Genomic DNA, 57,671 nt, shown 5'->3' with positions numbered 1-57,671 from the left:
TAAAAGATTACAAAGATGACGGTATTTTTGATGCAGAAGATAGAGGTGGCGCAGTTAAAGTTAAAAGCGATGGCACCTATATAATAGATGTGTGGCTTCCAACCCATGAGCAAGTCAAGGAATTTGGAAGAAAAAAGACTACAGTTTATTTAATAAAATAATAGTAGCTTGAAGTTTTTCTAATATTCAATTAAAATTATGTTAGTATGAGGAAATAAAGCAAGAAAAAAATAGAATATATATATTGTAAAAATAGTCCTTTATCATAATTCTAAAAAATATTACAAGAATTTTAGTTATAATTGTGAATTGCAATATATATTACATATATTTTGTTAAGAAGAGTCTTTTTTAGACTAAGGGGGACAATAGGCTTATGGGTCAATCAAAAGAAAATGATCAAATATTTTGGGACAGTAGAGAAAACATTATATCACCAGAATTAGTTGAAGAAAGAATAGAAGAGATGAATGAAACGTTACTTGTTTATAGATCAGCAATAAAGGAAGTTAAGACTAAATTAGATATTTTAGATGATGAACTTAAGATAAAGAGGAAGAGGAATCCGATTGAATACATGAAATCTAGAGTGAAGACTCCAAGCAGTATTATGGATAAACTTAAACGTAAAGGGTTCGAAATGAGTATTGAATCTGCTAAAAAGAATTTAAATGATATTGCGGGAATTAGAGTTATCTGTTCTTTTGTAGGGGATATATATGATATCGCCAATATGCTAATAAGACAGGATGATATAACACTAATTGAAGAAAAAGATTATATAAACAGTCCTAAGCCAAATGGCTATAGAAGTCTTCATTTAGTTATAGAGGTTCCAATATTTTTTTCAGATCATGTGGAGCCAGTCAGAGTTGAAGTTCAAATTAGAACGATAGCTATGGACTTTTGGGCTAGCCTTGAGCATAAATTATATTATAAGACATCTGGAGATGGACCGCTGCATATTACGCAAGACTTAAAGGAATGTGCGGAGCTTATAGCATCTACAGATATGAGGATGCAGGATATACAAAGAAAGGTAGAAAAACTAAGATAGGTGGTTTGTTAAAATGATAAAAGAGCTTGTATTGAAAAATAGGTCATATAGGAGGTTTTATCAGGATAAGAGCATTGATATGAATACTTTAAGAGACTTGGTGGATTTAGCGAGGCTATCACCATCAGGAGCTAATAAACAAGTATTAAGGTATATTTTATCAAATGAAAAAGAACAAAATGAAAAAATAAGTAAATGCATATTTTGGGCAGGTTACTATAAGGATTGGGATGGTCCTAAAGAAGGCGAAAAACCAAGTGCTTATATAGTAGTACTAAAGGATACGAGTCTTGGCCAAGGTGCGCCGCAAGATGATGGCATAGCAGTACAAAGTATGTTACTTGGAGCTGTTGAAAATAATTTGGGCGGATGCATTATAGGAAATATAGATAGAAAGAATCTAAGAGAAGAACTAAATTTAGATGAAAAATTTGAAATTTCCTTGGTAGTAGCTCTTGGTTATCCTAAAGAAGAAGTAGTTATAGAAAATATAAATGAATCTGGAGATGTAAAGTATTGGAGAGATGACAAACAAGTACATCATGTTCCAAAAAGAACATTGGATGATTTGATTTTATAAGTAGTGAACTCGAATCTGTTATTTGATGTGAATCAGTTAAGCAGACATTTCAAAAGTGATGATCAAAATCTTGTATTTGGCTATAAGTGAAGGGTTCTTAATTGCAGAATAGCTGTTTAATTTATAGGTGCAGAACTTTCTCTGTAAGCATCTATGATTTGATTATGGTTACTTACTCTTTGAGTATCCAGCGAACAAATATGAGTGGATTTTCTTTAAAAAATATTGATATAATAGTGTGATTTTGAACATACTATACTTGTTACTTTGTAGAAAAAGGAGAATAGTATATATGGAAAGAATACATTATAATGTTGATGGATTAGCAAATGAAAATATGAAAACACAAGTTAAAAATGCACTGGAAAAAATCCAAGGTGTAGATAAGGTTTGTGTAGATCTTGCACGTGGAAGTGTTGAAGTAGTATATAATGCTCCTGCAACAGTAGAAGAAATTAAAAGCTGTATAGAGAATACAGGACATGATGCTAGATAAAAGAAAATATTTTTTTAGATTTGTTGCTAAAGAGGAATGTATTTAGGTTTACATTCCTCTTTAATTTTTATGTAAATATAAAATTTAACCAGGATTAGCCTTCTATTATTTTTACATAAAACATTCTATCCCTAGGACCATCAAACTCGCAAAAATATACGTTTTGCCATCGTCCTAAAATTAGATTGCCATTATTTAAAATAAGAGTTTGTGAAGCACCTACTGTTGAAGATTTTAGATGAGAATGTGAATTTCCTTCAAAATGCTTATAATTCGGATCTGTGGTTGGGTAAATTTTTTCAAAACCATATATTAAATCGCTAACTACATCTGGATCTGCATTTTCATTTATAGTTATTCCAGCTGTAGTATGAGGGCAATAAACTACTATGATTCCATTTCTAATATTACTGTTTTTAATATCTTCTCTTATATAAGAAGTTATATCAACCATAGATTGTCTAGGTTTAATTTCGAGGGAGTGTTTAAATAAATTTGACATAATAAAGCCTCCTTAACATTGTTTTTACATAATATTATAATATACCAGTTATGTAAATATATAAACAATTTTATAAATCTATATTGCAATAATAGACTTAGATTTTAGATTCTAATGAACCAGATAATTAATTAGGAGTAGAGTGTGGAAACTTAATTTCATCATATATACAGCAGAGTAATTGAATTTTTTTATTTCAAAATTTTAAGTCTATTTTATAAATTATGTTAATAAAAATAATAGTAGATATAGATTTTTGATTTGGAGAGGATAAGAAAATGATAAAAACTATTAGTTTTAAATATATATTAATGTTAAGCACTTTATTAAGTATTGTATTTGCATTTCAATTAATTTATGATGTAAAGGCAAATGGGGAATGGGTATATGTAAACAATAGCTGGAGATATTATAGTGGTCCTGAACAGAATACTGGTTGGTATAAATACAAAGATAATTGGTATTATTTAGATGAAAACGGTATGGCAAAAACCGGATGGCTTAAAAGTGAAGGCAAGTGGTATTATCTAGACACATTTACAGGAAAAATGCTGAGTGGATGGATTCAAAATAGAGGGAATTGGTATTATTTAAATAGTTCTGGAGAAATGGTGACAGGATGGCTTAGATATAATGGAAATTTATATTATTTAAATCCCTCTGGAGTAATGGTTAAGGACATATATATTGGAACTTATTATTTAGGACCAGATGGGGCATGGGAGGAAGGATAGATAGTTGAAATAAAGTATCTTAGAGATATAAAGTGAAATTACCAATCTGTAAAAATTTGAAAAAATAAAAAATACTATTTCAAAATGTATTAGTAAAAAACATTGAGAGATAGTATTTTTTATATAATAATTCTATATCTAAAGCTTGTCCTAGAAAATGCCAAATTGGAGCTTTATTGACCTATCAACTTATCGTTTTCAAAGATGTGTTCAATTAACCAATCATTTAAAAGCTGTAATAGAGTAGAAATCGATTCATTCTGATTTTCATCAATACTCCTAAAATCTACTTCATTAATTCTTTTTATAAAAGCGTCATGTTCTATCTTTTGAGTGAACATTCTTTTATAGTTAATTTTCTTCATATATTCTTCTTCTGCTTTAAAATGGAATGATGTATAGTCGCGTAGCTCATCTACTAACTCTAATATGTTATCATATTTATCAGTTGTAAAATCATTTTTTAGTAGATTGTAAGCTTTGTCTGCTATTTCGAAGAGAACTTTGTGCTGTTCGTCAATAAAATCAATTCCAGTCTTAAATTCTTCTTTAAATTCATACATTAAATGTTACCTTCTTTCTTATAATTGTATAATTACATATAAAACAATTATATATCACTTTTGTAAAATTTTCTAGATTAGGGATAAAGATAATTCTTATCAATAAGAGTAAATAGCATTGGTATATATAAGAAACTATATAAATCATGCTAAATTAATGATACAGTAGTATTAGAAAAATTTACAGCAATTATCAATATAAACTATATATTGCACTTGAGTTTTTACATTTTAAGATTAATTGGTCTCTTTTTGATTAATATCTTAAACGTAAACTTGCTATTGCAATACAAAAACTATAGAAAAATAAATGAGAAAAGGAATTGGAATTTATGGAAGTGATTCAGAACATAGATAATAATATTTTAGAATTTATACAAATCCATATGAGGACTCCCGTTTTAGATAAGATCATGCCACTAATAACTATTCTTGGAAGTAAAATTACTATATGGACGTTTATTGCTTTAATACTTATAATAGGAAAAGAATATAGGAAGTATGGTATTATGATAATATGTTCTTTGATATTATGTTTTATTGTAGGAAATTTAGGTTTAAAACCTTTAGTAGCCAGAACTCGTCCTTTTAATGCTGAACCAATATTAAATATGATTCATATGAAGCTGCCAACAGATTTTTCTTTTCCGTCAGGCCATACTATGTGTTCATTTGCACCAGCAACTGTAATTAATTATATGAATAAGAGAGCTGGGATACTTGCATTAACTCTAAGCACATTAATAGGCTTTTCAAGGTTATACTTATATGTACATTATCCATCAGATGTTTTTGCAGGGATGGTTATTGGGCTTTTAATAGGTAATTTAGTTATTGCAGCATTTAATAAAAGAGCATTAAGTTCTATTTTGAGTTAAACCAAGTTACTATTGATTCCGAAACCCATATTTAATAACTTTGAAAATAATTTCTTATTATTAGTAAATTATTATTTTGAAAATTAGAGATATACATTATAATAATTATGAGGAAGATTATTATAAAAGCAAATTAGCGAAAATGATACTTGAGCTTATTACAAAGGGGGAAGAATGTGAGTTGGGATTGTGCGGTATGGCACTGCAATGTTGTAAAAAATAAAGAGGATGCAGAAATTCTATATAAACGACTATGCGAAGGAGATACTTCGTTAATTGGTCCTACACAAAAAATACAAGATTTTTATGAAGAATTAACAGCTAAGCATCCTGAAATTGATGATATAAGTGAAGAGGAAATTGGGGATTTAGATTTATGCCCATGGAGTGTAACTTTTGATAAATCAGAAGGACACATTATTATGTCTTGTGTATTTAGCAAGGCTGATCATGTAAGCGATTTGATAAAGGAATTAGCTCAAAAACATGAACTATCTTTCTATGAACCTCAAAATAAAAATTTTATTTATAATTAAAAGTACATAGATAATAATCTTTGCTGTTTGTGGTTAAATGTGGTAATATAGAAAGGTGGTTTTTTATTATAATTTAAATTCTTTACTTTAAATTATAATGGGATATGAGAAAAATAAATTGGGGAGGGATATTAAATATTATATGGTCAAGGTAAAATATTCTGCTATATATACTGATAATTTTGGCTGTGAGCAGGCAGAACTATACTTTCTAAAAGGGGGACTTCAATTTAATATAAGAGATTGCGTCTTTTATGATGATCATTTTGATTTCGATTTTTATACTAAGAGACCTAATGAGCATAAACAACTTTTCTATTTAAAGGATGATGAATTAATAGAATATGTTATGGATGTGAGAATTCCATTAATAATGACATATGATGGTGAGGAATGTGTGAAAGAATCTATATTATTCATTAAGAGACAGAGAAATTCTTATAATAATATGCTTTCGCTCGATCTAGATGGAAAATCTTATACTGTTGAAGGATATAATTTGCAAGAATTATTATATAAAATTAAGAAAAAATTGCCTAAAGAATATACTATGGAATCTGATTTTTCATGTATGCTTGGTGTATATTCTATTGAAGCAAATAAAGAAAATGATTTTTATTGTTTTAGAAATTTCGAAGAAGATGATGATGAAAGTGTTTCTAGCGAATCTTTTTGTTTGGAATCCTCTGATTTTAGAAGTAGAGATGCTTTTAATGGACTTAAAAAGTATCCAATTACTTATATATTCAATGAATATTGTTTAAGTAAGATTTAATCAGTCATATTTATGTATAATAATATAAAAAAGAGATGGCGCATATAAGATGTGCTATCTCTTTTTGGTTAATACCACGATTCATAAAATCATGTTCATATAATAGTATAATCCAAATTTTTTAAAATTATACCAAGAGTTAAAAATTATATTGCTTGATTTATTTTTTCCTTTGATTCTAGTGTTAGTGAAGAATTCAATTGTGTCATTAAATTTGGATCTAAAATTTGTTCTAATTCCTCAGAAGTTAATATACCTTTTGCTAGAACAAGTTCCTTTACGGAAATTCCTGATTTTAATGATTCTTTTGCAATGTCAGCGGAATTTTGGTATCCAATGTATGGGCAAAGTGCTGTTACAATTCCAACACTATTGTCTAAGAGTTCTTTACATCTTACTTCATTAGCAGTAATACCTAGAATACAATTATCAACTAAAGTTGTAGTGGCATTTTGAAGCGTTTCTATTGACTCAAACAATTTATAGAATAGAACAGGTTCAAAAGCATTAAGCTCTAATTGACCTGCTTCTGCTGCCATAGTTATTGTTAAATCATTACCTATAATGTTAAATGTGACTTGTGAGACTACTTCTAAAATAACAGGATTAACTTTACCAGGCATAATAGAAGAACCATTTTGCATTGAAGGCAGGTTGATTTCAGCAAAACCTGTTTTGGGTCCGCTAGATAGCAGTCTTAAATCATTTGCCATTTTAGATAGATTAACTGCACATGTTTTTAGAAGTCCTGATACACTTACAAAACAGTCAAGATTTTGAGTCGCATCAATTAAATCATTTGATTGAGTTAAATTAAGACCGCAAGTTTTTCTTAAATTAGGAGTTATATTATGAAAATATTCAGGGCTCACATTTATTGCTGTACCAATAGCTGTGCCCCCTATATTTAGAACAAGCATATCTTTTTCAGCCTTTTTTAAGCGTTCTATATCACGTTTTATCATCGATGCAAAAGCATTGAATGATTGTCCAAGTCTAATTGGAACCGCATCTTGAAGTTGAGTACGTCCCATTTTAATTATATTATTAAATTCTAGCGATTTTAATTTAAGAGTATTATATAAACGTTGAAGCTCTGCAATAGTTTTTGGAAGCATTTTTAGAACTGTAAGTTTTCCGGCTGTAGGGAATACATCATTAGTAGATTGGGCCATATTTACGTGATCGTTTGGGTGTACAACATTATAACTCCCTTTAATTTCTCCAAGGAGTTCAATTGCACGATTAGCTATAACTTCATTAGCATTCATGTTAGCAGAAGTTCCTGCGCCTCCTTGAATTGAATCTACTATAAATTCTTCATGTAATTTTCCGCAAATAATCTCATCGCAAGCATTTATTATAGCATTGGCAATCGTTGAAGTTAAGAAATTTGCATCTCTATTTGTAATAGCAGCAGCTTTTTTTATTTCAGCAAGACTAATTATAAATTCCTTATTTAATTTTCTTTCAGTAATAGGAAAATTGTTTTTTGCTCTTAATGATTGAATGCCATAATATGCACTAGCTGGTACCTCCATAGTTCCTATTGAGTCTGATTCCATACGTGTTTTCATTTAAAAATTCCTCGCTTTCATAACTTAAATCATTTCGAAAATTTAAAATAATAGATTACTTAAAATAATTTCTAACAACAAAAGATAAATTTATAATCAAGATATATCTACCGTTATTTTTTTTATTAATCTCTATGACTGAAGATTATCACGCTTTAAAATCAATGTAAATATTAGAAACAAAATTGTGAATAAAAGCTAAAAATTAGCATAATACACTTAAATAAAATTATAGTAGATATAAAAATGCTTAATTTTATTAAGTCTTAAATTTTAAATAAAATGCGAACATAAGTATTAAATTATATTTATAAATTCGTGATATTGCTAAAATTATAGATAATGTTTTACTTAATAATAAGAAAAAATTCATAAAGACAATAAAATAGTATAAAAATTGAGAATTAATAAGGAAAAAAATGGAATATACGAGCGGTATAATAGTTTATGCTAAAATATAAAGTTAATTTTTTAAATCAAAACCTCAAAAAGTACTTGTAAATTTCTAATAATCACCTTAAAATATAAATATAACAGATAGGCAATTTGAATAAGTATAAAGGAAGAATAGATTGCTGAAAATTTAATAATAAAGCGCAAAGGGGCGTATCAATAATCAGAAGCTATTAGGATTATTTGATATGTTTTTTTATTCTTTAATTTTGCTATTATAATTAATTCATAAGGAGACAGAGGTATAGTATATGGACAAGATTGATTTTAAGATTATTGAACTTCTACAAGAAAATGCTCGTTATCCACTAAAGCATTTAGCAGAGGAAGTGTTTTTATCAACTCCCGCAGTATCAGCACGTATTGAAAAATTGGAACAAGCAGGTGTTATCACAGGATATTCTGCACACGTTGATCCACTAAAGTTAGGCTATAATATTAAGGCGTTTATTAATTTGGAAATGACGCCTAAGCAGAAACCTGAGTTTTATCCTTTTATATCAAATTGCCCAAATGTACTTGAGTGCAATTGCGTAACAGGCAAGTATTCCATGTTAATAAAGGTTGCTTATCACACAACTTTAGAATTAGATGCCTTTATTGGAGAATTACAAAAGTTTGGAAATACGGAAACTCAAATAGTGTTCTCTACAGCAGTTGAACATAGAGGAATAGATGTGACATCAGAAATTGGTGATAAATAGATTTAAGAAATAAGGCTGTTCTAGATATAAACATGGTTTATATCTAGAACAGTTTTTATTATTACAACATAAAATATAGAATAATTTGGAGGTCTATATCATAGAATTGTAATAGTATAAATATATGTCAAGGAAAGTTTCTATAAGAAAATAATTTGGGAATTATATATATGTCGAGTTGGAGGGAGGAAATATTGTGAGTGAATATGAAGAAAAATTAAACGAAAATAAGAACATAATATTGAGAAACATTGAGCAAGGTAAAAAATCGGGGGTCAATAAAGTTTCAGCCGTTTTTGCCATAAGTAAAAGAGATGAGCTTCGAAAAAACATGGTTACAGATTTGGCTACATGGTTAATTACTGATGGATATAAAGTTTCTCTTAAAGAAGGAGAACTCGAGATATTAACTATTGAATGGGAATAAAACAGAAATTTGTACAAACCCTCAAAATAAGAGGGTTTACATATATGCTATATAAAATAACATAAATATCAAAGTCTTAAGCATCTAAATTTATAGGTGCTTTTTGTTATGTGTATAAATAATGCTATTTTTTCACAACAAAAAGAATTAAAGCAAAAATATTGTTGTTTTATAGTCAGATTTGTGCGTTTAGAGTAAAAAGCATTTTTAAAGTTTGAATGTTGTGATAACATTTACAGTATAAGAAGTGAAATACTTATAAAATTAACACTTAATTTAAATTTTTTCTTCGGAATTTGCTACACAAATTTTACCAACTTAATTGTATTCTATAGAATATTAGAGGGGATGAGAATGGATGGGGAATATAATTAAAATAAACATATATTATGCAGACTTTACAAGAAAAAATAAAGGCAAATTAAGATTGGAAACAGTAGAAAAATCCATTTTGAGGTATGATAAATGGTTAAAGGATACAAATAGAAAAGATAATATAGAAACTTATGAGGAATTTTTACGGGTTCAGTAATATTGACGGGGGATAGTAAGTGATATTAATATTACTTACTATCCTTTAGAGTTTATAGTATTAGTTTGTTTATTACATTTGGTTGGCATGGTGGAAAACAAAATATATAGACATAAGTATAAGAAATTTTCATAAATATATTAATGTGGATACATATATAGATAAATCAGCTATAATCTAGACTTATGCGTATGTATCGCCGAAATGAATAATATACTTAAATTTAAACACTAGAAGTTGTGTTTAAGTAAAATGAAAAGATAATTTAAAGAGCTAGAACAAGGAAATTTAATATAGCCTTTATAAAATTAATAATCTAAATAAGGGAGAGGTTTTAAATGGTTAAAGATGAATTTAAAGGTTTAGTAAAAGAGTATAATGATGAAAGTTGTTCATGGTGCAAAAGCGAATCGAACTGCTTTTATAAAAGAAAGGCAATGGAGGCTACTAGAGAAGCTATAAAAGAAATCACAATTTGTACATCAGCTTATTGTACTGCAAAGGTTTCTTGCGATTATTATAGAAGGGACAGCGAGAAATACAATCTTTATAATGTTAAAGAAGCTTAGGAATAATTGATAATTTTATGAAAGGTGCTACTTTTTATTGTGGCGCCTTTTTTATTTAAAAAAGTTAAATATTCAATTAAGGCTGGAATATAGAACTTCAATTTGAATGTATATCTTTATTTGAAATTAGCTACAACCTGCTGCTTAGAACCTTCAGCGATATTTTTATAGCTTTTCGGAACAAAATATTTATGATTTTGGCGAGTTATATGCATAAGTTCAGGTCTTAGTCGGGTTATCTATAAGAGTACTAGAAAGAATATAAATGCTTTTGCTAAATAAATTAGCAAAAAATATATGCTAGATACGAATATAATTAAATATTGCTCATATACATCTATATTGTCTGGTAATATTATAGGACTAATATATGGATGCGTTATGGAGGGCAATATGAAATTCGACTATAATTTATTAATTTTACTGCTGATTAATTTCTTTTTGTTATTCATAGTTATAGGTGTAATATTTAATGTAGTTAGAGGTTATAAGGCACATGTAGACAGGAATAAAAAAATTGAACAGAAATTTGATGAGATATTGAATGAGTTTATAATAAAAACATTAAATAATAGTAAATAAAGCGTTAATACAAGAATATTTCTGCTTTAGGCGAATATATCAATGAATAACATGTAAGTAAATTTACTTAGTACTTAGGGACATACAGTAATATTAACTAATACAAGCTATCAATACTATTTTTGTTAATATTTTTATAGATTATATTTTGTGTTATTGGTTAATATATTACTGCCAAACAAAATTAAAATAAAAGGAGGTAGATTCAAATGGCATCAAATAATAGTGGAAACAATAGAACATTAGTACCTGAAGCAAAGCAAGGTTTAAACAGATTAAAAACTGAGGTTGCATCAGAAATTGGATTACAAAACTATGAAAACATCGATAAAGGGAACCTATCTTCAAGGCAAAATGGTAGCGTTGGTGGAGAAATGGTAAAAAGAATGATAGAAAGCTACGAACAAGGGTTATAAAAAATAATTATACAAAAGAGCACTCATAGAATTATGAGTGCTTTTTAATATAAGAATGTATATTAGTTTATATGTTAAAAACAGTTAATAACATATATTGCTACAATGAACATATGTCTAATGTTCTAATAAACTAGGATTAATTAAGGAAAGATGTATAAACTAAATTAGGGCATATCACATTCTTTATAAATTAAACAATATGAACCATGAAATATGATATAATTAATATTAGAAAAAAATATTATAAAAAATATGGAGGGACTATAATGAAAATAAATGATAGAGTTGAATTTTTAGAAAATGATAATAAAGGTAAGACAGGGACTGTAATTAAATTGATGGGAGAACATAGCGCTGTTGTTGTAATAGATGGAGAAGAAGATGATGTTCCAACTTTAGCAAGAGTGACGAATTTAAAGGTGATTTAATCTAATATTTAAATTTACATATATTAATATATACATAATTTTATTATATGTTACGTATAAAATCTAAAAATAATTTCCTCTTTTTTATATAATTGGTTATATATTTCTTTTGATTATATATAATTAATTATATATAAAGGAGGGAGACTTATGTTAGACGGTAAAAAAGAGATATTAACAATGTTTAAAAATAAAAATGATGGGTTGACATTTGAAGAAATACACACCAATGAAAAATTTCAGCCAGAGGTATATTTTAAAAATGGAACCCTAACTAAAATAAATATTTTCTTAGTTGGAGCCTTAAATCAAATGGTGAATAGTGACATACTTGTTTGGAGACAAGGAAAGTATTACTTAAAAGAAAACGATATAGGTTAATTTTCTAATGAAGAATAAGCGAAGAAAATGCCACTATACACAATTTTCTTTGCTTATTTAAGGCTATCTTTGAATATCAAGCTTCTCCTAGAATTTTATATATCTGGAATATTTAATCTATAATGTCCTTTTTCTGGCTCATAGCGTAAGATTATTTCAATATTATTAAAGTTATCAATATTATTCATGCGTTCCATGCGTTTCAATAATGGTACTATCTGGGTTGAACTGTCTGTGTGAGAACATAAATTGGCATGTGTATATAACTTAGGCACATAATTGTTCTTTTCAAAAGCATCTACTACGTTAAATCGATCTTTGTATTTTAGAAAAGGTTTATCATCATTAAAGCAAAGAGTTGCAACAGTTTCAAATGCTTCCTTTTATATTCCAAGTTATAAACAATAATTTTTTCATTAGTTCACCTTCTTAATTAGATTATATGTTAAGGTAACAGAATTTAGCTTTACTACTAAATATATGAAAAGCAACATAGTTTTCTGAACTGCATAATTAAGTTAACTTATTTTTGATTTTTCAGACAAAATAAAGTATAATTAAATGTATATTAAAAAGGAGGGCGAAATTTGTGGAATTGTTTGAGGTAGGTAAACCATTTAAGGATGGTATTACAAGGTATCCAGAAGGAATAAGTTTCGATATAAATAAAAATGGGTGCAATTTATTGATTTATACTACGAAATTTACAGAAAAATCTAGACAAGCTATTATAAAAGGTGATCTGAAATACGGATATTTCAAAGAAGATAATGTTATTATAATGTTATTCAGGTTTGGTAATCACCAATGGATAGAAGTTCCGTACTCTATACATATGTGTAAAAATTCCGTTGAATTAGAAGAAGTTACAGAAACTGAGGGCTTCTCTCTTAATATATATATTATTAATTCGGGGACAGGAGTTTTAGAAGATACTAGACAAGTTGAACTTGATATTAGATTATCTAAAATGTTAAGAGATGATGTCTTAGAACAGAAAAGTATGCCATATAGTGGATTTAATATTAGAGTAAGTGAATTTAATAGAAAATATTCAACTAAAGCATTAGTTAGCATGTCTAGAGCATTAGTTTAAAATCATTTTGGGTATGTATAATTAACTGATACTTAAAATTAAGATATTTTTAGTAAGAAAAATTTTGAGATATGTATATGATGCAATAATAAATTTATATTTAAAATCCTGGTAAGTTACGTGTTAAATTAAAAACTAGAATGTAGAAATTTAATTGCAACATATACATACGTAAATATTAAATTATAGAACGGATAAGTAAGTATAATATTACTTTCATAAGCTAATTGCTATTCATAAGTCTAATCCCTAGATTTTAGATATTGAAATAATAATTCTTAATTTATATAATTTTAGTAACAGAAAGGGGTGGAAGCTATGAAGGTTGAGTTTTGTCTTGTAGAAAGTGATGATATTGTTTTTACAAAAGAATCTAAAGATTTGAAGGATATAATAAATGTCATTACCAAAGTAGGTACAGAGATTAATTTGTTTTTTAGCAAAGATGATTTCATCCATGGGTACGTACAAAATGTAGCATATCAAGTTAATGCGGAAAGTAATGATGAGAGTCTAATAATATATTTTTCAAATGATTATAAAAAATCTAAGAACACAGAGAGAATATCAGCTGAACATTTAAGTACTACGAAATTAAGTGCTAAAAATAATGATAAGGCATAATCGGAAAAATAATAAGTCCATCTGCTAAGACCATTTCCTATTATTCTGCGTCAGCAGATTGTCATAGTAATTTTGCTATTAGATTAATATACCTACGTGTAAAAGAAGAATAGGACTGGTATCTTATACTTGTTATTTTCATTAATATGCCTAAATAAAAATTAAGGTGAGATAGTAAATTTTATAATTGTATTTACTATCTCACCTTAATTTTTTTGTTAAATTAACGCGTTGTGCTAGTTAAAATTTAATAAAGAAAAACTCTAACAAAATTTAATCATCCCAATTATAATTAAATTAACACTAAAAGTATAATAAGGAGATGATTAAAATGTTAGAGTTCACTTATTATAATACTGAAAAAATTGCTAATTTAAAAGATTTTTTTACAGTTTCTTTTGTGTTAATCGATGATGTTTACAATGAAGTAATTCCTGAATCCATCAAAAATAGAAGAAATATTTCTGAATCTAAGCTCTCAGACTCAGAAATAATAACAATTAGTATCGTAGGCGAAGCCCTTACAATTGATTCTGAAAAAGCTTGGTTCTATTTTGTTAAAAAGAATTATTCAGATTTATTTCCTAATATTTGCGATAGAACAAGATTTAACAGAACCAAAAGAAATTTATACAAAGTAATTTTAGAAATCCAAAGATACTTTTCAAGTCTGCCAATATTTAGTGATGATGATACCAGAATTATTGACAGTATGCCTATTCCAGTATGCAAATCCGGAAGAGCCTACTTTAGTAAATTATTCAAGGACATATCAACTTATAGTTATTGCGCTTCAAAAAAGGAAACTTATTTTGGATTGAAACTTCACGCTTTAATTACTACTGATGGTTTCATAACAGATTTTCTTTTAACGACTGCTAATACTGATGATAGAGATGCTGTATTCGAACTCATTCAAACAAACACCAATATAAAGATACTCGCTGATAAAGGATACATCGGTAATGAGCTTAAAGTATCATTAGCTAAAGAAAAAGAAATCTTGTTTTTATCGCTGAAGAGAAAAAATAGTAGAACACCACTAGAAAAACGACTTCGTAACGCTTTATCAAAAGCGCGTCGGAGAGTTGAAACTAGTTTTTCTCAATTAGCTGGCCAATTTAATATTGCAAGAGTTCTAGCTAAGTCAAAGTGGGGGTTAATGCTGAGAATTACTCTAAAAATACTTACTCATAATATATCATTTGTACTAAATGCAATTACAGGAAATACTATTCATATAGCTCAAATTAAACATCTTGCATTTGGTTAAAATTTATTAAATTTTACTCAAGGATATTTTGCGCATTTTTATACTACAATAATTGCAATACAAAAATTAGCACAACGCGTTAAATTATAAAAAAGTAATTAAATATATATGCAACAATTGGATTTTTGTGTTGAGTTCTTAATTGAAGTGATCTGCATGCTAGAGTATTAAGCATAAATTTATTATTGCAATATAATTGAAATAGCCATTATTTATAGGTTTAAGTTATTTGTAAATAATATATTTTAGGATTTAATATATACATATTTTATAAATGTTGCCTTGTGTGCTATAATTTATATGAAATTTTATTTATAAATTGTAATTTTTGTGAAGTATATTGAAAATAGTGAAGGTTACAAGTAAAAGCGGGTGAACTTTGTGATACATATAGGCTAAATATGAAAGAAATTATATATGAATAAAATTAAATTTGTAACTATAAAAAATAAAGTTTAAGATACATTTATGCTTTATATTATAAGGAGATATATTATGAAAGAAAAAAAGAATAGAAAAAGATTTAATAATAGCAGGAGAAGTAATTCTATAAAATTAGTTAAAATAGTATCACTTTTAGTTGTAATTGGAATAATTGCTTTTATTGGGATTAATAAAGGAATAAATTCTTTTGCTAATATGGCTACTAGTCCAAATAGTGATAAAAAAGATGTTATCGAAAACCCATCAGAGGATGAGAAAAAAGAGTTTGGGGAAGTTCCGTTAATAAATGATAATAGAGGCGTGCCGGTAATTTGTTTTCATTCTATAAATGATGATCCTTCAGTAAAAAGCCCTATTATTATTTCAAAGGATAAATTTAGAACACAGCTTCAAGCTATTAAAGATAATGGATATACGACATTAACAATGGCTCAACTTAATGATTACCTTTCTAAGGACAAGGCTATTCCAGAAAAAAGTGTTGTTCTAACCTTTGATGATGGATATAGGGATAATTACACTAATGTATTTCCAATATTAAAAGAGTTTAATATGAATGCAACGATTTTTGTTATACAAAGTTATTTAGATAGAGATGGATATCTAACTACTGACCAAGTTAAAGAGTTGAGTAGTAGTGGAATAATTGATATAGAGTCTCACACAGTGTCTCATATTGATCTTCCGACTATGTCGTATGAAGAACAATTAAAAGAACTAAAAAATTCTAAGGAAAAGTTAGAAAGTTTAATTAATAAGCCTATAATTTCGATTGCTTATCCAGAAGGAAAATATAATGATGATACTAAGAAAGCTTTTAGTGAAGTTGGTTATTCAATGGGATTTACTACTGAAAGAGGATACGCTGACAGAGATGATAATTCTGCAGAGCTAAATAGAATATGTGTAGATTATACATATAAGCCTAAAGACATTCTAAAGGTATTAAAGAACTTAAAGAAGTAATGTGAAATTTTCTTTTAAGTGATATTTAGAAAAATCCGAACGAAAAGAAAAAATATTTACAAAACGTTCTCTTAAAATTGACAAAATATAATATAAATTATAGAATAAAGAGAGCAATAAAGATGCTTATTGTATATTATCCAATTCAATTAGAATTGGATAATATTTTTAATAAGGATCTTAAAAATAACTTATGAATGGAGTAGATAAGCATGAAAGCAATATTAACAGTAATTGGGCAGGACAAAGTTGGTATTATAGCAGGGGTTAGTCAGAAAATGTTAGAATATAGTATCAATATATTAGATGTTAATCAAACTATAATGCAAGGTTTTTTTACCATGATAATGGTATTAGACTGCAAAGATATGAATGCGACTTTTGAAGAAGTTCGTGCAGGACTTACAGCAGAGGGTGAAAGACTTGGGGTAGAAGTAAAGATTCAAAGAGAAGAAATATTTAAGTCAATGCATTCACTATAATAGGAGGGGCTTATGAATACTAATAATATACTTGAAACGATAAAAATGATTGAGGAAGAAAAACTTGATGTTAGAACTATAACAATGGGAATATCCTTGCTTGATTGTATAGATCCAGATGGAGATAAAGCTAGAATTAAGATATATGATAAAATTACAAAATCTGCAGAGCATTTAGTAGAGGTTGGAAGGCAAATAGAAACAGAATTTGGTATTCCAATAGTAAATAAAAGAGTTTCAATAACTCCTATGTCAATAATTGCTGGAGCTACTAATGAAACTAGCTATGTTGAATTTGCAAGAACTTTAGATAGAGCAGCAGAGACTCTTGGAATAGATTTCTTAGGAGGATTTTCAGCATTAGTTCAAAAAGGCTGTACAAAAGGTGATAAGATTTTAATAAGTTCAATTCCAGAAGCTTTAGCAGTAACAAAAAAAGTTTGTGCGTCAGTTAATGTAGGGTGTACAAAATCAGGAATAAACATGAACGCTGTAAGAGATATGGCAGATGTTATAAAGAGAACTGCAGAACTTACAAAAGATCAAAAAGGTTTTGGCTGCGCTAAGTTAGTTGTATTTGCAAATGCAGTAGAAGATAATCCTTTTATGGCAGGAGCTTTCCATGGAGTTGGAGAAGCCGAGAGAATTATAAATGTTGGCGTAAGCGGACCAGGAGTTGTTAAGAGAGCACTTGAGAAAGTAAGAGGAGCATCTTTTGATGTTGTTGCTGAAACAATTAAGCAAACTGCATTTAAAGTTACAAGGATGGGAGAATTAGTTGCTAATGAGGCTTCTAGAAGATTAGATGTACCTTTTGGTATAGTTGACTTATCTTTAGCTCCAACGCCAGCCGTTGGTGACTCGGTTGCAGAAATTCTAGAAGAAATAGGATTAGAACAAGTTGGAACCCATGGTACAATTGCAGCGCTTGCTATGCTTAACGATGCAGTTAAAAAAGGTGGAGTTATGGCATGTAGCCATGTTGGAGGCTTAAGTGGAGCTTTCATTCCAGTATCTGAAGATGCAGGTATGATTGATGCTGTTATAAGTGGATCATTAAATTTAGAGAAATTAGAAGGAATGACATGTGTATGCTCAGTTGGCCTTGATATGATTGCAATTCCTGGAGATACTCCAGCATCTACAATTGCAGGAATGATAGCTGATGAAGCTGCGATTGGAGTAATAAATAATAAGACTACAGCGGTTAGAATTATACCAGCACCAGGTTGTGAAATCGGTGATATGGTGGAGTTCGGTGGATTATTGGGTAGAGCACCTGTAATGAAGGTAAATGGTAAATCGTCAGAATTATTTGCTCAAAGAGGTGGAAGAATTCCTGCACCTATACATTCATTCAAAAATTAATAAACACAAAAATAAGACCTACAAGATATTAATTATCTTTAGGTCTTATTTCATATTCCATATTATTTCTAAAATAAGCAATTATAGAAATCTTTTCTTTTGTAATATCGAGGTGTAAAAATAGCCTTACAGGATAAAATTAGTTAGTTGTTTTATAATAAGAATAATAGTGGCCATAATGCCCAAGCATTATTAAAACCATATCCACCACCATATCCGCCATAACCACCGTATCCACAAAAGTTTCCGTAATTGTATCCACAGCAATTATTGCAACATCTGTTATAACAGCATCTGCTCATAGTTCATTTCTCCTTTGTTAATCTATATCATTTGTTATATTAATAATATATTAAACATAATTAAAAATTGTTACATATTAAACTTAAAAATAAAATTATCTATAAGGATATAACCTGCCATATTTTTATTATACAAATTTATGTAAATATAAGATCTTATAGGTGTACATACTTGGGTAGAATAGTTTAAATAAAGCATTTTAATACTAGAATAATTGAAAATAATGTTTAAAAAGACATGAAATTAATAAATAACATAATACGGATTTAGAATTTGGTGTCTTTATGTTATAATAGGCAAAGAGAAAATAAGGTGTGTATGATTTTTGAAAATTAAACCATAAGAAGAATAAGTAGGTGAAGATATGACAACTGAAAGAAAGTTTTTGCCCATAAGCAAAAAAGATATGAGAGAAAGAGGTTGGGAGCAATTAGATTTTATAATTGTTACAGCTGATGCATACATTGATCATCATAGTTTTGGTACTGCAATTATTTCGAGAGTACTTGAAGCAAATGGATATAAAGTTGGGATAATACCACAACCGGATTGGGATAATATTTATGATTTTCAGAGATTTGGGAAGCCTAAATATGCTTTCCTAGTTAATGGTGGAAACATGGATCCTATGGTCAATCATTATACTGTAAGTAAAAGATTAAGAGAAAAAGATTTTTATTCTCCAGGTGGACAAATGGGACTTAGGCCTGATAGAGCAACAATTGTTTATTGCAATAAGATAAGAGAAGCTTATAAAGATATAGATATTGTAATAGGAGGAATAGAAGCAAGTCTTAGAAGATTTGCTCATTACGATTATTGGAGTGATAAAGTAAGAAAATCAATATTAATTGATAGTACAGCTGACTTGTTGATTTATGGTATGGGTGAAAAACAAATAGTGGCCGTTGCAGAAAGTTTAAAGAATAAAGTTCGAGCAAAGGATATAACTTATATTAGAGGCACTTGTTATGCTACAGAAAGTTTAGAAGATGTGCAGGATTATATTGAAATTCCTTCGTATAAGGAAGTATCTACAAATAGATATAAATATGCGGAAGCAAGCAAAGTAGAATATGAAGAACAGGATTCTGTTCGTGGTAATATTATCGTACAAAAGCATGGAAGTAAATATGTGGTACAAAATATTCCAGAAGCCCCTTTAAATAGAGAGGAATTAGATGAAGTGTATGGACTTCCATATATGAGAGATTACCATCCTGTTTATGAAGGGAAAGGCGGAATAGCTGCAATTGAAGAAGTTAAATTTAGTACAGTAAGTTCAAGAGGCTGTTTTGGAGATTGTAAATTTTGTGCTATAACTTTCCATCAGGGAAGAGTTGTTCAAAGTAGAAGTAAAGAATCAATATTACAAGAAGTAGAAGATATTACAAAACTTCCAGATTTTAAGGGATATATTCATGATGTAGGAGGGCCGACTGCAAACTTTAGAAAACCAGCTTGTTCTAAGCAGTTAGCTTTTGGAGCATGTAAAAATAAAGAGTGTTTATCTCCAGATGTTTGTAGAAATATGGATGTAGATCATACTGAATACCTTGATTTGTTAAGATCTATAAGGAATGTACCAAAAGTTAAAAAGGCATTTGTGCGCTCAGGTCTTAGATATGATTATATTATGGCTGATAAAGATGATACGTTTTTTAAAGAATTGGTAGAACATCATGTAAGTGGAAAATTAAAAGTTGCACCTGAACATATTTCAAAAGATGTACTAAAATATATGGGTAAACCGGCTGGCGAAACTTATGATAAATTTGTAAATAAGTTTGAAAAAATAACAAAGAAACTTGGAAAAAAACAATATATAATTCCATATTTAATGTCATCTCATCCGGGAAGTACTTTAGAATGTGCAATTGAGATTGCTGAGTATCTAAGAGATATTAACTATCAACCAGAGCAGGCACAAGATTTTTATCCAACACCAGGTACATTGGCTACAACAATGTATTATACCGGATTAGACCCAATGACAATGAAAGAAGTTTATGTACCAAAGACTAAGCATGAAAAAGCTATGCAAAGAGCTCTGCTTCAATATAAGAATCCAAAGTACTATACACTGGTCTATGAGGCATTAACACAAGCTGGTAGAACTGATTTGATAGGAAATGGTCCGAAATGTCTTATAAAAGATAAAAATAAAAGTGTCAAAGGTTATAATTCTAGCGTTTCTAGAGGTAATGAAAGCCAAGGAACTAATAGGAAAAAGCCTTCAGACAGATTAAAGGGTGATAGAATTTCTGATAGAAGAGAAAAAGGTAATAAAACAAAAGAAAAAAACTTGCCAAATGGCAAAAAGAAGACTATTAAGAAAAGATAAAATAGTAAATAGCATTGTAAAATTGCTGCAATGAAATAATAAAATGTTTTTGTCAGATCTTATATTTAGTTCATGAATTGTAGCAATTTACTAATTTAATCGATAGTATATATTGAAATTAAGAATAAGTTATTGATTTTTCAGCATGTATTTGCATACATGCTGAAGTTAAATTTCTACATTTTGATCCTAATTTGGTAGTTACGTATTAGAGTGCTGGATGTGGAGTTTTATTATTTCGGTATAATTAAGAGAAAGGGGTAAAAATGGGGGATATTTTAATAAAAGCGTTTAGCTTTATATTGATTATTGCGATAGGATATAGTTTCAAAAGGATAGGGGTTTTTGGGCCTAAAGACTATAAAATTATAACTAAAATTATAATGAATATTACTTTACCGTGTGCACTTATTACTGGATTTGCAAATTTTAAAATGGATACATCAATGCTTTTTATTATTTTGCTTGGATTTTTGGGAAACATTATAATGTCTTTCGTTGGTTTTGTTTTAGCTAGGAATAAGGATAATAAAGAAAAAGCCTTTAATATGCTAAATTTAGCTGGATATAATATAGGATGTTTTACCCTACCATATGTGCAGAGTTTTATGGGAGCATATGCTGTTGGGATAACAAGTCTCTTCGATATAGGTAATTCGATTATGTGTACAGGAGGCACATATGCACTTGCATCAGGTGTTGTTGGGGAAGAAAATGACCAAAGCATTAGAGCATTTCTTAGAAAAATGTTCTCATCTGTACCTTTTGATACTTATATGCTTATGTTTATAGTGACAATTACAGGTATTAAGTTGCCACAGGTGATATATACAGTAACTTCAAATCTAAGTGCAGGAAATGCGTTTTTGTCCATGCTTATGATTGGCATGGTTTTTGAATGCAAATTCCGAAAAGAACAGCTAGTTAAAGTTGCTTCTATTATAAGTATACGTTACTTGTTTGCAGCAATATTTGCAGTTATTATTTATTTTTGTGTACCGTTCTCAATGGAAATTAAGCATGTACTAGTTATTTTGGTATTTGGCCCAGTTCCTGTTCTTGCACCAGTCTTTACGGCTAGATGTAAATGTGATGAAGGCTTAGCGGGGGTAGTAAATTCTTTATGTATACCCATAAGCATAGTTATAATAACTTTATTGTTGTTTATTATTAATTAGTATAATCGAAAAAGTAGTATTTTGATAAATAAATTAAACCACTAGGCATAAAAAGCGTGTTTTTTTTTTGTTGTATTAATAAATTATTTAATAAATAATATGTGTGTTCTAATAATAAATTTATATTTAAAACTCTAAAGGTCAAAGTGTCCAATTAAATCTAATAGAAAGTAGAAAGATAATTGTGATATATATAGATAATATTTCTAAAATATTATATAATAATTATTATTATTTAAGATTTTAAGGAGGAGATGAAATTGAAAAAATTAATCTCATGGAATGTAAATGGGTTAAGAGCCTGCGTAAAAAAAGGCTTTTTAGAATATTTTAAGGAAATAGATGCTGATATATTTTGCATACAGGAAAGTAAGCTTCAAGAAGGTCAAATAGATTTGGAACTAGATGGATATACAAGTTACTGGAATTATGCTGAAAAGAAAGGTTATTCAGGCACTGCTGTATTTACAAAAGAGGAGCCTTTAACTGTAAAAAGAGGTATTGGGATAGAAGAACATGATAACGAAGGAAGGGTACTTACTTTAGAATATAATAATTTTTACTTAGTAAATGTTTATACTCCTAATTCTAAGCAAGGATTAGAAAGACTTGATTATAGAATGGTATGGGAAGATGTGTTTAGAAAATATTTAAAAGAACTTGAGAAAAACAAACCTGTAATAATTTGTGGGGATTTAAATGTTGCACATAAAGAAATAGATTTAAAAAATCCTACATCTAATAGAAAGAATGCAGGATTTACAGATGAGGAAAGATCTAAGATAACTGAACTATTAGAAGCAGGATTTATAGATACATATAGATATTTCTATCCTGATAAAGAAGGCATGTACTCATGGTGGTCATATAGATTTAATGCCAGAGCTAATAATGCTGGATGGAGAATAGATTATTTCTTGGTTTCAGAAAGTCTTAAGGATAAATTAGAAGATGCAAAAATTCATATGGAAGTAACAGGATCAGATCATTGTCCAGTTGAGTTGACAATTAATCTATAATAGATAAAAAACAAAGCATAACAGCTATTATTTGAGTAGTTGGTTATGCTTTGTTTTTTTATTCATTGTACAATAAATCTTTTTATGCCTATCCAAGCGGTAAAGCTGGAAATGAAAGATAGTATACCAAATGTTAGTATCAAGAAAAGCGGAAGTGATATAGGAAAAAAGAAAATATGAATTCCTAATATTAGTGCACAGGCTAATTCGCCTAACAATGTATTTCTTATACACACAATACAAAGTAATATAGAATTTTTAAAAACATCTTTTAGAGGAAGAGAAACAGTAGTAAGCAACGGATAAATATACATGGATGCAAGTGCAAGTAAAACTGTGATAAAAAGACATAAATAGAAAACAAAATAGAAAATAGATTTCTCTTGAGCTAATCTTAAATAAAAGGATAGTGAAACACCTAAAAATGAAAATGCAATTAATATTATTAATCCACTAAATAATGATTGTTTCCAGTTGTTTTTAAAGGCTTCATGGAAATCTGAAAAAATATAAGTATGCTTTCTTTGGAGCATAGACATTAAAATTGAAGTCATAGCACCGAAAGCTGGACCGATTGTAATAATAGGGAGGGAATATAAAACAAAGACAAAATTCAATTTAATTATATCCCAAAATCTCATGGTAAATAATTCGAAAAATAAATGTATACCTTCCTTTGGAGGCTCGTCCTTTTCTATACCAGGACCTTCACGTTCGAAATTTGGGGCTAATAGTTTCATATTAATCAATCTCCTCAAATAAAATTTATCTCATATTATTGATATGTTTATTTTAGATAAGTTTAAAGATAGTATATCATTGGGAAATTTAAAGTTCAAGATTATAAAAACATTTACATGCCATTAAGAAGTTCATTATAATATAAAACATCTTAAGTTTTGTATAAAAAGGTCAAAATATGATTTAAATAAATCTAAAATAATTTAAACAAATATAACTTGAAAGTATTGACTTTAATAGATATAAGTATATAATAAATTTATGATAATAAGTTGCAACTTAAAAATAATGCATATGAAAAGGATTACTGGTGGCAAAATATCGATAAATTAACAAAAGGATTAAATAAACTAAAAAAATATATACATAAAATAATTTAAAAGGAATACAAGTTTATTGATATACTTTAAAATTAATTAAAATAAAGCACGTATTTGTACAAGCTTTGTTTATAAAAGTTATTTTGATCACTGTTTTTAAAGGCATGTATTTAATTAACAAAAATGAAATGGTGCTCACTAAATATATTAACTTCAAATAAATAATGGGAGGTAAAAATATGAAAAGTGTAAAAATATTAAAAAAACTTGCTGCTATTGCTGCTGTAACATCCATTGCTGCAACAATGTTAATCGGATGTGGTGGAAGTAGTTCGAGTACTAGCTCGAGTGGAGGAAATGATTCAGCATCATCTTCTTCAGGAGATCAGTTAGAAATGTGGACATTTATTGAGATGCATAAAACGTTTTATGAAAAGATGTTAGAAAAATGGAATAAGAAAAATCCTGACAAGAAGTTAAATATTAATTTTACAGTTCTTCCTTATGATGATATGCATAATAAATTGCAATCTGCACTCTTGTCCGGACAAGGAGCCCCTGATGCATGTGATATAGAAGTTGGCAAATTCCCTAATTTTCTTAAAGGAGACCCACAATTAGAGAATCTTGATGATGTTATTTCACCTTATAAAGATAAGTTGGTTAAATCTCGTATAGATCTTTACAGTAAAGATGGACATAATTATGGACTACCAACACACGTTGGAGCATGTGTAGCATACTACAATACTGAAATCTTAGAAAAGGCTGGAATTGATTATAAATCTATAGCTACCTGGGATGATTTTAAAGCAGCAGGTGCTAAATATTATGCTGCAACTGGTAAAAACTTTGGGACAGCAGATACAAGTGCTCAATGGCAAGAAAGTCTTATGCTAGCAGAACAAAAATCAGATTTTACTGATGCGGATGGTAAGCCACAATTAAATAGTCCGCAAATGGTTAAAGCACTTACTACGTTAAGAGATTTACAAGATGCCCATGCAATAGCTACTATTCCAGGTGGACAACCTGACCAAACAGATGCTGAAGGTGCGATAAATAATGGGGACTATGCAGTTGCAATTATGCCTCTTTGGTATATGTCAAGATTTTTACAATACATGCCTGATCAAGCAGGTAAATGGGCAATTGCTCCAGCTCCAGTATTTGAAAAAGGTCAACCACGTTCTGTAGGTTTAGGTGGTACAGGTACAGCTGTAACTAAAACAGCTAAGAATAAAGAAAATCTTAAAGAATTCTTAGCATATGCAAAACTTTCAGATGAAGGTGAACAGGCAATATGGGAAGATTTAGGCTTCGATCCATGCAATACGGATTTATGGACTAAAAATGATATTACTCATAATCCAGAAAATAAGTTTGTAAAATACTTTAAGACTAATCCTTTTGATACATTAAATGAAATTAAAAATGAAATACAATTAATTAAATCAAATGACGCTATTCCAAGTATAAACAACGTTTTAAATACAGTTACATTAAATAGCATATTTGAAGATAAGAAAGATATAAAACAAGCATTAGATGAAGCACAGCAACAAGTAGAAAATGAATTGAAATAATTAAAAACATCCACACAGAGAAGCTTTTTACAAGCATATTGAGTTACAAAGATGGCTTCTCTGTATTATTTAAGCGTGGGAGGAGGAAGTTAAGAAATGGTAAAGAGATTTATATATAATAAAAAAGCAGCACCATATGTATTTATATTACCATTTATTCTTGTATTTTTACTTTTTTTCATATCTCCAATGGTAAATACGGTAATAATGAGCTTTGAGAATGTATTACCAGGATCGAGAAAATTTGTTGGGCTTGAAAATTATACAAAACTATTAGGGGATAAGGTTTTCTTAGTTGCGTTATGGAACAGTTTTAAATATATGATATGGACATTGATATTGCTTATTCCAATTCCAATGATACTTGCATGTATAATAGACAGCAAACTAATGGTTGGAAAAGAATTCTTTAAATCTGCATTATATTTACCGGCTTTAACATCTGTTGCTGTGGCAGGTATAATATTTAGATTTGCCTTTGGAGAACAATCTACTTCATTAATGAATCAGGTTGTTGCGCTATTTGGAATGGATCCATTTAAATGGCTAAAAAATGGAACTACAGGATTTATAGTATTGCTAGTATTGGCATGTTGGAGATGGACTGGTGTTAATATGTTATATTTCTTATCAGGACTTAAAAACATTCCTGCAGAATTATATGAATCAGCTGATATAGATGGAGCAAATACATTGCAAAAGTTTAGATATATAACAATACCTCAACTTAAACCGACAACAATTTATGTGCTTACTATATCTATTTACGCAGGTCTTGCAATGTTTATAGAAAGTTATATGGTGTTTAATGGTAATAACTCGCCTAATAATATAGGTCTTACAATTGTAGGATATTTATATAGACAAGGTATTGAAAAAAATGCCATGGGCTATGCATCTGCGGTAGGATTAGTATTGTTTATTATAGGAATGGCTATTAATTTAGTGCAATTAAAACTAAATGGAACATTTAAGAAAGGAGATTAGTATGCAAAGCAATATTAGTTTGAATAATAAAAAAAATACACAAAAAAATACAGTAAGTCATGTAAAAAATTTGCCAAAAAGAATATTAATTTTTATGCTTTTTGCAGTTATAGCTGTAATACTACTAATTCCCTTTTATACATTATTTGTTTCTACGTTCAAGGATGGTGCATTAGTAATAGCAAATGGTATGGATGTATCAATAGATACTGCTAAAATGTCGTTTAAAAATTATATAATTCTATTCACAGAAAAAAATAGCTTATTTACATGGTTTTTTAATAGTTTATTTTTAACTATAGTGCAAGTAGTTTGCCAATTATTTATCAGCGCATTTGTTGCATATGGTTTCGCAATGTACGATTTTAAAGGAAAGAATTTTCTATTTATATGTGTTTTATTCGTTATGATGGTACCTTTTGAGATTTTAATGTTACCTTTGTATAACCAAATAAGTGATATGCATTTAACAAATACCTATATTGGAATAATTTTGCCGACTATAGCAAGTGCATCAACTATATTTTTCTTTAGGCAATACCTCTCCGGAATACCAAGAGACCTTGTTGAAGCAGGTAGGATAGATGGGGCATCGGAATATGGTATTTTCTTCAGATTAATTTTACCGATTATGAAGCCATCTTTTGCGGCAATGGCTATATTAAATGCAATGTTTAGTTGGAATAACTTATTATGGCCAATGTTAGTGTTGAAAGATGGTGCAAAATTTACTTTACCAATAGGATTAAATACATTATTAACCCCTTATGGAAACAACTATAATTTATTATTTGTAGGTTCTTTCATTTCAGTAATACCAGTATTTATTTTATTTGCATGCTTCCAAAAATATTTTGTAGAAGGTATGACAGCTGGAGCCGTAAAGGGGTAATATGATTTGATTTTCACTAAGGACTAGAAAGTCCAAACTAAATACTTAAGGAGATGAATTATAATGGCAAAAAAAGCAAAAATGGTGGTAGACAAAGACTTTAAAATATCCGAAATAGATAAAAGAATTTATGGTTCTTTCATTGAACATTTAGGAAGGGCAGTATATGGAGGGATTTATCAGCCAGGCCATATGTCAGCTGATGAAAATGGCTTCCGCACCGATGTAATGGAATTAGTAAAAGAATTAGATGTTCCAATTATAAGATACCCAGGTGGTAATTTTGTATCAAATTTCTTTTGGGAAGATAGTGTTGGAGAAGTAGCAGAAAGGCCAAAGAGACTAGAATTAGCTTGGAGAAGCTTAGAAACTAATGAAATTGGATTAAACGAATTCTCAAAATGGACTAATGCTGTAGGATCTGAAATAATGATGGCAATAAATCTTGGAACAAGAGGAATTGCAGATGCCTGCAATCTTTTAGAATATTGTAATCATAAAGGTGGTACGAAATATAGTGATTTAAGAATAAAACATGGTGTTAAAGAACCACATAAAATAAAAACATGGTGTTTAGGAAATGAAATGGATGGACCATGGCAGATAGGACATAAAACTTCTAAAGAGTATGGAAGATTAGCTCTAGAAACAGGTAAAGCTATGAAATTAATAGATCCAGATATTGAATTAGTTTCATGCGGAAGTTCAAATACAGCAATGCCTACTTTCCCTGAATGGGAAGCATCAACTCTTGATCATACTTACGATGTTGTAGATTTTGTATCTCTTCATCAATATTATGGTAATAGATTAAATGATACTGCGAACTTCTTAGCACAAAGTGATGATATGGAGCACTTTATTAAAACGGTTACTTCAACTTGTGATTATATAAAAGCAAAAAAACGTAGTAAAAAGACTATGCACTTAAGCTTCGATGAGTGGAATGTATGGTTCCATTCTAATAATGAAGATGATGATATAATGAAGAATCATCCATGGCAAAAGGCACCTGCACTTTTAGAAGATATGTATAATTTTGAAGATGCACTTTTAGTTGGATTAATGTTAATTGTTTTAATGAAACATTCTGATAGAGTTAAAATGGCATGCTTAGCGCAATTGGTTAATGTTATCGCACCAATTATGACAGAAGAAAATGGACCAGCTTGGAAGCAGACTATATATTATCCATATTTGCATGCATCTAAATACGGTAGAGGAATTGCACTTCAACCAGTGGTTTCTTCGCCAAAACATGATACTATAGATTTTACTGACGTAAAAGACGTTGAATCGATAGCAGTATATAATGAAGAAAAGGAAGAAGTTACAATATTTGCAGTTAATCGTAATTTAGAGGAAGATATTGAATTAACTTGTGATGTAAGAAGTTTTGAAGGATTTAAAATCATTGAACATATTGTGTTAGAGCATGATAATATGAAAATAGTGAATTCTCCAACAGGTGAAGCTGTTACTCCAAAATCTGTAGATAGAAGTAATCTGGTTGACGGAATTATAACTTCATCTTTGGGAAAAGCGTCTTGGAATGTAATTCGTTTAGGAAAGAATAAATAAAAAGCAATATAGATTAAATAGGATTTAACAACTAAAATTAATAGTGTTAAATCCTATTTTATTGGCAAAGAATCACATCTATCAAAATTACCAATGAAACATTCCATATTATTACAACTGCGATTACAAAAGTATATTACTTATTTCTGGTTAGGAAACATTTGAAATGGTATATAAATAAAATAAGAAGTAATATTTACGCCTTATAAATATTACTTCTTATTTATTATAAAAACAGATATAATTCAATATATTTTAATATATATAATTAGATACAATGATCAACATCAAGATTCTTGAGTTAATGTATTGTAAACAAGTCTTACGCTTATGCCTTGATTGTAATTGCCAAAGTTTTTTCCGAAAATAGTTAATCCACCAACATGTTTTGTTTCTTCTGGAACAGCTAACTTTAGAAGGATATCACTTTTATAATTTAATTCTAAATCTTCTAGAGTGACATCTGAAATCTTTATTCCATCAATAAAAGTTCCGAAAGAATTTATGGTTAAAAGTTTTAATAATCCGTATTGATTCCAATGAGGATTCCACCAAGATGGAGTTAAAATACCTTTACTATCACCAAAATCTCCAGGACTGGTCCATCTACCAACATTGACATTATTTAAATAGAAATGTATATCAGATGGCCATATGCTGCATACTCCAGGGGCTTCTGAACTTATTTCCATGGATATTTGCAATTCAGAAAATACTTCACTTGGTTTTAAATAGTTAGGAATTCTATATTCTATACTTCCTTTAGTGAACCAAAGAATATCTGCATTAATTCTTTCAGGATCAGCAAAGTAATTTGGATTGTCTACTTCTCCTATAATACTATCCTTAGTTGCGATGCCGCATGTAGGGGTAATATCATAATTTGAATAGTGACCTATATTTAAATCTATATGATATGAATTTTCTACATCTTGTTTGCCAATATCAATTACAAATTTATCCTCGTGAAGAGAACATATCTTTTGCAATCCATGCTTTCCAGTTAAATTAGTCGTTTTTATTAATCCACACTCTTCTAATTTTTTTATATGCATAGTAACGGCACCATTAGTTAAATCAAGTTTCTCTGATAACTCATTCATATTTAATTGCTTATACTGTGATAAAATCTCTAATATATTCATTCTTACATCCGAACTTAAAGCTTTGAAAAGTGGCAAACTTTCCTTTAGATTTGTAATGTGAATCATAATAATCTCCTCTGTGTTGTTAATATTCGTTGAATTGAAATTAATGTTGAAGTATTAATTTCAGAAAAATTGTACTTAAGTTATAGTTCGTTATAAAATTATCAAATAATAATACACTATATTAAGATTATTATACCCTTTTATGGATTAGATGTGAATAATCATTTTAAATATTTTTAAAATAAAGTCATAATATAAACAATTATTTTTTGTTTAAGTTTTTTCTAAAATATGCGTTTTTATATTCAGTTGGTGTGACATCTTCAAATTTTTTGAAAAGTTTCATAAAATGCTTATCATCATTAAATCCAACCTGAAGAGCAATTTCTTTTATTGAGAAAGATGAATTTAATAGAAGTTGTTTAGAAGCATAAATTCTTGTTTTGTTGATGTATTTTAAAAGAGACGTACCAGTATATTTTTTAAATGCCGAAGAAAGATAATCCTGATTGTAGTTAAATGTTTTGGCGATTTTATGTGCAGTTAAATTTGAATTATAATTTATATTTATCCAGTTTGCAATTTCATTTATTTTGCAATTGGTATTAGATAGTTTTTCATTTTGATGAATTATATTATCCATGAAATCTTGAGAGATTTCCATCGCCAACAGGCTTAATGCATAATTTGTTAAATATTCTGAATAACTCTTTTTGTTTGATAGATCAAGCAGTTGACGAAAAATGAGGCTTGTTCTTGCAGCAGAAGAAATTGAACCATATTCAGGTAAAAGATAAACATCTGAAGAGGCTTTTTTAAATTCATTATCAAGATTGAATATATAATCATTAATTTGTTCAGCGTTTAAAAGCTTATATTCAGCAGAAGTAATTCTAAAATGACACCAATAGTAAGAAAGATTCCCTTCAGATTTTTTATAACCGTAGTGGGTATGGAATGGAAATAATATAATAAACTTATTTTGCGTAAGTTCATATTTTTTATCATCTTGTGCAATGTACAGAGTTCCCTCACAACCAATTAGAATAACAAAAGTATCGAGGTTTCTTTTAGAATGTATAAAATTCTCATTATTTATCAATTTTCCACTAGAACAATGAGTAAGTGGATATTTATTATCAGAGATAAAATAAAACATATAGGATTTCACCACCTATTATACTAAAATGAAAGTTGTTTCTATATAATAAATATACTATAGTTATATGTATAAAAGCTAGTCATATGCTTAAATAATGGCATTTGTATTTTAGAGGAATGAATAAAATAGTTTTTGATAATTATAATAAATTAACCACCATAAAAATAAATTTAGGAGGAATTAATAATGAACTCAAATACTTTTAGTAAACCTTTGCAAATAAATCATATAAATGTAAAAGATAATTTTTGGAAGAAAATGATGGAGCTAGCAAGAACTCATGTGATTCCTTATCAATGGGAAGCATTGAATGATAGAATAGAAGGTGCGGAGCCAAGTTATTGTATGCAAAATTTTAAGATTGCAGCTGGGATGATGGAAGGTGAATTTAAAGGTTTTGTGTTTCAAGATAGTGATTTTGCAAAATGGATAGAAGCGGTTGGATATTCTCTTATGTGGAATAAGGATGAAGGACTTGAAAAAATTGCAGATGGAGCAATTGATATTGTCTGTGCGGCACAGCTGCCAGATGGATATCTAGATACTTATTACATTATAAACGGATTAGATAAAAGATGGACAAACTTACGTGATAATCATGAATTGTATTGTTTAGGTCATTTGATCGAAGGGGCAGTAGCTTATTGTGAGGCAACGGGAAAAGATAAGTTATTAAATGCAATCGTAAAATATGTAGACTATGTGGATACTATATTTGGGCCAGAAGATGGCAAATTGCATGGATATCCAGGTCATGAAGTAATTGAATTGGCCTTAATTAAACTCTACAAAATAAGAAAAGATAAAAAATATCTAAATTTAGCAAAATACTTTATAGATGAAAGAGGCAGATCACCATTATATTTTGAAGAAGAGGGGAAAAAGTATGATAATAAGTTCTGGTGGGAAGATAGTTACTTCAAATATCAATATTATCAAGCAGGTAAACCAGTAAAAGAGCAGGAAGTTGCAGAGGGGCATGCTGTAAGAGCTGTATATTTATATTCAGGAATGGCTGATGTAGCAAGAGAAACAAATGATGATGAGCTGCTAGAAGCTTGCAAGCGCTTATGGAGCAATATGACTAAAAAGCAAATGTATATAACAGGTGGAATTGGATCATCACAATATGGAGAAGCATTTACTTATAATTATGATTTACCAAATGACACTATTTATGCTGAAACTTGCGCATCTATTGGATTGGTTTTTTTTGCAAGAAGAATGCTTGAAATTGAGCCTAAATCACAATATGCAGATATAATGGAGAAAGCCTTATACAACGGAATTATAAGCGGAATGTCAATTGATGGAACTAAGTTTTTCTATGTAAATCCATTAGAGGTGGTTCCAGAGGCATCTGAAAAAGATCATTTGAGAGCACATGTAAAAGTTGAACGTCAAAAATGGTTTGGATGTGCATGCTGTCCGCCTAATCTAGCAAGACTTTTGACTTCTATAGGAAGTTATGCATATACATTAAGAGATAATACAATATTTATGCATTTATACATGGGAGGAGAAATATCAGCTAATTTCTCTGGAAAGAGTGTAGCATTTGATATTAAAACAAACTATCCATGGGATGAGAGTATAGACATTAATTTAAACATGAAGGAAGAAGCTGAATTTGAATTTGCATTAAGAATTCCTGAATGGTGTAGAAATTATGAAATAAAAGTTAATGAAGAAAAGATAAATTTCAGTATAATTGATGGGTATGCATATATAAATAGAAAATGGAAAGATGCTGATAAAATTAACATTTTATTTAAGATGCCTGTAGAAATAGTTAGAGCAAATATAAACGTAAGAGAAGACATGGGAAAAGTTGCTGTGATGAGGGGACCAGTTGTTTATTGTCTAGAGGAAGAAGACAATGGACCTGATCTTCACAGAGTTTATTTAAAGAGTAATCCTAAATTTACTTATGAATATGACAAAGATTTCTTAGGTGGCGCAATAGTACTTGAAAGTTATGGACTAGTAGTTAAAGAGCAAGACTGTGATAAAGATAAGTTATATTTATATGACTCTAAAATTGAATTTAGTGAAAAGAAGTTAAAATGGATTCCATATTATTTATGGGCTAACAGAACACCAGGAGAAATGATAGTATGGGTAAGAAAATGTATTTAATTCAATAAAGTTTAAAATTAAGCAACTTGTACGCTGTTTATGTGGTTGAATATACTATATAATTTTAAGTGAACCTAAAGAAAAAAGCATAAACGTAGGAGGGATTTAGTTTTGAATGAAACTTTGACTAAAACAATAGAAGAAATGGCGAATATGGAATTTGACTGTAGCTGCGGCAAAAAACACAGAATAGACATAAAACATATCTATGTTGGAGAAAATGTATATAATAAAATTCTAGATGTCGCAAAAGAAATTTTACCAAAAGAAATCTTATTGGTCAGTGATAATAATACCTATAAAGCACTTGGTAAATGTGTAGAAAATGAACTTACTGAATCAGGTTATAAGATAAATAATATTATATTATTTAGTGATGGAGATTTAATTCCAGATGAAAAAGCAATTGGACGAGTATTGGTTGAAGTAAATAATGAAACGGAGCTTATAGTTGCTGTGGGATCTGGAAGTATTAATGATATATGTAGAATAATAAGTGCAAAAACTCATATTCCTTATGTTATAATGGGAACAGCTCCATCAATGGATGGATATGCATCAACAGTATCACCTCTAATTATTGATGGAGCAAAGGTAACATATCCAGGGACTAATCCATATGCTATTATAGCTGATTCAAATATTATGAAAGATGCTCCGTTTGAGATGATAAGCGCTGGATTTGGTGATATACTAGGAAAATATACAGCACTTTCTGATTGGAGATTATCTAATACGATTCATGACGAATATTTTTGTGATACAACAGAAAAGCTAGTAAGGAATGCTATGTATAAATGTTTTGAAAATATAGAAGGAGCTGTTAAGAGAGACGTTAAAGCGATACAATATATATCAGAAGCACTTATACTATCAGGAATAGCAATGACTCTTTCTGGAAATTCAAGACCAGCATCAGGAGCAGAACACCATCTTTCTCATTATTGGGAAATTGATAAGCTTTCAAGAAAGTTAGAACATCCTTTGCATGGAAATTCAGTTGGAGTTGGTACAGTAATATCAGCATGGTTGTATAAAAAACTTAATATTGAAGAAAGGTTTGGGATAGAGACTCCAGTGCCAGAAATAATAATAAATTTATTAAATTCTATTGGAGCTAAGTCTAATCCAAAGGCGTTAGGAATTGAAAAAGAATTATTTCATAGGAGTGTAATTCATGCTCTTGAAATCAGACCTAGATATACGATTTTGCAATATGCAAAAACTGAAAATATGTTAGAAGAATATGCAAATGAATTAACGAATTTATTTTACGGAGAATGATAATATGCTAGAAGATAAAAAATTATTTTTATTAGATATTGATGGTACAATAGCTTTAGATACAACATTAATCGATGGTACATTAGAATTTATGGATTATGTTTTAAGTATAGGTGGTAAATATATATTTATAACAAATAATTCAACAAAAAGTATAGAAGATTATATTATGAAGTTTGATGACTTTGGAATTAAAGTTGATAAAACAAGTTTTGTAACATCATCTTATGCAACCGCAATATATCTAAAAGAAGTATATAAAGATAAAAAAATATTTGTTCTTGGAACAAAATCATTTATTAAAGAACTAAGAAGATTTGAGCTTAATATTACAGAAGATAAAGATGAAGATATTGTTTGTGCAGTAGTAGGCTTTGACAATGAATTAAATTATAAAAAGATAGAGGATATATGTGAATTACTATCAACAAGAGATATTGATTATATAGCTACTAATCCGGATCTTGTTTGTCCGACTAGCTTTGGTTTTGTGCCAGACTGTGGATCAATATGCGAAATGATTGAAAATGCAGTTAAAAGACAACCTTCATACATTGGGAAGCCTAATAAAACGATAGTGGAAATGTGTCTAGAACAAACTGGATTTACAAAGGAGCAAACTTTAGTTATAGGAGATAGATTGTATACAGACATTGCCTGCGGTATTAATGGTGGTGTTGATACAGCTGTAGTATTTACTGGAGAAGCAACAAAGGAAGATTTGAAAGATACAGAATTTAGACCAACATATAGCTTTAGTACAATCAAAGAGTTATATGAAAAGTTAGCTTTTTAATATACTTTTAGTCAAGTAAGGATTACAAGCTGTTAAGAATGAAATTAAAACTTTGTTTTTAACAGCTTTTTTATAATGTTTAGAAGAATATAATTTTCATATCACTAAGATAATGATTTTGATATAATATTTTTATAACATAACTAGATAGGAGGAGATTATAGGATATGAATTTAGAATATATTATGAATAAGTTAAAAGATGAGAAACCATATATTAATGGCTGGAAAAGAATGAGAAGGTCAGCTATAATTATTCCACTAGTTGAGATTGATAATGAAGTACATGTGTTATTTGAAGTTAGGTCTAAAAAATTAAGGAGCCAGCCAGGAGATATATGCTTTCCAGGTGGGAAAATAGATGGAAGCGAATCTCCTAAGGAAGCTGCACTTAGAGAAATATCTGAAGAACTTGGCGTAAAAAGCATTAATATAGTAAATGAATTAGATACTATAGTAAGATATGATGGCATAATAATCCATCCGTATGTAGGAATTATTAAAGATCTTGATGAAATAAAGATAAGTGAAGATGAGGTTGATCATGTGTTTTATGTACCGTTATCCTATCTTTTAGATCATAAGCCTCGTGTATATAATAATAAAATAAATATTGAGAGAGATAAAGAATTTCCATATGATTTAATTGTTAATAGGGAAAACTATAAATTTAGAGAAGCTAATTATAGATCTTTATTTTATAAATATGAAACTTATAATATATGGGGAATCACAGCTGAGATGCTGCAAGATTTTTTGGAGAATTTGTAACCAACTATAAAAAAATGAAGCATTTCTATCAAACTCATAACAATTCCCATAAAAACTAGTTTTTTTACTCTAAACTTTGCAGGAATAGCTATATTGCTTGGGAATATGTATAAACAGGAATTAACAAAAGAAGTCTAGAGCTGAGAGTAAAATCTTGGCTCTTTTTTTCATACCTAGAAATAGATTTAGAGGATAAGTAAGATTGGATCAAGTAGGAATACAGACAAATACATTAATGGATTACAGAGAAGGATCGGGTTTTAAGAGGATAATTAAAAATTATATTATTGTACAACATTAATATGAGGGTGGGGCGTAAGGAGAAAAATTAAATATAAATATAATGAAAGAAACAAGTATTATTAGATAGAGATAAATTTATTTATATTTAGTGCGAATAATTGTAATAAAATGATATAATTTACATAAAGTGAAACAAAATTATAATTTGTATGATAGGTTCGATTAATAATTTGTTGGTAAATGAAATTCTCTGATATCATGATTTAAATGATAAGAATATATGTGTAATATTTAAGTCAAAAGAATCAAAGCTATTTTACGGCAATATTTATGAGTCGTGAATATTGAAAAATGTGTATTGGAAAAAATATTATATAAATAATATTAAAGAAAAAACGAATTTATACAGGTAGAGAATTTAAAGTAGGAATAGAATTATAAAATCTTTGGAGGTAAGTATGGATCAAAAAAGAGTTGCAGGAGAAAAATCAACAGAATATATAAAAGATGGGATGATATTAGGATTGGGAACAGGTTCTACTGCCTATTACATGATTAAAAAAGTTGGAGAATTGATTAAAAATGGAATGAAGATAAAAGCTGTAGCAACATCAAAAAGTACTGAGAGTTTGGCAAGAGAACTTAAGATCCCTTTATTATCAATTGATGAAGTTGATAGGATTGATTTAGCAATTGATGGTGTAGACGAAATAGATAATGAATTTAATGCTATTAAAGGTGGTGGTGGAGCCTTATTTAGAGAAAAAATTGTGGCGAGTTTGGCTAATGAAGTTATATGGATTATGGATGAAAGTAAATTAGTTGATGGTATTGGAGAATTTCCTTTACCAGTTGAAATATTACCATATGGATACAAACATGTAATTAAAGAATTACAGGATTATTCATTAAATCCCAAAATAAGAATGAAGGAAGAAGAGATTTTTGTGACTGATAATGGTAACTATATAGTTGATTTGCATATAGGAACGCCAATGAACATTAATGACGTTTATAATAAAGTTAATAGAATAACTGGAGTGCTAGAAACAGGATTATTTATTAATATGTGCAATCGTATTATTATTGGCACAAATAGTGGCGCCAAGATTATTAATAATAGCAACAGTGAAAATGTGAAGATGGAGCAATTTAGATAGATATTATCTCATCTTAGAATGTATGCAGGGGGGATGATCACATGATAAGGGAAATAATAAATGAAGATTTTAATGGATTAATGCAATTATATATGCAACTTCATGGTGAATCTATGCCAGGAAAAACACCTGAAATAATGGAAGTATGGAATAGAATTTTGGAAGATAAAGAACATCATATTATTATTGCAGAGGAAGAAGGAAAGATAGTGTCTTCGTGTGTTTGTGTCATAATACCAAATTTGACACACAATCAACGACCATATGCATTTATTGAAAATGTAGTGACTGATAAACATTATAGAAATAAAGGATTAGCAACAGCTTGTTTGAACTACGCAAAAGAAATAGCGCATAAAGAGAAGTGTTATAAATTAATGTTATTAACTGGCTCCAAGAAAGAAAGTACGCTAAATTTCTATGAACAAGCAGGATATAATCAAAATGATAAAACTGCTTTTATACAATGGATATAATATAAATTGCAATTTATCTGAGAAGGAGAAAAAAGATGGTTTATTTAAATTATTTTACATTTCCTAATGAGGATATGGAATTTGACTTTTTCATGAAGGTAAAAAGAACCTGTTATGACTCGTTTTATCCGTTTAAGCTATTGTCACAACATGGTCTTAGAAGAATTGATTTTGAACCAGTTACTATTCTATATGGAGGAAATGGTTCTGGAAAATCAACAGCGTTAAATGTTATAGCAGAAAAAATAGGAGTAAGCCGTGATTCTATCTATAATAAATCTAATTTTTTTCCTGATTATGTCAATATGTGTAATATATATGTTGAAACAGATATTCCTAAAAATAGTGGGATTATTACTAGTGATGATGTATTTGATTATATCCTAAATATTCGTAGCATAAATGAAGGAATTGACATAAAGAGAGAAAAGCTTTTTGAAGAATATTTGGAGTCTAAATATTCTCGATTCCAAATGAAGTCGATGGCAGATTATGAACAATTAAAAAAAGTAAATACTGCTAGGAGTAAAACACAATCAAAATTTGTGAGAAATAAATTAATGGATAATTTCAGAGAATATTCAAATGGAGAAAGCGCATTTATATATTTTACTGAAAAAATTGATCAGAATGGACTATATATATTGGATGAACCTGAAAATAGTCTTTCGCCAAAACGTCAAATGGAATTAAGGAATTTTATTGAGGACTCCGCACGGTTTTTAAGATGTCAGTTTATTATATCAACGCACTCACCATTTATACTTGCTATGAAAGGCGCGAAAATATATGATCTCGATGAAAATCCTGTTGATGTAAAACGGTGGACAGAATTGGAAAATGTACGTACATATTATGACTTTTTCAAAATGCATGAAAAAGAGTTTAAATAATAAAAGATGGGAGTGTTAGAGTGAATAAAGAATTTTTAGAATCTGAAAGATTATTTTTGAAGCCTTTATCTTTTGAGGAATTACAATGTATAAATAACAATGAACTTGATAATATTGAAACTCAAATTGAATTAGAATCACTATTAGATTCTGTTAAATTAGCAATATCAAAAAAATTAATTAAAATGAAAAACATTGATGAAAATATCCATGAGTGGTACACATACTGGCTAATTATTAATAAGGAAAATCAAAAAGGAATAGGATTTATTGGATTTAAAGGGGTACCTGATGCAAATGGTTATTTAGAAGTTGGGTATAGCATCTCATCTAATTATAGAAGAAATAGATTTATGACAGAGGCCTTAGAAACATTAGTAAGATGGGCAGGTAAATTTCAAGGGGGTAAAGGTATAATAGCCAGAGCTTTAAAAACGAATTTTGGTTCTATTAAAGTATTAAATAATTGTAATTTTGAATTATTCAGCACTACTGAGCAAGAGAATATTTATATTAATAAGCTTAGATAAATTAACTTATATGTATTTAACAATGTTTAGGCTCAAAAAAATATAAAAACTAGAATTTTTGCATTGCTATAAAACCTTGAAATAACGAGTATTTATATAATCTATTCTTAAGAAGGACAGATACATATAAATTTTGAAACAAGATAATTCCACAAAAATAGCCATGGTAATATTATTGATAATATGTTTATGAGCATGATTCATTGCTTAGTTTTAGGGAAAATTAAAAATATAAGGAGAATTTAATTTATGAATAACGATGTCTACAAAGAGTGTCCTAAATATAAAAATAAATTAATTACATTAATAAAGACAAGCGAGGATGATTTAGAAGAGTTGCTCAAATGCTATTCAGATGAAAAAGCAGTGCCATTATTCAATTCTGACAATTGTCATGGAGATAATTTTAATTATGAAACAATCGAAAAAATGAGACAAGCAATTGATTTTTGGAAATGGTCATATGAAAATAAACAATTTGTGAGATGGACAGTAATTTTAAATGCTACTAATGAAAAAATTGGGACTATAGAAATGTTTCATAGGTTAGCAGAAGATGAATTTAATCACTATGGCATTTTAAGAATAGATCTGAAAAGTGAGTGTGAAATCCAGAATATAATAAAAAATATATTAGATATCACAAATGAATTCTTTTATGAGGCTTTTGATGTTAGGCATATCTTAACGAAAGCAGTTCCAATGGCAACTGAACGTATAAATGCATTAATGGAGAAGGGGTATAAGCCGATTAACAAAAAATTTATTATATATGATGATTATTACTGTAGAGAAATTTAATATTAAAAACAATATAAAAAATAATATAAAACTTATTGTTTTGGAGCTTAGGCATAATCAAAAAAATAAGAAGTCAATCTGCCAAACCTATTTTCCACCATGATGCGTCAGTAAATTACACTAATAGACCACCTGCTATGTGACTAATTTACTTCCTTGCCTGATGAAAAATAATAATAGTATTTTGGACTTGTTATTTTCGTTCATATGCCTTAAATTATAAAAATTCTAAGCCCTTAATTAATTATTGAAAATCTCCTTTGCAACCGCTACAGCATTTAATACTTTGGGAAAGCCAACATAGGGAATGCATTGTAAGAATACTTCTATTATTTCCTCTTTAGATATCCCAACGTTTAGTGCTCCATTAATATGAACTTTTAATTGGTTTTCACATCCTCCTAGTGTAGTAAGAGCAGATAAAGTAACAAGCTCCCTTTGTTTTAAATCAAATATTGGTCTTGTATAAATATCTCCAAAAGCAAATTCAATGATATATTTTCCAAGGTCTGGAGCTATATCCTTAAGTGATTCTATTACAGATGTTCCAGCGTTTCCATCAACCTCGTTAAGTTTATTTAGCCCTTTTTCATATCTATTTTCCATAATTGTAATACCTCCTACTTTTTGATAATATTATCATATATGCTGGAGTTAACTCCATGTCAAGAGGTAGGTGATTATTTTGAATTATTATATAGGAGAGTTTTCTGAAAAAATTGGTTTGAGCATTGATACTTTAAGATATTATGAAAAGCTTGGTCTGATTTATCCTCAAAGAGATGAAGCTAATAAAAGAGTATATTCTGAAAAAGATATTGAGTGGCTAAAATTTATAATTCGATTAAAGGAAATAAATATGCCAATTAAGCAGATACAATACTATTCGAAATTGAGATATGATGGCGATGATACAATTAAGGAAAGATTAGAATTACTTGAAGAACAAATGGATAGGTTAAATATTGAAAAAAGAAAAATTGAAGAAAATATAATACACTTGAATAAAAAGATTAGTATTTATAAGAAAATGATAGATAAAAAATAACTAATGTCTGTTAATTTAATTTTTATAAAATATAATATATGGGAGGATTGAAATGAGCAATATGCAAGCAATTATATGGTTTTTTCCTATAGTATTTATTATCCATGATTTTGAAGAAATAATTTTTATACAATCATGGATAAATAAAAATAGGTATTATTTATCTGAAAAGTTTCCGAAGTTATCAAAAAATTTATTTCCTCATTTCGATAATATTACAGCAGCATCTTTTGCTTTTGGGGTAGCTGAAGAATTTATTTTAATTATCATAATTACTATTATTTCGTACAAAACAAATTGGTTTAATTTATGGATCGGTCTATTTATTGCTTTTACTACACATTTAATAATACATTGTTTTCAAGCATTAATAATAAGAAAATATGTTCCAGCAATTGTTACAAGTATTATCTTTTTGCCAATTTGTATTAATATTATTAAAAGTATAGCCAAAGTGTATACATCAAATATTATTATTTCATATTCTGTTTTGGGATTCATAATTATGTTAGTGAATTTATATATTGCTCACAAATGTATGGACTTATTTTCCGAACAGTTATTGAGGTATAAGCATTGAAAGAAAATTCATATATAGTAGCTTTTAAAGTTATTTTTATAAATCTAGTTCTATCTAAACTATTTAGGTATTAGAAATTTAAATGTAAATTAACTATTACAACATATATAATAGTTATTACTTTATTGTTGAGGTAGATAAACTTAATCTGTAGGTACCATATTCCATGATTTTATCAAGTAATAAATTAATTTCATCCATATTAGAGCATATGACTTTAAGCAAATAGCAGCCATCTCCACTAATCCTATGTGCCTCAGTTATAATTGTATTTTCTTTAATAAATTTTGTTAATTTATCATGTTGTGTGGTTTTCATGAAAATAGTAATAAATGCAGTAATGTTTTTGCCCAGCAGAGAATTATTAATGCATACAGTATACTGTGTTATTATACCTAAATCCTGAAGTCGTATAATTCTATTGGATACTCCTTGAGGGGTTAGGTGTACATGCTCGCCAATTTCTTTAAGCGATATTTTTGAATTAATCAATAGCATGTCTAAAATCTTCAAGTCTATTTCATCAAACATAGAGCACAAAATCCTTTCATTTTTAAAGAGAAACTAACGAATCTCTTTCACATTTCAACCTTAATTTAAGATACTATTAGTATAACAAATATAAGTAGATCAGCAAATGTAAAGGTGGAATGAAAATGAAAAAAGCATTGCTAGTAATTGATGTGCAAAATGAATATTTTACAGGTAAACTAAAAGTAACTTATCCTAATAATAGCTTTGATAATATATTGAAGGTAATGGATTATGCAAAAGATAATAATATGATTGTTATAATTGTGCAGCATACAGCACTTTTTGGAGACACATTTATTAAGAATTCAAATGGATGGGAATTACAACCAATGATTCTTGAGAAATCGTACGACTATCTTATTGAGAAAACTAAGCCAAGCAGTTTTTATGAAACAAATTTAGAAGAAATATTAAAAAAAGAAAATATAAATGAAATAGTTATTTCAGGATATATGACTCAAATGTGCTGTGACACGACATCAAGGGAAGCTTTCCATAGAGGCTACCACGTTGACTTCTTGTCAGATGCTACAGGAACTATAGATGTAAATAATGAAGTGGGTTCTATAAGTAGTAAAGAGCTTCATAAAGCTACTTTAATTGCTCAAAGTTTAAAATTTAGTAATGTAATAAGTACTATGGAATGGATGAAATTATCTAACATTTAATTTTGCATAGTACTTATATTATAAATAGAATATGAATCATATCTATAAATGATGCTAGGGTTAAAAGTAGCTTTCTTTGTTACTTTTAATCCTATTATTTTTATAACTAGAAAAATAAAGAGGTTTAATTTTTAAAAGTGTTTATATATTTTAGAATTATAGAAGGGTCAAAGTGCAGCAAATTAGGTATTCGTATCTATTTTAATCTCTTTAGTTAAAGGATATTAATTGGCTACACAAGATTACAAATATGAAAAGTGAGTAATAAAAGATTCGAAAATTTACTAAAGAATCTATTTTATAATTTTAATAAACGTTTATTTATGATATTGTTATTTTATCTCTTATGAAAAGCTATACAAAAATATATTGACTTAGAAAAAGAACAAATATAGAATAACATTATTAAAGGACATTTTAAAAGTGGTTTTGTAATGTTATATATTTCATTAATTTTATTAAAAAGGAGATCTTAGTAATGAAATTCTTAAAGAGCGTTTTGGTCATTATACTTATTGCTCTTTTTTTAGGGAGTAATTTATATTTTATTAATTTATTAAGAGACAAGAAAGTAGAAAAGGAACCGATAAAACCTAAGATAGTGCTGATTTCTCATATAAAGACTAATCCATATTGGCTTGATATAAAAGCTGGTGCGGAAAGAGCTGCTAAAGAAAGAGGTGCAGTGGTTGAATTTTTAGGACCTACAACTGCAAGCACTGAAGATGGGCTAAAACTTTTTGATATGGCTACATCAGCTAAGGTGAGTGGCATAATAACATATGTTCAAGAAGAAGGACAATATAAAAAGAAGATTAATAGTGCAATGGAGAAAGGTATTCCAGTAGTTACAATAGATTCAGATGAAGAAGATAGCAATAGAATAGCATATGTTGGCACAGATAATGTTTTAGCTGGACAAGTTGCCGGAAAGGAAATGGTCAAGCAAATAGGAACGTCTGGAAATGTAGCAATAGTAATGGGCGGAAAAAACGTAAAGAATCAGAAAGAAAGGGTAGAAGGCTTTACACAATATATAAAATCGAATTCTAACTTGAAAATTGTAGATACAGATTCATCGGATGCGATGCTTCTTGAGGCAGAAATTATAACAAGAAAAATACTAAATAGAAATGATAACATAAATGCTTTATTTTGTACCTCAGCTCTTGACGGAATAGGCGCTGCAAGAGCAGTAAAAGATTTAAATTATAAGGATAGGGTAAAAATTATATGTTTTGATGATTTAGATGATACTTTAAGCAATATTAGAAATGGACTAGTTTCAGCAACAATAGTGCAGAAAAGTAATGAAATGGGTTATAGGGCAGTTAATATTATCATGGACAAAATTCAAGGGAAATCAAATAAGTTTTCAAAATCACTAATCGATGTAAATGTAATTAATAAAAGCGATGTAGATAGCTATAAGCGAGGAGATGATAAAATTGAAAACTAAAAGCTTAAATAGTAAATTTATAATGTTTGTTATATGCTTAATTATTCCTATATGTATATGCAATATTATATCTCTGGCGATGAGCAAAAAAATTGAGGACGGGTATGTTAATATGCTTAACAATATGCTAATTACTAATGAAATTAAGCAGCATGTTGACAGCTCTTTAGACAATTTTAATCAATATATATTGAATGGAACTCCAAGTAAGAAAGAAAGCTATAATAACGAGGTGATTCTTGCAAAACAAAAAATTGGTAATCTTAAGAAAAATTCTGATGATGTAAATCAATATATTTTGAGAGATCTAGATAATACTTTAGATTCTTATATAGAAAGTTCTAAAAATACAATATCTGCTTATGAAAATAAGGAGGGATACGTTTTTTACTATGATGATTTTGTAGCGGCCAAGAATATTGCATCTTATTGTGATGCATATGCATCGACTTTAATGCAAAATTTCCTAGAGGCTAATAGCATAGCATATAAAGAACTAAATAGAAATAGCAGCGTAATATATATAGGACTAGCTACATATCTTATATTAATTTTAGCTTTATGTGTAGTTTATGCATTAACATTTATAAGACATATATCTGAGGGCTTAAAGGGTATGGTTGAAATATCAAACAAAGTATCAAAAGGTCAATTTGAATATTATGAAGGTAACAAAACTGACATTTATGAGTTAGATATTTTAACAAAAACATTTAATGCTATGATTACAGATATAAAAAATCTTATTAGCTCGCTTAATGGGAAGATCGTATTAGAAAAAAAATTAAAAGAGGAGGAGATGAAAAATCTAAAATATGAGAATGCTTTAAAAGAATTTGATTTAAAGGTATTACAGTCTCAAATAAACCCACATTTTTTATTTAATACCCTAAATTGTATAAACGCGACAGCAATAATGGAAAATGCAATAACTACAAGTAAATTAATTAAATCAGTATCTAATATTTTAAGATATTCTTTAAGAAGTATGAGTACAAATGCACTATTGGAAGATGAAATAAAGATTGTAAAGGATTATATTTACATTCAGGAATGCAGGTTTGATGATAGGGTAAAATTTAATCTAAGTACAAATATGGATATGAAAAAAGTTAAAGTTCCCGGAATGACAATACAACCATTAGTAGAAAATGCATTTATACATGGGATTGAAGGGAAAGAAGATGGTGGATATATAAATATATATATTGATGAGGAAAATGGTGAGTGTAATGTTTTAATTGAAGATAATGGTGTTGGCATTTCTAAAGAAGTTTTGGATAAGATTAATAATTATAATTATGATGCAAAACATACAGGGCATACAACAGGCCTTGGAATAAATATAGTAGAAAAGAGGCTTAGATATTTATATAACAAGAAAAATATGTTTAAAGTAGAAAGTGAAGAAGGCAAAGGGACTAAAGTTTATTTGAAAATACCTATAATGGGGGATGAGAATAATGATGAAAATATTAATTGCTGATGATGAAAAGTATGATAGGGAGACCGTTAAACATATAATAAAAGAGAATTTTTTAGGAGAGTTAGAAATATACGAAGCCAAAAATGGGAGAGAAGCAATTGAACTATCTGAAAGCATCAGACCAGATATAGTTATTATTGATATAAAAATGCCAGGTATTGATGGAATACAGGCATTGAAAGAAATGACAGCAACTTTACCAAATTTATATAGCATAATTTTGACAGCATACGATTATTTCGACTTTGCATTGGAAGCTGTAAAAATAAATGTGAAAGAATATCTTCTAAAACCGTTTACTAAGGAAGAGATTATAGAAAAAATTGCTGTGGGAATTAAATGGGTGAAAAAAGAACAGGAGAAAAGAAAAAGTGAAATTAAAGATAAAGAGAAAATATATACTTTATTGCCTGTGCTTGAAAATCAATTAAGTGATCTAATAATTAATGATAAGCTTAAAGGTGTTGATTATGGAATGTATCTGCAATGTTTAGATATGAGTTTTATGAATAGCTATGCAATGGTTATTTCAATAAAAGACAAATATGCTTATAAAGATATTAGCAGGTTTGAAAGAGATCAAATTAGGATTAAGATAGGAGAATATGTTAAAGAATATATCAACAGAAGATATAAATGCATAGGAAATTATGTATTTTATGAAGAATTAACGTATTTTATACAAATAGATAATGAGGAAACTGAAGATTTTAAAAGTTTAGAAATTGACCTTGCATTTAATTTGAGAAGAGAAATAAAAAAGAGATTTAATATTTCAATAAGAGCAGGTCTTGGAGAAATATTTGATTCAGTAGAGCAAATCGTGGAATCTTATAGACAAGCTATGAAATGTTTAGTATACAACTCAGACAATGTAAATATTATTTATATTGATGATATAGAAGGAAAATTGATGAATGATAGTTTTTCAGTCGGGATATCAGGGGATACAAAGTTAGGTAAAAATAAAAATTCAAATAAAATAAAGATGAAACTATTTGAAAGTGTAAAACAATTTATTAGAGAAAATATTGAAACAGAATTAGAACTAGATAAGGTAGCAAGCAATTTTGGATTAAGTGTCTATTATTTTAGCAGGACATTTAAAGAAGTAACCGGTGTTAATTTTTCGGAATATGTAAATAAATGTAGAATAGATGTTGCAAAGGAATTACTTTCAACTGGAGAAATGAATGTGAAGGAGGTTTGCTACAAAGTAGGATACAATGATCCTAATTATTTCAGTAAAGTATTTAAGAAATATGAAGGTGTTAGTCCTGCAAATTTTAAAGGAAACATGGAAGAAAAGATTTTTTGAAATTAATTAGTGAAAGATATGTTATTTATTATTCAGGAATTTTTTGATTTATAAAAAGCAATATATTACTAACAACATATCACAACGATAAAAAAGTCCAGACTATTTCTTATATTTAGATATTAGTCTGGATTTTCTTTATGTTTTGAATTATTTACTAGTAAAAATTTGCTGTAAAAAGATAGCAATATAAGATTATAAATTAGCAAACCAGTCTATTTGAAACGTTTACTATAACGGATATAATTAAGACTGTAAAAGAGATCTATAATTAAAAAAAAGGGGAGAAAAAGATGAAATCTAAAAAAATGATTAAATTATTAGGTTTGGCACTAAGTGGGGTACTAATATTTTCAGCATTGACAGGATGTGGAGCAAAAAAAGATGCACAAACATCTAGCAATGGAAATAAGAAAATAAAAATTGGTGTAAGTATGGACGACCTAAGACTTGAAAGATGGCAGCATGATAAGGAAATCTTTGAAGAAGAAGCTAAGAAACTTGGAGCAGATGTTGTTTTCCAATCTGCAAATGGGGATGATCCAACACAAATGTCACAAGCTGAGAATCTTATATCTCAAGGGGTAGATGTCTTAGTTGTAATACCACATAACGGTGAATCAATAGCACCAATTGTAGAAGAAGCTCACCAAAATAAAATAAAAGTATTGGCTTATGATAGATTGATTACAAATAGTGACTTAGATTACTATGTATCTTTTGATAATGTGAAGGTTGGAGAATTACAAGCTAAAGCTATCGTGGATAAAACTCCAAAAGGAAATTATTTCATGATGGGAGGATCTCCAACAGACAATAATGCAAAATTATTTAGACAAGGACAAATGAACATAATAAAACCTTATGTAGATAAGGGAGATATAAAACTAGTAGGGGATCAATGGGTAAAAGATTGGTCAGCAGAGGAAGCATTAAAGATAATGGAAAATGCTTTGACAGCAAATAATAACAAACTTGATGCTGTAGTTGCATCAAATGATAGTACAGCAGGTGGTGCTATTCAAGCATTACAAGCACAAAGCTTAGCAGGAAAAATTACAATCTCTGGACAAGATGCAGATTTAGCTGGTTGCCAAAGAGTTGTTGAAGGAACTCAAACAATGACAATATACAAACCTATAAAAGATATTGCTGCAAAAGCAGCTGAAATGGCTGTAAAGATGGCTAAAGGTGAAGATGTTGAAACAGGTGGTACTGTAACTAACAATGGTAAAAAAGATGTCCCTTCAGTACTACTTACTCCAATAGCAGTTACAGCAGATAACATGAAAGATACTGTAATTAAAGATGGTTTCCAAAAGTTTGATGATGTATATAAAAATGTACCAGAAGATAAAAGACCAAGCAAATAAATAAGAATATTGGAGTCTGATGATATTGTGTCAGACTCCAATATAGAAAGGAGATAAGCATTTCATGAGTGAGTATATTTTAGAAATGAGAGATATAGTCAAAGAATTCTTTGGAGTAAAGGCATTAGATGGAGTAACTTTAAAAGTTAAAAAAGGAGAAATCCATGCTCTTTGTGGTGAAAATGGAGCTGGAAAATCCACACTGATGAAAGTTTTGAGCGGAGAGCATCCTGCTGGGTCTTACTCTGGAAAAATAATTTTTGAAGGAAAAGAATTAAGCCAAACAAGTATAAAAGATTCTGAAAGCGTTGGTATTGCAATTATTCATCAGGAATTAGCACTTATAAAACAATTATCTATAGCAGAAAATATTTTTTTAGGAAATGAAATTGGCGCACGTGGACTAGTAAATTTTAGTGAACAGTTAAATAAGACAAATGAATTATTAAATAGGGTTAAGCTGAATGTTAATCCGCTTACTAGAGCGGGGGATCTTGGAATTGGACATCAGCAATTAGTTGAAATTGCAAAAGCTCTATCTAAAAATGCAAAACTATTGATTCTTGACGAACCTTCTGCCTCTTTAAGCGAAGGTGAAGTAGAAGTGTTAATGGGAATATTAGATGATTTAAGAAGAGATGGAGTAACATGTATTTATATTTCTCACAAACTTAATGAGGTTACAAGAATATGTGACAATGTTACTGTAATTAGAGATGGCTCAACAATAGGACAAGTTCCTATTAGTGAGATAGATCAAGATAAGCTAGTACAAATGATGGTTGGAAGAGAAATGAAAAATCTATTTCCTAGAGAAGAACATAAAATAGGCGAAGAATTTTTTGAGATAAAGAATTTTAACGTTTTAGATCCATTTAATAAGAACATAAAAAGAGTAAAAAATGCGAGTTTTACCTTAAGACGCGGGGAGATACTTGGAATTTCAGGCTTAGTAGGTTCAGGTAGAACAGAAATGGTGGCAAGCATATATGGAAGTTTCCAAGGTCAAAAGAGCGGTGAAGTATATTTTGAGGGTAAAAAAATTGACATAAAAAATCCAAATGATGCTTTAAGCAAAGGAATAGCTATGGTTCCAGAAGATAGAAAAAAAGATGGAATAATTGCGGGTATGAGTGTAGCTAAAAATATGACAATGAGTAATTTAGTGAAATATAAAAGGCCATTAAACGTAATAGATAAAGATAAGGAAATGATGGATGTTTTAAAATTTATTGATGAAATAAAAATAAAGACTGCATCAACTGAATTAGCAATAAAAAATCTAAGTGGTGGAAATCAACAAAAAGTAATACTAGCAAAAAATCTTCTTGCTGAACCTAAAATATTAATATTAGATGAACCTACTAGAGGAATTGATGTTGGAGCCAAGTATGAAATTTATAAGTTAATATTTAAGCTAGCTAAACAAGGAATATCTATAATAATGGTTTCATCAGAACTTCCAGAAGTACTTGGAATTAGTGATAGGGTTCTAGTAATGAATGAAGGGGAAATAAAGGCAAGTCTTGAGAATAATGGGTTAACTCAGGAGATGATTATGAATTATTCTGTAGGAAAGAAAAATGAAGAAGTTAGTGAGAGTTATAGCGAAGAAACTAAAACTTCTGTAGGAGGAATATAAGATGCAATTAAGTAAAAGTACAAGTTCAGAAAAAGAAAAGAAATTAGGTTTAGGCGTTATATTTAAATCTAAGATGGCAGCAATATTAATAGCAACAGCAGCAATATGGGTTTTATTCACGTTTTTAACAGATGGAAATTTTTTGACAACAAGAAATTTATCAAATTTATTTAGACAAATGTCAATTACTGGTGTACTGGCAATAGGTATGGTTTTTGTAATCATTTTAGGTGAAATAGATCTTTCGGCAGGATCAACTTTAGGTTTACTTGGAGGAATTGCAGCAATATTAAATGTTTGGTTTGGTTTTTCAGCTATCCCAACAGTGGTAATAACATTAATACTTGGAGTTATTATGGGAGCTTGGAATGGATATTGGATAGCATTTAGAAATGTTCCATCATTTATAGTTACTTTAGCAAGTATGCTTGTTTTTAGAGGTGTATTAATAGGAATTACAGGTGGTAATACTGTTGCACCATTAACAGCAGATTTCAAAGCTATAGGACAAGCGTATTTACCAACAGTTGTAGGTTATATATTAGTAGTGCTAGCAATTGTAGGTTCAGCATATTTAATATTAGGAAATAGAAAGAATAAGATTAAATATAATATTGAAGTTAGACCAATGGCTTTAGATGTACTTACAATAGTAGGAATTGGAGTTATATCATTAGTTCTAGTGTTAATTCTTAATGACTATCAAGGATTTCCTATACCAGTTTTCATTATGTTACTTTTAGCTTTAATATTAGCATTTGTAGGAACAAAGACTATATTTGGTAGAAGAATATATGGAATTGGTGGAAATAGAGATGCAGCAAGATTATCTGGTATAAACGTAAAAAAACATATTATTGTTATATATTCAGTACTTGGATTACTTTGCGCAGTTGCTGGAATATTACTTACATCAAGATTAAATGCAGGATCAGTTTCAGCTGGCCAAAATGCAGAAATGGATGCAATTGCATCATGTGTTATTGGAGGAGCAAGTTTAGCAGGTGGTAGTGGTACAGTTGCTGGAGCATTAGTTGGTGCACTTGTAATGGCTAGTATAGATAACGGTATGAGTATGATGAATACTCCAACATTCTGGCAATACATCGTTAAAGGGTTAATATTACTAATAGCAGTATGGATGGATATATCATCTAAAAACAAGAAATAATTCTTTGAAAATGATTATATATTCTTAATTAAAACTTTATATAAATTAGTGACGACAAATCATTTGAATAACAGCAGGCTATAATTAATATTGTCTGCTGTTATCTGTATATATGGTATATTAATTCTATATTTTGTTTAACATAAAAAGGTATGAAAAGGACATAATTATAATGAATTATTTTATTAAAAAATAACATAAAAATGTACTCAGAAAACTATTGACTATATAAAAAAAAGAAAGTATTATAAGCTTATAAAATAACATTTAAAAAGTTATTTCAAAATATATTTTTAGTAGTGAATATCAAAAGAATAAGTACTTTGACTTACTTTAATAATTATTTTGATTAAAGCTTGTTATACAAAATAAAATTCAGAATATTCATTAAAATCAAACAAATTTGATTTATATATAAGGGCTAGTTATTACTAACGTTGGCTTTTATAAATAGATAAATGGCTTAATAAGTTATTACGCTATTTACTAGAAATAATTTATATTCAATATAGAAAAATGAGGAGGGTATCATATGAGAGAATACTTTGAAAATGTTTCGAAAATAAATTACGAGGGGGCAAATTCTAAAAATCCATATTCATTTAAATATTATAATCCAGACGAAATTATTGGGGATAAAGCAATGAAAGAACATCTAAGATTTGCCTTATCTTATTGGCACACATTAACAGCTACAGGAGCAGATCCGTTTGGTGTTGGGACTATGATTCGTCCATGGGATAGCGAAACAAATGAAATGGATTTAGCTAAAGCAAGAATGGAAGCAGCATTTGAATTAATGGATAAGCTAAACATAGAATATTTCTGCTTCCATGATAGAGATATAGCACCAGAAGGAAAAACATTACAAGAAACTAATAAAAATTTAGATGAGATAGTTGCGTTGTGTAAAAGTTTAATGAAAAAGTATAATAAAAAACTTTTATGGGGAACAGCTAACTGTTTTACTAATCCAAGGTATGTTCATGGTGCAGGTACTAGCTGTAATGCGGATGTATTTGCTTATGCAGCAGCACAAATTAAAAAAGCAATTGAAATAACAAAAGAGCTAGATGGAGAAAACTATGTTTTTTGGGGTGGACGTGAAGGATATGAAACTCTATTAAATACAGATATGGGATTAGAATTAGACAACTTTGCTAGATTACTTCAAATGGCTGTTGATTATGCAAAAGAAATAGGATTTACAGGACAATTTTTAATAGAGCCAAAGCCAAAGGAACCAACAAAGCACCAATATGATTTTGATGCAGCAACAGTTTTAGGATTCCTTAAAAATTATAACCTTGATAAGTATTTTAAAGTTAACATTGAAGCAAATCATGCTACTTTGGCACAACACACATTCCAACATGAACTTCATTTTGCAAGAATCAATAAATTCTTAGGCAGCATAGATGCTAATCAAGGAGATCCATTACTTGGATGGGATACAGATCAGTTCCCAACAAATATATATGATGCTACATTAGCTATGTATGAAATCCTTAAAAATGGAGGGCTTGCACCAGGTGGTGTTAACTTTGATTCTAAAGTTAGAAGGGCATCATTTGAGAAAGAAGATTTATTCCTAGCTTATATAGCAGGAATGGATACATTTGCTAAAGGATTGAGAGTTGCTTATAAACTTTTAGAAAATGGTGATTTAGAAGACTTTATAAAGGAAAAATATTCAAGCTTTACAGAGGGAATCGGTAAAGAAATTGTTGAAGGAAAAGTTGGCTTTAAAGAATTAGAAGCATATGCGTTAAACAATAACCCTATAATAAATAAATCTGGAAGACAAGAGCTGTTAGAATCTATAGTTAATCAATATATATTTGAGGATCATAAATAAATAATATGTAATCTAGATTTATTCATTTCACCAAAATAAGAAGCATGCTTTTATTCCGACTTGTACGGGATTTTATGGATGATTCTAAGATTAGAAGTTGTACCCAAAGGCTAGCCTTAAAGGTGAGATCTAAGTAAATACATTTGAAAAAACTTCTAACTTGTAAATTTATAGTTAAAAGGACTTCTTGTAATATTTTTCAGTATTATTATTGCAAGAAGTTCCTTTTTATTTAGGACTCTATTTTGGTAGATATTTTATAATAAGTGCAACATTCTAAATACAAAAAATAACTAGTAAAATAAAAAATGAAAATGTATTCAAAAAACTATTGACCGCAAAGAAAAAGGGAAGTATAATAAACTTATTAAAATACATTTAAAAAGTTATTTAAAAAATTAAGTAAAAAGTTTGTAATTATGTTAATTTAGAAAAGATATATAACTTAGGAGGTTTATTAATGAGATATTTATTAGGATTGGATATTGGAACATCAGGAACAAAGACAGCTCTTTTTGATGAAAATGGAACTACAATAAAAACTGCAACTTATGGATATGATTTATTCCAACCACAGGTAGGATGGGCAGAACAAGATCCAGAAGATTGGTGGCAGGCATGTGTAAAGGGAATAAAAGATGTTATTGAAAAAAGTGGTGTACAAGCTTCTGATATTAAAGGTATTGGATTAAGTGGGCAAATGCATGGGCTTGTTATGGTAGATAAAGATCTTAATGTAATTAGAAATTCTATAATCTGGTGTGATCAAAGAACAGAAAAAGAATGTGATTACATGACAGAAGTAATCGGAAAAGAAAGACTAATTAAGATCACTGGTAATCCTGCATTAACTGGATTTACTCTTTCAAAATTATTGTGGGTTAGAAATAATGAACCAGAAAACTATAATAAAATTTACAAAATACTTCTTCCAAAAGATTATATTAGACTTAAATTGACTAATGTTTTTGCAACAGAAGTTTCAGATGCTAGTGGTATGCAAATGTTAGATATAAATACTAGAAACTGGAGCGAAGAATTACTTAATGAGTTAAATATAGATAAAAACATATTAGCAGATGTTTATGAATCAGTAGTTGTTAGTGGAAAAGTTACAGAGGAAGTTGCAAAATTAACAAACTTAGCAGTAGATACACCAGTTGTTGGTGGTGCTGGAGACCAAGCAGCAGGAGCAATAGGAAATGGAATAGTAAGAGAAGGAATAATATCAACAACAATAGGTACTTCAGGAGTAGTATTTGCGGCAACTGATACACCTAGATTTGATAAAGAAGGAAGAGTTCATACTTTGTGTCATGCAGTACCAGGTAAGTGGCATATAATGGGTGTTACTCAAGGAGCTGGTCTATCATTGAACTGGTTTAAAAGAACATTCTGCGCTAAAGAAGTTGAAGAAAGCGAGAAATTAGGAAGAGATATCTATGATTTATTAACTGAAAAAGCAGCAAAATCAAAACCTGGTTCTAATGGAATTGTTTACTTACCATATCTTATGGGAGAAAGAACACCTCATATAGACCCTAATGTAAAAGGTGCATTTTTAGGAGTATCACTAATAAATAACCATGATGATTTTGTACGTAGTATATTAGAAGGTGTTAGCTTTAGTTTGAAAAACTGCCTTGATTTAATCGAAGACATGAATGTAAACATTGATGAAATAAGAGTAAGTGGCGGTGGAGCAGAAAGTGCTGTATGGAGACAAATATTAGCTGATATTTTCCAATATTCATTAACTACAGTTAAAGCATCTGAAGGTGGTGCGCTTGGAGTTGCAATACTAGCAGGGGTTGGAGCAGGAATCTATGATTCTGTAGAAGATGCTTGTGATAGAATCGTAAAAGGAAACAAGAAAGTTTCTCCAAATGAAGAATTAAAAGAAGTATACTCAAAAGTATATGAAACATATAATTCAGCTTATCCAAGAATAAAAGATATTTAAATATATTAAAGATAGAAATCAATCATCTTAGTTAAGTAATTGTATAATTAATTAAGGGTGCGTAGTAGTATCGAATTTTAGCAAAAAATCATATAGTTTTTTAAATACTTTAACAAAAATAATAATAGTGATATTATTTAAGAAAAAGCTACTATTACTGATAATAGTCGAGAGGAGTATTTTAAAGTTTGATAGAAGTAAATCACAGTAAAATAAAAGAAACTAACAGAAAAAAGATAATAGCATTATTATTAAAGAAAAATGAGATCACCAAATTAGATATATCTAGAATATTAGATATAAGTATAACAACAGTTTCTACAAATATTACAGAATTGAAAAGCGAAGGTATTGTAGAAGATGTAAGATCGTTGGAATCTACAGGAGGAAGAAAAGCAATTGCTATTAAGTTGAATGAAAACTGTAGATATTCAATTGGAGTTGCACTAACACCGAATCATATAAAGATATCATTAGTAAATATAAAGAAAAAAGTTATTGAAAGTATGCGAGTTAGACATAATAGTGATGGAATAGAGAACATAATAAATTTACTTAATGAAAATATAGATTTGTTAATGAAGAAATATAATTTATGCTCTGCAAATTTATTAGGAATAGGGATTTCATTACCTGGAACCGTAGATTTTAAAGAAGGCATAATAAAGTATTCATATTTGTTAGGCGCCAAAGATTTTAATTTAAAAGAAAAGTTCGAATACTTAGACATTCCAGTATATGTAGATAATGAAGCAAATTTATCTGCTTATTACGAGTTTTTAAATAAAAGAGATATACTAAGAAATCTATTATATGTATCAATAACAGAAGGTTTAGGCCTCGGTATAATAATAAATGGAAAAATTTACAGAGGTGACAATAGCTCATCAGGAGAATTAGGTCATACTAAGATAGCAATTGACGGAAAAAAGTGTAAGTGTGGAGCTAGAGGCTGTTTAGAAGCATACACATCTATGAATTCTCTGATTGATAGTTATAATGAAGCTAATAGTTCAAATATTAGTGATATTGATGAATTTGAAGAAAGATATAATCAAAATGACAAAGATGCTCATGATGTATTAAATGATTATTTAAAAACATTGTCTTTAGGTCTATCGAATTTGGTTATGATATTTGATCCTAGCAGCATAGTAATAGGTGGAGATATAAATAATTTACTTAATGATAAGATAGATATGCTGAAAAAAGAGGTTTATAAAGATAATTTATTTACAAATGAAAATAATTGCAGTATAAGTATTGCAAGTTTTAAAGAATCTTATTTACTAGGAGCTGCTATGATGCCTATAGAAGAATTCTTAGAAATTAAATAATGGAGTGGTGAAAGCTGCTCTATTAATTTAAAAACTTATTAAATAAATTTTTAAAATATATTTTTAAAGTTATGTAAGCATAGCTATATTAAGGGGAGTCTTAATCTTTGATTGGAACTCCAGATTAAGACAAGCCTTTTATATAAAACTAAATATCTATTTATTTCATATTAGATTTATGTTCTTGATTTTTGATTGGAACTCCGAATTAAGAGCAAATTTCTTATGTGTTATTAAATAAATATTTACATAAAGGTGAGTCTTAAGTAAGAAATTAAAATTTCTTACTTGAGATAACCTTATATATTAAATGATTTTTAATTAAGCAAAGAGGAGATGTTAATAAAATGAGATTTTTCTTAGACACAGCAAATGTGGAACACATTAAAGAAGCAAATGAAATGGGAGTAATATGTGGTGTAACAACAAATC

Annotated in this window: 60 protein-coding genes and 1 pseudogene (1 of these 61 running past the window's edge); 51 read left to right on the top strand and 10 right to left on the bottom strand. The window is 28.9% G+C overall.

The window, feature by feature from the left end; all coding sequences use genetic code 11:
• The 4 genes from L3B96_RS20980 to L3B96_RS20965 form a co-directional block, all read left to right on the top strand.
• A protein-coding gene (locus L3B96_RS20980; RefSeq protein WP_023976619.1) for a 3D domain-containing protein crosses the window boundary here: on the top strand, window positions 1–161 show its 3' portion. It extends 361 nt beyond the left edge of the window; 161 of the gene's 522 nt are visible here — the last part of the coding sequence; the start codon falls outside the window, past its left edge; the stop codon is at window positions 159–161.
• Between the two features lie 215 nt (window positions 162–376).
• Window positions 377–1,057: a GTP pyrophosphokinase family protein gene (locus tag L3B96_RS20975; protein WP_012058549.1), complete on the top strand. Its 681-nt coding sequence runs from the start codon at window positions 377–379 to the stop codon at window positions 1,055–1,057.
• 13 nt (window positions 1,058–1,070) lie between these two features.
• A complete protein-coding gene (locus L3B96_RS20970; RefSeq protein ID WP_077856917.1) occupies window positions 1,071–1,637 on the top strand; it encodes a nitroreductase family protein in 567 nt (188 codons plus the stop codon).
• A gap of 292 nt (window positions 1,638–1,929) precedes the next feature.
• The gene (locus tag L3B96_RS20965) at window positions 1,930–2,133 is read left to right on the top strand and encodes a heavy metal-associated domain-containing protein (RefSeq protein WP_012058551.1); all 204 of its coding nucleotides are present in this window, start codon (window positions 1,930–1,932) and stop codon (window positions 2,131–2,133) included.
• A gap of 94 nt (window positions 2,134–2,227) precedes the next feature.
• Here the strand turns inward: L3B96_RS20965 and L3B96_RS20960 are convergent, their stop codons facing one another.
• Window positions 2,228–2,635 (bottom strand): secondary thiamine-phosphate synthase enzyme YjbQ, encoded by a 408-nt coding sequence (locus L3B96_RS20960; protein WP_077830037.1) that lies wholly within the window; start codon window positions 2,633–2,635, stop codon window positions 2,228–2,230.
• A 278-nt stretch (window positions 2,636–2,913) separates the two neighbouring features.
• Here L3B96_RS20960 and L3B96_RS20955 point away from each other — a divergent pair, with 278 nt between their 5' ends.
• Entirely contained in the window at window positions 2,914–3,369 is a 456-nt protein-coding gene (locus tag L3B96_RS20955) for an N-acetylmuramoyl-L-alanine amidase family protein (protein WP_238948472.1), read from the top strand.
• A 173-nt stretch (window positions 3,370–3,542) separates the two neighbouring features.
• Here the strand turns inward: L3B96_RS20955 and L3B96_RS20950 are convergent, their stop codons facing one another.
• The gene (locus L3B96_RS20950; protein WP_017209316.1) at window positions 3,543–3,932 is read right to left on the bottom strand and encodes a hemerythrin family protein; all 390 of its coding nucleotides are present in this window, start codon (window positions 3,930–3,932) and stop codon (window positions 3,543–3,545) included.
• A gap of 332 nt (window positions 3,933–4,264) precedes the next feature.
• On the opposite strand from L3B96_RS20950, the gene L3B96_RS20945 reads away from it, so the two are divergent.
• The 3 genes from L3B96_RS20945 to L3B96_RS20935 all read left to right on the top strand — a co-directional run bounded on the left by L3B96_RS20945 (window position 4,265) and on the right by L3B96_RS20935 (window position 6,121).
• Window positions 4,265–4,810 carry a phosphatase PAP2 family protein gene (locus L3B96_RS20945; RefSeq protein ID WP_238948471.1) on the top strand — a complete coding sequence of 182 codons (546 nt, stop codon included), beginning with the start codon at window positions 4,265–4,267 and terminating at the stop codon, window positions 4,808–4,810.
• Between the two features lie 176 nt (window positions 4,811–4,986).
• Window positions 4,987–5,346 carry a hypothetical protein gene (locus tag L3B96_RS20940; protein ID WP_238899881.1) on the top strand — a complete coding sequence of 120 codons (360 nt, stop codon included), beginning with the start codon at window positions 4,987–4,989 and terminating at the stop codon, window positions 5,344–5,346.
• A 142-nt stretch (window positions 5,347–5,488) separates the two neighbouring features.
• On the top strand, window positions 5,489–6,121 hold the full coding sequence (locus L3B96_RS20935) for a DUF6304 family protein (RefSeq protein WP_238899882.1): 633 nt from the start codon (window positions 5,489–5,491) through the stop codon (window positions 6,119–6,121).
• A 146-nt stretch (window positions 6,122–6,267) separates the two neighbouring features.
• Here L3B96_RS20935 and L3B96_RS20930 read toward each other — a convergent pair whose 3' ends face one another.
• Window positions 6,268–7,698 (bottom strand): aspartate ammonia-lyase, encoded by a 1,431-nt coding sequence (locus L3B96_RS20930; RefSeq protein ID WP_238948470.1) that lies wholly within the window; start codon window positions 7,696–7,698, stop codon window positions 6,268–6,270.
• Window positions 7,699–8,402: 704 nt separating this feature from the next.
• Between L3B96_RS20930 and L3B96_RS20925 the strand changes: the two genes are divergently transcribed.
• The 8 genes from L3B96_RS20925 to L3B96_RS20890 all read left to right on the top strand — a co-directional run bounded on the left by L3B96_RS20925 (window position 8,403) and on the right by L3B96_RS20890 (window position 12,193).
• Window positions 8,403–8,855, top strand: a complete 453-nt coding sequence (locus L3B96_RS20925; protein WP_012058559.1) for an Lrp/AsnC family transcriptional regulator — start codon at window positions 8,403–8,405, stop codon at window positions 8,853–8,855.
• 196 nt (window positions 8,856–9,051) lie between these two features.
• A complete protein-coding gene (locus tag L3B96_RS20920; protein ID WP_012058560.1) occupies window positions 9,052–9,282 on the top strand; it encodes a hypothetical protein in 231 nt (76 codons plus the stop codon).
• 358 nt (window positions 9,283–9,640) lie between these two features.
• Complete coding sequence (locus tag L3B96_RS20915) at window positions 9,641–9,814, top strand: hypothetical protein (RefSeq protein ID WP_167595043.1); 174 nt, start codon at window positions 9,641–9,643, stop codon at window positions 9,812–9,814.
• 338 nt (window positions 9,815–10,152) lie between these two features.
• The gene (locus L3B96_RS20910) at window positions 10,153–10,383 is read left to right on the top strand and encodes a hypothetical protein (RefSeq protein ID WP_065416484.1); all 231 of its coding nucleotides are present in this window, start codon (window positions 10,153–10,155) and stop codon (window positions 10,381–10,383) included.
• A 393-nt stretch (window positions 10,384–10,776) separates the two neighbouring features.
• Complete coding sequence (locus L3B96_RS20905; RefSeq protein WP_023976614.1) at window positions 10,777–10,965, top strand: hypothetical protein; 189 nt, start codon at window positions 10,777–10,779, stop codon at window positions 10,963–10,965.
• 209 nt (window positions 10,966–11,174) lie between these two features.
• Window positions 11,175–11,381 (top strand): alpha/beta-type small acid-soluble spore protein, encoded by a 207-nt coding sequence (locus L3B96_RS20900; RefSeq protein ID WP_012058561.1) that lies wholly within the window; start codon window positions 11,175–11,177, stop codon window positions 11,379–11,381.
• 269 nt (window positions 11,382–11,650) lie between these two features.
• Window positions 11,651–11,812 carry a hypothetical protein gene (locus L3B96_RS20895; protein ID WP_012058562.1) on the top strand — a complete coding sequence of 54 codons (162 nt, stop codon included), beginning with the start codon at window positions 11,651–11,653 and terminating at the stop codon, window positions 11,810–11,812.
• A 150-nt stretch (window positions 11,813–11,962) separates the two neighbouring features.
• Entirely contained in the window at window positions 11,963–12,193 is a 231-nt protein-coding gene (locus tag L3B96_RS20890) for a hypothetical protein (protein ID WP_012058563.1), read from the top strand.
• A gap of 95 nt (window positions 12,194–12,288) precedes the next feature.
• Here L3B96_RS20890 and L3B96_RS20885 read toward each other — a convergent pair whose 3' ends face one another.
• A complete protein-coding gene (locus tag L3B96_RS20885) occupies window positions 12,289–12,468 on the bottom strand; it encodes a hypothetical protein (protein ID WP_238899883.1) in 180 nt (59 codons plus the stop codon).
• A gap of 314 nt (window positions 12,469–12,782) precedes the next feature.
• Here L3B96_RS20885 and L3B96_RS20880 point away from each other — a divergent pair, with 314 nt between their 5' ends.
• The 6 genes from L3B96_RS20880 (at window position 12,783) to L3B96_RS20855 (ending at window position 18,446) form a co-directional block, all read left to right on the top strand.
• Window positions 12,783–13,289 carry a hypothetical protein gene (locus L3B96_RS20880; RefSeq protein WP_012058564.1) on the top strand — a complete coding sequence of 169 codons (507 nt, stop codon included), beginning with the start codon at window positions 12,783–12,785 and terminating at the stop codon, window positions 13,287–13,289.
• A 318-nt stretch (window positions 13,290–13,607) separates the two neighbouring features.
• On the top strand, window positions 13,608–13,913 hold the full coding sequence (locus L3B96_RS20875) for a hypothetical protein (RefSeq protein ID WP_012058565.1): 306 nt from the start codon (window positions 13,608–13,610) through the stop codon (window positions 13,911–13,913).
• A gap of 322 nt (window positions 13,914–14,235) precedes the next feature.
• A complete protein-coding gene (locus tag L3B96_RS20870; RefSeq protein ID WP_238948469.1) occupies window positions 14,236–15,186 on the top strand; it encodes an IS982 family transposase in 951 nt (316 codons plus the stop codon).
• A 495-nt stretch (window positions 15,187–15,681) separates the two neighbouring features.
• The gene (locus L3B96_RS20865; RefSeq protein WP_171781052.1) at window positions 15,682–16,596 is read left to right on the top strand and encodes a polysaccharide deacetylase family protein; all 915 of its coding nucleotides are present in this window, start codon (window positions 15,682–15,684) and stop codon (window positions 16,594–16,596) included.
• A gap of 212 nt (window positions 16,597–16,808) precedes the next feature.
• Window positions 16,809–17,078: an ACT domain-containing protein gene (locus tag L3B96_RS20860; RefSeq protein WP_012058567.1), complete on the top strand. Its 270-nt coding sequence runs from the start codon at window positions 16,809–16,811 to the stop codon at window positions 17,076–17,078.
• Between the two features lie 12 nt (window positions 17,079–17,090).
• Window positions 17,091–18,446, top strand: coding sequence for a PFL family protein (locus tag L3B96_RS20855; RefSeq protein ID WP_012058568.1), 1,356 nt, complete (start codon window positions 17,091–17,093; stop codon window positions 18,444–18,446).
• 152 nt (window positions 18,447–18,598) lie between these two features.
• On the opposite strand, the gene L3B96_RS20850 is transcribed toward L3B96_RS20855, so the two are convergent.
• Window positions 18,599–18,748 (bottom strand): hypothetical protein, encoded by a 150-nt coding sequence (locus tag L3B96_RS20850; protein WP_017209305.1) that lies wholly within the window; start codon window positions 18,746–18,748, stop codon window positions 18,599–18,601.
• A 365-nt stretch (window positions 18,749–19,113) separates the two neighbouring features.
• On the opposite strand from L3B96_RS20850, the gene L3B96_RS20845 reads away from it, so the two are divergent.
• The 3 genes from L3B96_RS20845 (at window position 19,114) to L3B96_RS20835 (ending at window position 23,290) form a co-directional block, all read left to right on the top strand.
• Window positions 19,114–21,093, top strand: a complete 1,980-nt coding sequence (locus L3B96_RS20845; protein WP_238948468.1) for a YgiQ family radical SAM protein — start codon at window positions 19,114–19,116, stop codon at window positions 21,091–21,093.
• 266 nt (window positions 21,094–21,359) lie between these two features.
• Window positions 21,360–22,271, top strand: coding sequence for an AEC family transporter (locus tag L3B96_RS20840; RefSeq protein WP_171786339.1), 912 nt, complete (start codon window positions 21,360–21,362; stop codon window positions 22,269–22,271).
• Window positions 22,272–22,525: 254 nt separating this feature from the next.
• Window positions 22,526–23,290, top strand: a complete 765-nt coding sequence (locus L3B96_RS20835; protein WP_171786338.1) for an exodeoxyribonuclease III — start codon at window positions 22,526–22,528, stop codon at window positions 23,288–23,290.
• A gap of 62 nt (window positions 23,291–23,352) precedes the next feature.
• On the opposite strand, the gene L3B96_RS20830 is transcribed toward L3B96_RS20835, so the two are convergent.
• Window positions 23,353–24,030: a DUF624 domain-containing protein gene (locus tag L3B96_RS20830; protein ID WP_238948467.1), complete on the bottom strand. Its 678-nt coding sequence runs from the start codon at window positions 24,028–24,030 to the stop codon at window positions 23,353–23,355.
• A gap of 560 nt (window positions 24,031–24,590) precedes the next feature.
• Between L3B96_RS20830 and L3B96_RS20825 the strand changes: the two genes are divergently transcribed.
• The 4 genes from L3B96_RS20825 to L3B96_RS20810 all read left to right on the top strand — a co-directional run bounded on the left by L3B96_RS20825 (window position 24,591) and on the right by L3B96_RS20810 (window position 29,397).
• Window positions 24,591–25,937, top strand: a complete 1,347-nt coding sequence (locus L3B96_RS20825) for an extracellular solute-binding protein (RefSeq protein ID WP_238948466.1) — start codon at window positions 24,591–24,593, stop codon at window positions 25,935–25,937.
• Between the two features lie 96 nt (window positions 25,938–26,033).
• Window positions 26,034–26,924, top strand: coding sequence for a sugar ABC transporter permease (locus L3B96_RS20820; RefSeq protein ID WP_077856349.1), 891 nt, complete (start codon window positions 26,034–26,036; stop codon window positions 26,922–26,924).
• Window position 26,925: 1 nt separating this feature from the next.
• On the top strand, window positions 26,926–27,816 hold the full coding sequence (locus L3B96_RS20815; RefSeq protein ID WP_023976144.1) for a carbohydrate ABC transporter permease: 891 nt from the start codon (window positions 26,926–26,928) through the stop codon (window positions 27,814–27,816).
• Between the two features lie 63 nt (window positions 27,817–27,879).
• On the top strand, window positions 27,880–29,397 hold the full coding sequence (locus L3B96_RS20810; RefSeq protein ID WP_023976143.1) for an alpha-N-arabinofuranosidase: 1,518 nt from the start codon (window positions 27,880–27,882) through the stop codon (window positions 29,395–29,397).
• A gap of 287 nt (window positions 29,398–29,684) precedes the next feature.
• Here the strand turns inward: L3B96_RS20810 and L3B96_RS20805 are convergent, their stop codons facing one another.
• Window positions 29,685–30,608, bottom strand: coding sequence for a winged helix-turn-helix transcriptional regulator (locus L3B96_RS20805; RefSeq protein ID WP_017209299.1), 924 nt, complete (start codon window positions 30,606–30,608; stop codon window positions 29,685–29,687).
• Window positions 30,609–30,810: 202 nt separating this feature from the next.
• Window positions 30,811–31,707: an AraC family transcriptional regulator gene (locus L3B96_RS20800; RefSeq protein WP_238948465.1), complete on the bottom strand. Its 897-nt coding sequence runs from the start codon at window positions 31,705–31,707 to the stop codon at window positions 30,811–30,813.
• Between the two features lie 189 nt (window positions 31,708–31,896).
• Here L3B96_RS20800 and L3B96_RS20795 point away from each other — a divergent pair, with 189 nt between their 5' ends.
• From L3B96_RS20795 to L3B96_RS20755, 9 genes are all read left to right on the top strand, one after another.
• A complete protein-coding gene (locus L3B96_RS20795; RefSeq protein ID WP_238948464.1) occupies window positions 31,897–33,849 on the top strand; it encodes a beta-L-arabinofuranosidase domain-containing protein in 1,953 nt (650 codons plus the stop codon).
• A gap of 111 nt (window positions 33,850–33,960) precedes the next feature.
• Complete coding sequence (locus L3B96_RS20790; RefSeq protein ID WP_238948463.1) at window positions 33,961–35,133, top strand: sn-glycerol-1-phosphate dehydrogenase; 1,173 nt, start codon at window positions 33,961–33,963, stop codon at window positions 35,131–35,133.
• Window positions 35,134–35,137: 4 nt separating this feature from the next.
• On the top strand, window positions 35,138–35,929 hold the full coding sequence (locus tag L3B96_RS20785; protein ID WP_238948462.1) for an HAD-IIA family hydrolase: 792 nt from the start codon (window positions 35,138–35,140) through the stop codon (window positions 35,927–35,929).
• A gap of 167 nt (window positions 35,930–36,096) precedes the next feature.
• Window positions 36,097–36,699 (top strand): CoA pyrophosphatase, encoded by a 603-nt coding sequence (locus L3B96_RS20780; protein WP_238948461.1) that lies wholly within the window; start codon window positions 36,097–36,099, stop codon window positions 36,697–36,699.
• A gap of 701 nt (window positions 36,700–37,400) precedes the next feature.
• Window positions 37,401–38,102, top strand: a complete 702-nt coding sequence (gene rpiA / locus L3B96_RS20775; RefSeq protein ID WP_238948460.1) for a ribose-5-phosphate isomerase RpiA — start codon at window positions 37,401–37,403, stop codon at window positions 38,100–38,102.
• A 41-nt stretch (window positions 38,103–38,143) separates the two neighbouring features.
• Entirely contained in the window at window positions 38,144–38,578 is a 435-nt protein-coding gene (locus L3B96_RS20770; protein ID WP_012058584.1) for a GNAT family N-acetyltransferase, read from the top strand.
• A 35-nt stretch (window positions 38,579–38,613) separates the two neighbouring features.
• Window positions 38,614–39,471 carry an AAA family ATPase gene (locus L3B96_RS20765; RefSeq protein ID WP_238948459.1) on the top strand — a complete coding sequence of 286 codons (858 nt, stop codon included), beginning with the start codon at window positions 38,614–38,616 and terminating at the stop codon, window positions 39,469–39,471.
• Between the two features lie 20 nt (window positions 39,472–39,491).
• Window positions 39,492–40,001, top strand: a complete 510-nt coding sequence (locus L3B96_RS20760) for a GNAT family N-acetyltransferase (protein WP_238948458.1) — start codon at window positions 39,492–39,494, stop codon at window positions 39,999–40,001.
• A 249-nt stretch (window positions 40,002–40,250) separates the two neighbouring features.
• Complete coding sequence (locus L3B96_RS20755) at window positions 40,251–40,802, top strand: N-acetyltransferase (RefSeq protein ID WP_238948457.1); 552 nt, start codon at window positions 40,251–40,253, stop codon at window positions 40,800–40,802.
• A gap of 240 nt (window positions 40,803–41,042) precedes the next feature.
• Here the strand turns inward: L3B96_RS20755 and L3B96_RS20750 are convergent, their stop codons facing one another.
• Window positions 41,043–41,408 carry a carboxymuconolactone decarboxylase family protein gene (locus L3B96_RS20750; protein ID WP_238948456.1) on the bottom strand — a complete coding sequence of 122 codons (366 nt, stop codon included), beginning with the start codon at window positions 41,406–41,408 and terminating at the stop codon, window positions 41,043–41,045.
• A gap of 79 nt (window positions 41,409–41,487) precedes the next feature.
• On the opposite strand from L3B96_RS20750, the gene L3B96_RS20745 reads away from it, so the two are divergent.
• Both L3B96_RS20745 and L3B96_RS20740 read left to right on the top strand, forming a co-directional pair.
• Window positions 41,488–41,850, top strand: coding sequence for a MerR family transcriptional regulator (locus tag L3B96_RS20745; RefSeq protein ID WP_012058589.1), 363 nt, complete (start codon window positions 41,488–41,490; stop codon window positions 41,848–41,850).
• 52 nt (window positions 41,851–41,902) lie between these two features.
• Window positions 41,903–42,430, top strand: a complete 528-nt coding sequence (locus L3B96_RS20740; protein WP_238899895.1) for an HXXEE domain-containing protein — start codon at window positions 41,903–41,905, stop codon at window positions 42,428–42,430.
• A 117-nt stretch (window positions 42,431–42,547) separates the two neighbouring features.
• On the opposite strand, the gene L3B96_RS20735 is transcribed toward L3B96_RS20740, so the two are convergent.
• Window positions 42,548–42,961, bottom strand: coding sequence for an Lrp/AsnC family transcriptional regulator (locus tag L3B96_RS20735; RefSeq protein WP_017209285.1), 414 nt, complete (start codon window positions 42,959–42,961; stop codon window positions 42,548–42,550).
• A gap of 125 nt (window positions 42,962–43,086) precedes the next feature.
• On the opposite strand from L3B96_RS20735, the gene L3B96_RS20730 reads away from it, so the two are divergent.
• The 11 genes and pseudogenes from L3B96_RS20730 to L3B96_RS20680 form a co-directional block, all read left to right on the top strand.
• Window positions 43,087–43,632: a cysteine hydrolase family protein gene (locus L3B96_RS20730; RefSeq protein ID WP_238899896.1), complete on the top strand. Its 546-nt coding sequence runs from the start codon at window positions 43,087–43,089 to the stop codon at window positions 43,630–43,632.
• Between the two features lie 478 nt (window positions 43,633–44,110).
• Window positions 44,111–45,091, top strand: a complete 981-nt coding sequence (locus L3B96_RS20725; protein ID WP_077306696.1) for a substrate-binding domain-containing protein — start codon at window positions 44,111–44,113, stop codon at window positions 45,089–45,091.
• A complete protein-coding gene (locus L3B96_RS20720) occupies window positions 45,081–46,577 on the top strand; it encodes a histidine kinase (RefSeq protein ID WP_238948455.1) in 1,497 nt (498 codons plus the stop codon). The genes L3B96_RS20725 and L3B96_RS20720 overlap by 11 nt, the downstream gene beginning before the upstream one ends.
• The gene (locus L3B96_RS20715) at window positions 46,555–47,895 is read left to right on the top strand and encodes a response regulator (protein ID WP_238899899.1); all 1,341 of its coding nucleotides are present in this window, start codon (window positions 46,555–46,557) and stop codon (window positions 47,893–47,895) included. The genes L3B96_RS20720 and L3B96_RS20715 overlap by 23 nt, the downstream gene beginning before the upstream one ends.
• A gap of 293 nt (window positions 47,896–48,188) precedes the next feature.
• Window positions 48,189–49,268 (top strand): D-xylose ABC transporter substrate-binding protein, encoded by a 1,080-nt coding sequence (xylF, locus tag L3B96_RS20710; protein ID WP_012058596.1) that lies wholly within the window; start codon window positions 48,189–48,191, stop codon window positions 49,266–49,268.
• Window positions 49,269–49,332: 64 nt separating this feature from the next.
• Window positions 49,333–50,910 carry a xylose ABC transporter ATP-binding protein gene (locus tag L3B96_RS20705; RefSeq protein WP_012058597.1) on the top strand — a complete coding sequence of 526 codons (1,578 nt, stop codon included), beginning with the start codon at window positions 49,333–49,335 and terminating at the stop codon, window positions 50,908–50,910.
• A 1-nt stretch (window position 50,911) separates the two neighbouring features.
• Window positions 50,912–52,081, top strand: a complete 1,170-nt coding sequence (locus L3B96_RS20700; protein WP_012058598.1) for a sugar ABC transporter permease — start codon at window positions 50,912–50,914, stop codon at window positions 52,079–52,081.
• A 532-nt stretch (window positions 52,082–52,613) separates the two neighbouring features.
• Complete coding sequence (xylA, locus tag L3B96_RS20695) at window positions 52,614–53,939, top strand: xylose isomerase (protein WP_012058599.1); 1,326 nt, start codon at window positions 52,614–52,616, stop codon at window positions 53,937–53,939.
• Between the two features lie 460 nt (window positions 53,940–54,399).
• Window positions 54,400–55,902: a xylulokinase gene (gene xylB / locus L3B96_RS20690; RefSeq protein WP_023976123.1), complete on the top strand. Its 1,503-nt coding sequence runs from the start codon at window positions 54,400–54,402 to the stop codon at window positions 55,900–55,902.
• A gap of 188 nt (window positions 55,903–56,090) precedes the next feature.
• On the top strand, window positions 56,091–57,239 hold the full coding sequence (locus L3B96_RS20685; protein WP_238948454.1) for an ROK family transcriptional regulator: 1,149 nt from the start codon (window positions 56,091–56,093) through the stop codon (window positions 57,237–57,239).
• A 347-nt stretch (window positions 57,240–57,586) separates the two neighbouring features.
• A pseudogene (locus L3B96_RS20680) lies at window positions 57,587–57,671 on the top strand (fructose-6-phosphate aldolase); the annotation flags it as partial.

The sequence above is a fragment of the Clostridium sp. YIM B02569 genome, assembly GCF_022320765.1.
GTDB classification, from domain to species: Bacteria; Bacillota; Clostridia; order Clostridiales; family Clostridiaceae; genus Clostridium; species Clostridium beijerinckii.
Note: the sequence above shows the minus strand (reverse complement) of the source record. Positions and strands in the feature narration are given on the sequence as shown.

What these genes read in the sequence shown, in the direction of transcription:
- L3B96_RS20975 (WP_012058549.1), top strand. Translation starts at nt 377, where the DNA reads ATGGGTCAATCAAAAGAAAATGATCAAATATTTTGGGACAGTAGAGAA.
- L3B96_RS20970 (WP_077856917.1), top strand. Translation starts at nt 1,071, where the DNA reads ATGATAAAAGAGCTTGTATTGAAAAATAGGTCATATAGGAGGTTTTAT.
- L3B96_RS20965 (WP_012058551.1), top strand. Translation starts at nt 1,930, where the DNA reads ATGGAAAGAATACATTATAATGTTGATGGATTAGCAAATGAAAATATG.
- L3B96_RS20960 (WP_077830037.1), bottom strand. Translation starts at nt 2,635, where the DNA reads ATGTCAAATTTATTTAAACACTCCCTCGAAATTAAACCTAGACAATCT.
- L3B96_RS20955 (WP_238948472.1), top strand. Translation starts at nt 2,914, where the DNA reads ATGATAAAAACTATTAGTTTTAAATATATATTAATGTTAAGCACTTTA.
- L3B96_RS20950 (WP_017209316.1), bottom strand. Translation starts at nt 3,932, where the DNA reads ATGTATGAATTTAAAGAAGAATTTAAGACTGGAATTGATTTTATTGAC.
- L3B96_RS20945 (WP_238948471.1), top strand. Translation starts at nt 4,265, where the DNA reads ATGGAAGTGATTCAGAACATAGATAATAATATTTTAGAATTTATACAA.
- L3B96_RS20935 (WP_238899882.1), top strand. Translation starts at nt 5,489, where the DNA reads ATGGTCAAGGTAAAATATTCTGCTATATATACTGATAATTTTGGCTGT.
- L3B96_RS20930 (WP_238948470.1), bottom strand. Translation starts at nt 7,698, where the DNA reads ATGAAAACACGTATGGAATCAGACTCAATAGGAACTATGGAGGTACCA.
- L3B96_RS20925 (WP_012058559.1), top strand. Translation starts at nt 8,403, where the DNA reads ATGGACAAGATTGATTTTAAGATTATTGAACTTCTACAAGAAAATGCT.
- L3B96_RS20915 (WP_167595043.1), top strand. Translation starts at nt 9,641, where the DNA reads ATGGGGAATATAATTAAAATAAACATATATTATGCAGACTTTACAAGA.
- L3B96_RS20910 (WP_065416484.1), top strand. Translation starts at nt 10,153, where the DNA reads ATGGTTAAAGATGAATTTAAAGGTTTAGTAAAAGAGTATAATGATGAA.
- L3B96_RS20905 (WP_023976614.1), top strand. Translation starts at nt 10,777, where the DNA reads ATGAAATTCGACTATAATTTATTAATTTTACTGCTGATTAATTTCTTT.
- L3B96_RS20900 (WP_012058561.1), top strand. Translation starts at nt 11,175, where the DNA reads ATGGCATCAAATAATAGTGGAAACAATAGAACATTAGTACCTGAAGCA.
- L3B96_RS20895 (WP_012058562.1), top strand. Translation starts at nt 11,651, where the DNA reads ATGAAAATAAATGATAGAGTTGAATTTTTAGAAAATGATAATAAAGGT.
- L3B96_RS20890 (WP_012058563.1), top strand. Translation starts at nt 11,963, where the DNA reads ATGTTAGACGGTAAAAAAGAGATATTAACAATGTTTAAAAATAAAAAT.
- L3B96_RS20875 (WP_012058565.1), top strand. Translation starts at nt 13,608, where the DNA reads ATGAAGGTTGAGTTTTGTCTTGTAGAAAGTGATGATATTGTTTTTACA.
- L3B96_RS20870 (WP_238948469.1), top strand. Translation starts at nt 14,236, where the DNA reads ATGATTAAAATGTTAGAGTTCACTTATTATAATACTGAAAAAATTGCT.
- L3B96_RS20865 (WP_171781052.1), top strand. Translation starts at nt 15,682, where the DNA reads ATGAAAGAAAAAAAGAATAGAAAAAGATTTAATAATAGCAGGAGAAGT.
- L3B96_RS20860 (WP_012058567.1), top strand. Translation starts at nt 16,809, where the DNA reads ATGAAAGCAATATTAACAGTAATTGGGCAGGACAAAGTTGGTATTATA.
- L3B96_RS20855 (WP_012058568.1), top strand. Translation starts at nt 17,091, where the DNA reads ATGAATACTAATAATATACTTGAAACGATAAAAATGATTGAGGAAGAA.
- L3B96_RS20850 (WP_017209305.1), bottom strand. Translation starts at nt 18,748, where the DNA reads ATGAGCAGATGCTGTTATAACAGATGTTGCAATAATTGCTGTGGATAC.
- L3B96_RS20845 (WP_238948468.1), top strand. Translation starts at nt 19,114, where the DNA reads ATGACAACTGAAAGAAAGTTTTTGCCCATAAGCAAAAAAGATATGAGA.
- L3B96_RS20840 (WP_171786339.1), top strand. Translation starts at nt 21,360, where the DNA reads ATGGGGGATATTTTAATAAAAGCGTTTAGCTTTATATTGATTATTGCG.
- L3B96_RS20835 (WP_171786338.1), top strand. Translation starts at nt 22,526, where the DNA reads ATGAAATTGAAAAAATTAATCTCATGGAATGTAAATGGGTTAAGAGCC.
- L3B96_RS20830 (WP_238948467.1), bottom strand. Translation starts at nt 24,030, where the DNA reads ATGAAACTATTAGCCCCAAATTTCGAACGTGAAGGTCCTGGTATAGAA.
- L3B96_RS20825 (WP_238948466.1), top strand. Translation starts at nt 24,591, where the DNA reads ATGAAAAGTGTAAAAATATTAAAAAAACTTGCTGCTATTGCTGCTGTA.
- L3B96_RS20820 (WP_077856349.1), top strand. Translation starts at nt 26,034, where the DNA reads ATGGTAAAGAGATTTATATATAATAAAAAAGCAGCACCATATGTATTT.
- L3B96_RS20815 (WP_023976144.1), top strand. Translation starts at nt 26,926, where the DNA reads ATGCAAAGCAATATTAGTTTGAATAATAAAAAAAATACACAAAAAAAT.
- L3B96_RS20810 (WP_023976143.1), top strand. Translation starts at nt 27,880, where the DNA reads ATGGCAAAAAAAGCAAAAATGGTGGTAGACAAAGACTTTAAAATATCC.
- L3B96_RS20805 (WP_017209299.1), bottom strand. Translation starts at nt 30,608, where the DNA reads ATGATTCACATTACAAATCTAAAGGAAAGTTTGCCACTTTTCAAAGCT.
- L3B96_RS20800 (WP_238948465.1), bottom strand. Translation starts at nt 31,707, where the DNA reads ATGTTTTATTTTATCTCTGATAATAAATATCCACTTACTCATTGTTCT.
- L3B96_RS20795 (WP_238948464.1), top strand. Translation starts at nt 31,897, where the DNA reads ATGAACTCAAATACTTTTAGTAAACCTTTGCAAATAAATCATATAAAT.
- L3B96_RS20785 (WP_238948462.1), top strand. Translation starts at nt 35,138, where the DNA reads ATGCTAGAAGATAAAAAATTATTTTTATTAGATATTGATGGTACAATA.
- L3B96_RS20780 (WP_238948461.1), top strand. Translation starts at nt 36,097, where the DNA reads ATGAATTTAGAATATATTATGAATAAGTTAAAAGATGAGAAACCATAT.
- rpiA (WP_238948460.1), top strand. Translation starts at nt 37,401, where the DNA reads ATGGATCAAAAAAGAGTTGCAGGAGAAAAATCAACAGAATATATAAAA.
- L3B96_RS20770 (WP_012058584.1), top strand. Translation starts at nt 38,144, where the DNA reads ATGATAAGGGAAATAATAAATGAAGATTTTAATGGATTAATGCAATTA.
- L3B96_RS20765 (WP_238948459.1), top strand. Translation starts at nt 38,614, where the DNA reads ATGGTTTATTTAAATTATTTTACATTTCCTAATGAGGATATGGAATTT.
- L3B96_RS20755 (WP_238948457.1), top strand. Translation starts at nt 40,251, where the DNA reads ATGAATAACGATGTCTACAAAGAGTGTCCTAAATATAAAAATAAATTA.
- L3B96_RS20750 (WP_238948456.1), bottom strand. Translation starts at nt 41,408, where the DNA reads ATGGAAAATAGATATGAAAAAGGGCTAAATAAACTTAACGAGGTTGAT.
- L3B96_RS20740 (WP_238899895.1), top strand. Translation starts at nt 41,903, where the DNA reads ATGAGCAATATGCAAGCAATTATATGGTTTTTTCCTATAGTATTTATT.
- L3B96_RS20735 (WP_017209285.1), bottom strand. Translation starts at nt 42,961, where the DNA reads ATGTTTGATGAAATAGACTTGAAGATTTTAGACATGCTATTGATTAAT.
- L3B96_RS20730 (WP_238899896.1), top strand. Translation starts at nt 43,087, where the DNA reads ATGAAAAAAGCATTGCTAGTAATTGATGTGCAAAATGAATATTTTACA.
- L3B96_RS20725 (WP_077306696.1), top strand. Translation starts at nt 44,111, where the DNA reads ATGAAATTCTTAAAGAGCGTTTTGGTCATTATACTTATTGCTCTTTTT.
- L3B96_RS20715 (WP_238899899.1), top strand. Translation starts at nt 46,555, where the DNA reads ATGATGAAAATATTAATTGCTGATGATGAAAAGTATGATAGGGAGACC.
- xylF (WP_012058596.1), top strand. Translation starts at nt 48,189, where the DNA reads ATGAAATCTAAAAAAATGATTAAATTATTAGGTTTGGCACTAAGTGGG.
- L3B96_RS20705 (WP_012058597.1), top strand. Translation starts at nt 49,333, where the DNA reads ATGAGTGAGTATATTTTAGAAATGAGAGATATAGTCAAAGAATTCTTT.
- L3B96_RS20700 (WP_012058598.1), top strand. Translation starts at nt 50,912, where the DNA reads ATGCAATTAAGTAAAAGTACAAGTTCAGAAAAAGAAAAGAAATTAGGT.
- xylA (WP_012058599.1), top strand. Translation starts at nt 52,614, where the DNA reads ATGAGAGAATACTTTGAAAATGTTTCGAAAATAAATTACGAGGGGGCA.
- xylB (WP_023976123.1), top strand. Translation starts at nt 54,400, where the DNA reads ATGAGATATTTATTAGGATTGGATATTGGAACATCAGGAACAAAGACA.